We start from the raw sequence: 57671 nt of genomic DNA on the forward strand, positions 1-57671 counted from the left end.
ATACCTGTCATCTCTTGATGATTACTGCCTCCTTGATAACTCTGATAAATATCAGTTTTGTTATTGTGCGGACGCTTAGGCATACCATTATAGCGACAGATCCGAAAGGTCGCCCCAGTTTTAGGATTTATAACCGCCAAAATTACCGAAAAATCTGATGGATGTTTTTTATTTTGATTGGTTATGACGCGGAAACGGTTCCCGTTTTCCCCAATGATATACAAACTATTGGACCTATTTAGTTGGATACGCCAATCATCTGGCAAAACCTTACGCTCAGTAATTAGTGCCGCTATCTGTTGATCTGTATACTTTATATCCATTGACAAACTTCTGCTGTGACAGACTCACCGATATAGATAATCAGACGTTTTTTCCTATTGAGGACTAAGAATATAATAAGTAATAGTAATATAATAAAGTATATCACACCACCCCCAAAATTGACAATATTTTATCCCCAGGTTCAGAACCATTCAGTTTTCAGCAATTAAGGAAACCACCAAGGGTCGCGACCGAGAGGTCGTTCCTACAAAACGAAACGTCTGGAGAAACCTATTTTTCCCTTGACGCAAAAGGTGGATATAGTGTAAAATACATTGATGTAACTTGTAAATAAATACCACAAAAATCTTGAGGTGATAAACGTGTTAAGATACATCCGACCCGCGTCTATCGCTATTATTGGCTGCTTAATTTTGTTCGGGTGCGCTGGATCACGTGATGCCACGCAGACCGAGGCTTACAATCGATTTGCAATAAAAGCAGCACAAGCGCAGCTTTGGAACGAAGCCGTTTTTCGATGGAAACAGGTTATCAATATCGACCCGGAGGATTCCAAGGCACATAATAACCTCGGTGTCGCTTACGAAGCACTCGGAAACATGGACGAGGCTATCGCCTCCTACCAACGCGCGGCAGAATTAGAACCGAATAACAAATACTACAGACTCAACTATCGACGGTGCCGTATACATCTACGACGCAGTGGCGGTGGCGATGCCCCGCAGCTGGAAGACGAAGAAGAATCTCCTGCCACGGAATAAGGATGCATAGGATGCAGATAGCAAAATTTTTAACTGCAAGTTTCCGGTTTGCAAGCGGAAACGGCGAAAAACTTGGAATCCTATTGATAGTTTTAACACTGTGCGGATGTAGCAGTGCTGTAACGCGTGTTTCTATTCCGGTGAAGGTGCAATCTGAAATCGACATCACGCGCTATTCCAACTTTGCCGTTTTGCCGTTCGTCAGCGAAAAACAGGTAGAACGCAACGAAAAGTTACCTCCAGAGATCGGCGAGGAGATCGCCTCAATCCTCCGAAGGGGTTTAGCACGCCAAAAACATTTTGAAGTCGTCAGCACACCAGAAACAACACGACTGCTGACGGGGGAAACTATCGAAGAAAATTGGCTTTCCAATACAAAGCAGCTGAGCGAACTCGGAGATTACTTCGAGGTAAAAGCCGTTATCATCGGAAGTTTCCGATTTTACGCCGATAGCCGTCCAAGGCGTTATTATGGAGAACGCTACTCGGTCCGACGGCAACGCTACGTCATGGACTATCAAGATTACATGCAGAAAACCTATCTGCTCTCACTCCGTGTAATTATTGTCGATGTTGAAACCGAACAGATCGTCTGGGATGAGTCTTATCGGCGGAGCACTGCTGAGGCGCACACTATCGGATCGTTTATTTTCTCACAGGTAGGACCACAGGCGAATACTATCAGAGAACTCGGCAGACGTGCGGTATCAGAATTTACGCGTCAAATCTCCCCACATTACGAGAGTGAAGATAGGTATTTGGTAAATTGAGTATAGTACATAAATAGTTTGAGGGTATTTTTGAATAAAAATATTTCATAGAAGAAACCCCCTAAATCCCTCTTATCAGGGGACTTACAATATACTTGATAAAAAAGGTTCTTTAGGGACAAGCATACTGATATTTATGAGACAGGTTCCAGAAATTACATAAAGTCTCCGCCAGCAAAGTGTTTATAGCACCAGAGGAAAAGGTGAGAAGTGTGAAAAAAGAGAGAAAGAGAATCGGACGTGCCAGCGGCGTGTCCGAAAACCATACTGCCGATACAATAGGACGAAGGTTAGTAGTAACACTCCTTGTCCTGAGCCTACTCGCGCCTTGTGTTGGGTGGGCGCAAGGTTTTGGTTTTGGTAAAAACAAAATTACAGGGCAACGCTTCGATTGGCACATCCACCGGACGGAACATTTTGACATCCACTACTACCCAAGCGAAGCGAAACTTGTGCCCATTATGGCTGCCATTGCTGAAGAGGCTTATGAGCAACACAGCGAGGATTTCGAGCATGAGTTGCAAGACAGAACACCCCTCATTCTTTACAAATCCCACAAGGATTTCCAAGAAACCAACATAATTCTCCAAGAACTTCACGAGGGGATCGGCGGGTTCGCAGAACTCTTTAAGCACCGTATCGTTATACCGTTCACCGGCTCCCTTGAAGCGTTTCGAGAGGTAATTTACCACGAACTCATTCATATCTTCCAATATGACATTATCTATCAGAAACCGCATGCGCGCATCTATAGTGGCGAATTTCTCTATTCCCCGCCAATTTGGTTTATAGAGGGAATGGCGGACCACTTTGCTGAAGACAACGATGCAATCGGGGAGATGGTCATCCGCGATGCCAGCATGAATAATAACATTGTGCCGCTACCGCAACTCCACAATTTCAACCGACTTAGCTCACCCTTCGTTGGGTATAAGTTGGGGCAATTAGCGGTCGCATATCTCACAGAGACTTATGGACGTGAGAAAATCCCTGAGATTTTGCAAGGGTTACGACAGAGCCGTACAAAGGACATCAACCGTGTTTTTACGGAAGTGCTCGGTGTAGAACTCAAAGAATTTGATAAGGCGTGGCGGCAGACAGTCAAAAAACGGTACTGGCCCCTCATTGAAGATAGGGAACTTCCAGACCTTGTCGCGAAGAACCTTACCGAAAAATCGCGATACTCTCATAATATCAAACCCGTCTGGTCGCCGAGCGGCGATATTATCGCGTATGTCACAGGAAATGAAGGGTTTCTGGAGATTGTCCTGATGTCCGCGAAAACGGGTGAGCGTATCGAACGGGTCACTAAGCGGTTTTTCCGTGAGAAATACGAGGAGATCCGCACCGATTTCAGTGGTTTCGGGAGAAGTCTCGCGTGGGCACCTGACGGCGACAGGATCGCCTTCGTCGCCAGACATCACGATGCTAATTATCTCCTTGAAGTCAATATTTTGACTGAGGAATTGACGCAGTATTTTGAACTCAACTTCGATAACGTCTCCTCCCCGGATTACGATGGCAGCGGTGAACGGATCGTCTTTTCCGCACTAAAAGAGGGTCAAACAGATCTTTACATAATCGAACTGCTAACGGGCGAAGTGGACAGGCTCACCTTCGACCTATTCAACGATACGCATCCATCGTGGCATCCGACAACTGGCGAAATTATCTACGCCTCCGAACGAGGCGCGAAAAATAGACTCGTACTGATAAACCTCAACAGCGGTACAGAACGCGTGCTGACCGACGGCACCTATAATGCCATCAGCCCAAGTTGGACACCAGACGGAAAATCAATTCTCTTCTGCTCCGATAGCCAAGGTATTTACGATATACACAAACTCGAAATTAGTCGTCAGTTGTCAGTTAGCAGTAGCCAGTTAAGTAACAGTAGTCAGTTAAGAAAGGGTTCAGTTAAATCAGATAACTATTCCTCTGATAGCCTTGACCAAGAACGCGTCTACAGATATTTTTCACAAGGCACGCGTTCTTGGTCAAAGCCAACGGTCTCCGACAGCCACAGCAACGAAGAAGTCATCTCAACTGAAGACAGCGACACGGAATCTACGGGTTCCCCACCTTTAGAAGTTGAACTAACCCGTCTTACCAATATCATGACAGGCTGTTTCAATCCGAGTTTGTCTCCAGACGGGAAACATCTCCTGTTTAGTGCCTACCAAAACGGGAAATACGATGTTTGTGTGATGGAGATTGGCAAAACTGTTGCGGAAAAAATTGAGGCTCCACCCGTGGCGGAACCCTCTGTAATCTTAACAGAGGAAGAAGAGGAGAATTATAGGATCGCCAAGCGAAAATACAGCACAAAATCCTCCTTCGCCTTAGATGCGATCTTCCCAGATTTCAGTTTCGGAGCGGATGGTATTCTGAGAAGCACGGTGCAAATCGTCGGTAGTGACATGTTAGGTAACCATCGCATCGGGGTCAGTGTGATGAACCAATCGAGTTACCTCGCCCCCGACTTTATCGCACAATACGGATTTTTAACACACCGGACCGACATCGGCGCGGTGATTTACAACTATCACGAATACCACATCTTGGGCGGCATACAGAGAAGACGAGGGATTCTACAGCGAATTACCGGACTCGGTGCGTTCGTGAATTATCCGTTTGACAGATACCATCGACTTGACCTCAATTTTTCGATGTACACAAAGCCGTTCTCTTTCAACTTCCAAACAAGCGAACCTTTGGATCCTTATGATGATAGAGGTCTACTGACAACGGGGTCCATCGCGTTTGTTGGAGATACAACGATGTGGCGGGAGTGGGCACCCTATACCGGTTCACGCTACCGGATCGAACTTGAGCAATCTTTCCCAGCACTCGGTAGTGAACTTTCGCTCACAAACGTTATTTTCGACGCACGACGGTATTTCGGACTTGGCAGACGTCCTACGATTGCAGCACGGTTGTTACTCGGTGGTAGTTTCGGTAGAGACAAATCTTACTTTTATCTGGGTGGTATTGATACACTACGCGGCTATAATTATGAAGAATTAGTTGGAACGCGCATCGGAATCCTCAACTTGGAAGTCCGTGTTCCGTTCATAGATGTGCTGCATTTCGGATGGCCCATCCAATGGACACTCGGCGGGATACGTGGGATCGCCTTCGCGGACGTAGGAGGTGCCTGGTCAGATTGGCAATATGGACCGGAAAATCCTTTCAAGATATTCGCCCGAGAAGAAAATCGTATTCGACTCGCCGATGTCAAAGCCTCAATCGGTGCTGGACTTCGATTACAACTCGGGTTGTTTTCGATAGATTTCGCTGCAGCGTGGCATACAGACCTCTCTCGAATAGTACCCGGTATGAAATATCATCTCGGACTCGGGCAATCTTTTTAATAGCATTCATAACCCCAATGAGGGTTGGAATTAATCAGAAACCACCGTGAAACGAAGTGGAACGGTGACCGGAGGTTAATAATTAAAAAATGGATTCACGAACCAAACGCTCTCTTATCACCATCGTCATCCTTGCAATTATCGGGGGTTTAGGAGCCACTTGGGTCAACCTATATCCCGACTTTCTATGGTTTAAGATGGTCGACTATTTCAGCGTTTACATCAAAATTCTCCAAACAAAAATCTTCGTCGGTGTCATCGTTGGAATTTGCTATTTGGCAATCCTTCTGATAAATCTCATCCTGATCTATCGGCTCACACCAGAGCACCTCAGTCCTGCTTTTATGGGAGGTGCGGATTTTACAGGTGCTTCGACAAATAATCCCGGTGATACGCGAAAAATGATTTATGGCGTACTCATGATCCTCGCAGTGCTTTTCAGCGTCTTGATGGGTTACACCGCCAGTGACCGATGGGAAATTTACCTACGCTACACCAACGCCGAGAATCTCGTTTTCCGCGCTGCCACCCCGATTATTGTTGAAGAGAGTCTCAACACTACCGAAATCCCCGTCTCACAATTGGAACTCCAAGCGAAAAACATAAGAGTCGGAGATCAGATAAACGTACAGGTCAATGGCACAAATCAGGAGGCGAGCATTGAAGCGGTGCTGGACAATGCTATCCGACTGAATACAGCCGTTCAGATAGAACCGGGGCAAAAAGCGTTCTTCACGTCTCCCGCACGGGACCCGATCTTCGATAAGGACATCTCCTACTACGTCTTCAAAATGCCAGTGGAGCGGTATGTTTGCGGGACACTCTTCGGTATATTTATGCTGGTGACGATATTCGCAATTGTCATCTACTTTTTCCACGGATTAATCACAGGAGACACCAGCCAATTTCGATTCAGTCCACCTTTCAGTGTGAAGGCACATCTATTCACGCTTGCAGGTATAACCCTCTTACTCCGAGCATGGAACTACCAGTTTGCCATGTTTGACTTGCTCTATGCCACAAACGATGTCGTCCGTGGTGGCGGTGGATACGCTGCAATGAAGGCGCGCCTCCCTATATTGTATATCATGATGGCACTCACGGTTCTATGCGCTATTGTCTTCATCATCAGCATTTTCCTGAAACGGAACACCTTCGCTTTCGGTGGGCTTGCCGTGTTCATAATTGCTGGAATCCTCGGACAAGTTTACCCACTCGCTATACAAAGATGGCAAGTTGAACCCAGAAAACAGGTGTTAGAGGCAGACTATATCAACTATAACATCAAAGCGACCCTTCAAGCTTATGGCTTAGCCGAGAACACTGTGACGGAAGAGGAATATCCACTCACAGAGCAACTGAGTTATGACGACATAAGAAGCCCCGAAAACGCTTCTGTCTTCAATAGCATTCGCCTCTGGGATTGGCGCCCGCTGCGCAGAACCTTCCGACAACTCCAAGAACTGCGTACACAGTACGACTTCAATGATGTTGACATCGATCGCTACGTCGTTGACGGTGAAATTCGACAGGTGATGCTATCCGGACGGGAACTCAATATCAACGAACTTCCCATGGAAATCAGAAACGATTGGTACAAGCAAACCTATACCTATACACACGGATACGGCGCGGTTGTAAGTCCTGTTAACGAGATTGAGAACGGCAAACCCAACATGTACATTCAAGGATTGCCACCGATCGACTACAGCGAACAGTGGGAGCACCGGTTCAGCGAGATACCGGGTCCACGTATCTACTACGGTGAACGGACAGATCGTTATGTTATCGTACACCCGGAACGGAGCCAAGGGCTTGAGTTCGACTACCCACAAGAAGGACAGCAGTATGCCGAATATGCCTACCAAGGAAAGGGCGGTGTACAACTCAACTCTTTCTGGCGCAAAATGGTGTACATGCTCAAATTCAACAATGAGATTAACTTCGTCTTACCAGGTGAAATTTCGTCGACAAGCAAGATTCTCTATGAACGGAACATCAAAAGACGAATTCAGAAAATCGCACCTTTCTTGCGATACGACGGTGATCCCTACATTATTCTCCATAAGGGTAGATTGGTCTGGATGATTGATGCCTATACGATTACACATCGGTATCCTTATTCCGTTTCGATGCGAGAGTTCGCGAGTGAAAGAAGACAACAAACCGCAAACACGCAAAGAGATGGCGAGCCGTGGGGGAACTACATCCGAAATTCTGTTAAAGTCATTGTCGATGCTTACGATGGCACTGTTGATTTTTATATTATGGAACGGGAACAGGACCCAATTGTCGAATGTTATCGCAAAATCTTCCCAGACCTTTTCAAGCCGTTTGCGGAGATGCCAGATGAACTCAAATCGCATATCCGATATCCGATAGCGATGTTCCTCATTCAAGCTCATGTCTATCGGGATTATCACATGAAGGATCCAGTAACTTTTTATGCTGGAGAGGACAAGTGGGAAGTTGGCAGAGAACTCTACGACAATACAGATGCCCAAACACGACAAGTGGCACAACAGCCCAGAAGTCCATTTACCCCACAACAACCGACAGTTCAACGTTCAGCAGTAGAGGGACAACCGGTTGAACCTTACTACGTCATTATCAGGCTACCGGGGCAAGAGAACCCTGAATTTATGTTGATGTTGCCCTTCACGCCATTCAAGAAACCGAATCTCACTGCATGGCTCGCCGCGCGCTGTGATCTGCCCCAATATGGACAACTCCTTGTCTACCGATTCCCGAAAGGGAAACAGATCGCAGGTCCTATGCAGGTGGAAAACTTTATTAGCCAAGAACCGGAGATTTCGCAGCAGATTAGTCTTTGGAATACGCAGGGATCCCGCGTCTTACGTGGAAATCTGTTGATTCTACCGATGAATAACTCTCTGCTCTATGTTGAACCTATCTACATACAGTCCGAAGATGAAACAACCGCTATTCCCGAATTGAGACGGGTCGTCATCGGATACGAAAACGAGGTTGTCTGGGGTGAAAGCCTCGATGAGGCACTTATTAAGATGTTCGGACAGGGAACGCGATTTCAGACCGCTGCTACGGCTACAACTGACGATCTAACAGGAACCGATCCGGGCACAGCGCAAATCTCATTACGAGGGCTTGTCGAACAAGCAAACCGCTATTTCGATCAGGCACAAAGCGCACAACGCGCTGGCGATTGGACAGAATACGGACGCTCCCTTCAACTTTTAGAAGAAACTTTGCGTCAACTTGAAGGAAATACACAGTAAAGAAGCCGTCAGCAGTCAGCCGTCGGTTGTCAGTTAAAGAGGTATTTAAAGTTCACCAGACACCTCTTCTACTGACTGCTGATGGCTGACGACTGATAACTGAAAGGTTTGTATAGCAAACCGTACTGACGGCTATTAAAGGAGGTGAAACAGATGGCTCTCGATTGGAAACCGCGTCACCGAGATATGATTATCGGGGATATCCCATGGTTAGCCAGAATCAGCGATAAAGCCAATGCAAAACTGCAGGGTATTCTCGGTGAGTACATCTACCCGTGACCGCAAGATAAAATGTTCCTGGAGGAACATGAGATAAGTGCTGAGGAATTCACTGAGATGGTGAAAAATAACCCCTCAGACGATGAGATGATTGCGGCAATGAAGAAATTGAACGGTTAGTTTAATAGTTTTAACCATCAACTCGCCTCCGTTATAAATGTTAAAGCACGAGTTGATGGTTAAGGTTATCGGTTTTGACCAAGAACGCGTCTACAGATATTTTTCACTAAGGCACGCGTTCTTGGTCAAAGTCCAGAGCGTTCTGTGGTTGTTACAAACGTTTGCAACGACCCCACGAGTAACTGACAGCCGACAGCTGACAGCTGATAGCCACGCTAAGGAAAATTAGAAAGAATTGGACTTAACAAAGTACCGAGACCAGATTAATGAGATTGACGACCAAATTTTAGCACTGCTACAGAAACGAGCTGAAATTTCCAAGCAGGTCGGTGAGCTAAAAGCAGAAACAGGCGTTGCACAGGTCTATGTTCCGCATCGGCAGAAACAGATTATTGAACGCTTGAAGGCGCAGAATCACGGCGAGTTTCCTGAAGCTGCGCTTGAGACAATCTGGACCGAGATTCTATCTGCATCCCGTTCCTTACAGGATCCGGAGCGGGTCGCCTTCCTCGGTCCTGTCGGCAGTTTCGGACACTTAGCGGCACTATCTCATTTCGGTACGTCAACTGAAATGATCCCGATCAGTCCGCAGATTGACATTTTTACAGAGGTTGAATCTGGTAGAGCGGACTACGGTGTGGTGGCTATTGAAAATTCAGCCCAAGGCACTGTTCGTGATGTTTTGGAACGCTTCCAACGCACGCCGTTGTGGATTTGTGCAGAGACATTTCAACCGATAAAACAGCATCTTTTATCAAAGTCCCCGCTCACGGAAATTCGGTGTGTCTACTCACATCCGCAACCCTTCGCGCAATGTAAGATATGGCTAAAGCGACATCTCAGTAATGCTGAACAGATTGAGGTTGTTAGTACATCTGAGGCGGCACAACGCGCTGCACAAGAACCGTCAGCTGCTGCTATTGCGAGTGAACTCGCAGGCAAAATCTATGAGGTTCCAATCGTCGCCAACACTATTATGGATGAACCTGATAACACAACTCGCTTCTTTATCATCGGAAGACACATGCCGGATCCAAGTGGACACGATCGGACTTCAATGTTCTTCTCAATTCGGGACAAGATTGGTGCCCTGCACGAAGCCCTCGGCATCCTAAAGAAAGCGGAGCTGAATTTGAGTTATTTAGAATCTTTGCCATCGCGAGCCAAACCGTGGGAGTATGTCTTTTTTGGTGAGATGGAAGGTCATATCGCCGACGAACGCGTCATCAACGCACTTGAGCAGCTTGAAGAATTGTGTCGCAATGTCAACGTTCTCGGATCTTATCCGCGCGGGACTTGTTAATGTCAACACTAACGCAGCAAATTCAGGCACACGCAAATGAACTTGGATTTGAACTCGTCGGAGTCACACCGGCAGCACACAGCGAAACAATTGCGCGATACCGAGAGTGGATAGAAAGCGGGTACGCTGGGAAGATGCACTACCTTGAAAAGCATCTCTCCCTGAAGACGGATGTTCGAAAACTTTTGGCAGAAGCGAAATCCGTCATTAGTCTCGCTATGAACTATTATACACTCGACCCCCCGAAAGCACTTGCACACGATCCGGGGCGAGGGCAGATCTCCCGCTATGCGTGGGGTGATGATTATCACGAACTCATTCGTGAACGTCTTTTAGAACTCGTTACTTTTATCAAACAGACGGCTGAAAGTGAATTGAGAACCCGTGTATGTGTCGATACCGCGCCTATTATCGAAAGGGAATATGCACAGAAAGCAGGTATCGGCTGGATCGGTAAGAACACCAACCTGATTCATTGGCGTTCCGGCTCTTGGTATTTCCTCGCGGAGGTACTCGTCAACATCGTGTTAGAATCCGACACACCGGAACTTCGAGGGAGTTGTGGCACTTGCACACGCTGTATCGAAGCGTGCCCGACAGATGCAATCATCGAACCGAACCTTCTCGATTCCCGACTTTGCATCTCTTACCTGACAATAGAACTGAAGGAGAGCATTCCGAAGGCACTTCGTCCCGAAATCGGAAACTGGATTTTTGGGTGCGACATCTGCCAAGAGGTCTGCCCATGGAACAGCAAAGCGGTCCCAACAACTGAACCGGGGTTTCAGCCACGCGACGGAAACCTCACACCCAAGTTGCTCTCACTCGTGGGTATGACACAGGAGGAATTCAGCCGACGATTCAAGGGAAGCCCAATCAAACGTGCGAAACGCCGGGGTTTCCTGCGAAATGTGTTGGTCGCCATTGGTAACTGGGGTACGCAGCATGCCGTTCCAGCACTCAAGGACGCATTAGCGGATGACGAACCTTTAGTCCGGAGCCATGCCGCATGGGCATTAGGAAGAATTGGTGGTGATGCCGCCAAACGAACATTACAGAAGCGATTAACCGTTGAAACCGAACAGGATGTTATCACTGAAATTCAGGAGGCACTCTTAGAAACAGATTTTTAATTTATTGAATTTGAGCTACCCTCCATTTCATTACGGGCAGGTTTCTGGTAAAGTCAAAACCTACTTTAGGTTTAAAAAGGAGGTAGACTTAATCGGAAACCATTGTGGAACGTAGTGGAACGATGACCAGATCGTAATAACTAAAAAAGGGAGAAATGGAAAAATGAGTGAAGCAACTGCACACCAACTTACAGCACCTGGTGCTGGCACAAATGGACTCGCCTGGGATGGAACATCACTTTGGAGTGTTGAAGGGGTTGGACCTATCCATAAAATCAACCCTGAAACCGGCGAGGTTGAACTATCGCTTTCGCCTTCCTATCCCGGCGGAGCTGGTATAGAATGGGACGGCGAGCATCTCTGGTATAACAGTATCTGGCAACAAACCTTCTACAAACTTACGATTCCCGACCTGGAAGTCGTTACGACATTTAAATCGCCTGGAGAAGGTCCCCACGGATTAGCATGGAACGGCGAGCATCTCTGGAGCGTTGACATGAACACGGGGCGGTTTATCAAACAGTGCCCTGACACTGGCGAAATCCTCGCCGAACTCCAGACACCGGGTGGTCGTGCACACGGACTTGCATGGGATGGTGAGGCACTTTGGAACGCCGACACGAACGACCATGTCGTTTACCGAATCGACCCTGAATCTGGTGAGGTACTCAATTCGGTTTCATGCCCAAGTGAACCGCATGGATTGACTTGGGATGGCACGGCGTTGTGGTATGGCGAAGATAAAGCAAAAACAATCCATAGACTTAGTGTATCTGAGTAGATAGCAGGAATAGGACTTACGCAATTTTCTAATGAGGACCTACGGTCCGCACGCCGCTGGCGAGGTTTCAAACCTCGCCAGCAAAGGAAGTTGCGTAAGTCCTGAGGAAAATTGAAAGATTGCAGATAACCACGTTAACTCACGCGTATACGGGTGAGATTTTTGGAATGGCAGATTGATTCCCAACGTTAGTGTTCACCAAATGAACAACATGATATAAATTATGTCAGAAATCGGTTGAAATTCTGCGATTTTATGCGGGTTTCCGGTTGGCATACAATTTGCACATACGTAGTGTACAGTTGGCAGCCGCGTTCCGAAAACGCGACGAACCAATATTGTTTACACCAAGGTAAAATTCAACGTGAAACGCTACTATGCCAAATGGCCTATTTCTATAGCCACAAGCATATCGGGGTAACACCTAATAGTGGGGTACGAGAATTGAAGAAATTACAGATAATTATGCTAACCCTCTTTTTAGGGATCGGGTTGGTAACACACAGCAGTGCCGATCGGGTACAACTCAACACGAGTGCCGCTGTTATCCAAGACAATCTCGGTGCGAGTGTCGGTATCAGTGGTAATTACGCGATGGTCGGTGTTCCAAAAGATGACACTGACCATGGCAGAGATGTTGGTTCAGTCCAAGTCTTTCTTCGCACCGAAGCCGGATGGGTGCAACATCAAAAACTGAACGCCAGTGACGCAGCTGATGGAGACGAATTCGCCACAACAATCGCCATGAACGGCGATTATGCCGTCATTGGTGCACCAAGTAAAGACGGTGTCGGAAGGAACTCAGGTGCCGCTTATGTCTTTAGACGGCAAGGCACAGAATGGGTAGAGCATACCAAACTCGTTAGCTCGGAGGAAAACTCGGGCGACTTTTTCGGTACCTCAGTAGCCATTGATGGAGATACGATCCTCGTTGGCGGTCACCGAACGAATGAACCCTTTGCAGACGGAGGTTCTGTCTACGTCTTTGAGCGGACCGGAGAAAACTGGCAAGAGACAGCGAAACTCACTGCCCCAGATGGCACTAACTTCTCATATTTCGGTTATTCCGTTGGACTTGATGCAGACACCGCTATCGTTGGCGCAATTCGTGATGATGAAGCCGGACTTGATGCGGGCGCGGCTTATATCTTTGTACGGAATCAATCCGCATGGACACTTCAAACAAAACTTATCGGTAACAATACCAAATCGGAAGATTTTTACGGCTACGCAGTTGATGTTGACGGTGATTTCGCTATTGTGACCGCACCGCGTAACAGAGGCATCGGTGCCGCTTACATCTACAGACGTGAAGGGACTGTATGGGAGCAAAAAAGAAACCGCATCCGGCTCCGTATGATGCCGATTGACCCAGACGGCGCGACCTTTTTCGGTGTCTCTGTTACCATTAGCGGGACAACCGCAGTTATCGGGGCAACAGGTGCTCTGGTAGGTGAAGAAGAGTCTGGTGCTGCATACGTCTTTACAGAAAATGAACCACCGTTTTGGAATCAACATGTAAAATTAACAGCAGGCGATAGAAAGGCTGGCGATCAACTCGGATACGCTGTTGCCATTAGTGGAAACGAAATTATCGCTGGCGCCCCCCTCCAAGACGCGGGCGGACGCTCTTCCGGTGCTGCATACATTTTTCAAAAAAGTGAAGAGAGTGGGTGGGTAGAGAGTGGTAAGTTGAGTGACGGAGAAACCGCTTCCGAAGATCAGTTTGGAACCTCCGTCGCTATCAGCGGCAATATCGCTGTTTCCGGTGCCCAACAAGGCGATGATATCGCACCCAACGCCGGTGCTGCATACATCTTTGAGCGGAACCGTATCCTCTGGTTGCAACGCGGTAAACTCACCGCTGAGGACGGAAAAGCTGGAGATATGTTCGGAAACAGTGTCGCCATCAGCGGCGAAACAATTCTTGTTGGTGCACCCGGTGTTGATGACGCTGGACCCGAGGCGGGTGCAGTGTATATTTTCATACGGGTAGATGGCGAATGGATTCAACAGGCAAAACTCATCGGTACCGATATTGGAGACTTCGATCAGTTCGGGTCAACTGTTGCAGTCCATGAAAACACCGCTATCATCGGTGCCTACGCGAAAGATGAAGCCGGAACGGATTCCGGTGCCGCTTATGTCTTTGTCCGAAACGGGAACGCTTGGACACAACAGGCAAAACTGACACCTCAAGATGCCGTACAGGGCGATCATTTTGGATTTTCTGCTTCCGTCCACGGCGATACAGCTCTCATCGGCGCACACCTGAGCAACGCAGCAGGACCGGATTCAGGCGCAGCGTATCTTTTCACACGCAACGGCACGACCTGGAGACAAGAACTTCAAATCCTTTCAAATGACATCGGTATTGGCGACGAATTCGGCTACGCTGTTGATTTGATTGAAGGTGCTGCAATTGTCGGCGCGCCCAAGGAGAATCGACATCAGGAAAACATGGGGGCTGCATACGTTTTTGTAGAAACACGAGAAACTTGGGCACAACAAGCAAAACTCACTGCCTCCGATGCCGAAAGCGGTGATGAATTCGGCGTAGCCGTCGCGCTGCACGAAGATACCGCAATCATTGGCTCATGGAAAGATGACCATCCACCGGTAGATCGCTTTGGAGATGAAAACTTGCAAATCGACAAAGGTTCCGCCTATTCTTTCTTACGCGACGGGTTATCTTGGGTGGAGAAACGTCGAATTACGGGTGGCGACACAAGCAGATCTGACCTATTCGGCGCATCTGTCGCCATCAAAGGCTCATTTGCAATCGTCGGTGCCTCGGGCAGCGATAGCGCAGGCGGTAACTCAGGATCCGCTTTTATCTACAATCCAATCGACCTTGGATTCCGTTCCGCGGATGTCCCCTTCTCTGTTGATCCATCGTCGCATCTACTCTCAACATTTGGACATATTAAACGGACGACGGTTTTCCAGAATTATCCGAATCCATTCAACCCAGAAACCTGGTTCCCCTACAATCTGGCGGAACAGGCGGAGGTCGTTTTGAAAATCTACGATGTCCGTGGCGGGCTTGTGCGTCAATTGCACATCGGGCTACAGGAAGCTGGCAGTTATCGTAGCCAAGAGAAAGCAGCATACTGGGATGGAAGAAACGCATTCGGAACGAAGGTCGCGAGCGGTATGTACTTCTATACATTTACCGCAGGCGATTTTGAAAGCACGCGTCGGATGGTAATCCTAAAGTAACATTTCCCTTAATCAACAGGCGCGCTTTTGCAGCGCGCCTAATACACTTAAGGAGAACAGTGGAGATAGACCCTCAATGAATCATCAGACTGGCTATGACGATTTACAGACCCATATCCGTCAACTGAAAACCCCTCCAATTGAGACATGGGAAAATCAGTATAGCCACCGAGATTATACAATCGAAATCACCAATCTTGAGTTCACCGCTGTATGTCCTAAAACGGGACTCCCGGATTTCGCGACCCTCTGTATCACCTACGTGCCAGATCAACACTGTGTCGAACTGAAATCGTTGAAGGAGTATTTCCTCTTCTATCGAGATGTCGGTATCTTTCACGAGCACGTCGTGAATAAGATATTAGAGGACTTTGTGGCAGTCTGCCAACCGCGGAAGGCAGAAGTTGTTGGCGATTTCAACATCCGCGGTGGCATCAAAACAGTCGTGCGGGCAAACTATCAGAGGGAATAGTTATCAGTTTTCAGTTAAATCTTGTGGCAGTTGCGTTTTGTATAAATTCCACAAGTACCTCTTGTCCGAAAAGCGAAGACCGAAGACTGACAACTATTAAAAAATCGGAACGGAACGACCTATCCGCGCAGATTCATAGAGCGCATCGAAGATTTTCGCTACATTCAGCACCTCTTCAGCAGGCACAGGAGACGGCAAACCCTCCCGAACAGCCTTGTGGAACGATTCAAATTCACTCAGTAATCCGGTAAGAAGTTTCGGCGTGTAATTCACCATCTCATCCTTCTTATCAAGATAAATCTGGAGCGGTTCATAAGTCGCACCGGCTAAATCTCCCATGAAGAACGTCCCACCGATGTTCTCAATATGCGATGCCCAAGCCGTCTCCAAGGTCACCGTCAAGCCACCCTCAAAGCGGATAGTGCCCATCGCGAAATCTTCCACCTCAAATTCTTCAGGATTCCATTTCCCCCACGGGTTGATGACATCCTTTTTATGACCAAACTTCGTTGCGGTCATTCCGAACGCCTCAATCGGTTTCGGACAACCGATCATCCAGAGCAATACATCAAGAATATGGACACCGATATCAATCAGCGGTCCGCCACCGGCGATGGCTTTACTGAGAAAAGATGGCGAAGCAGGCACCCCACGCCGGCGCATCGCCATTGCACGGGCATAATAGATGTCGCCGAAAAACCCTTCATCATAGAGTTTCCGCAATGTCCGTGCCTCAGCACGAAACCGAGATTGTAAACCGATTTGTAGGACCTTGCCACTCGCTTTCTGGGCATCCACCATCGCTTGCCCGTCAATAGCATTGGCAGCAATCGGCTTTTCACAGATAACATGTTTTCCCGCGTTCAATGCTGCAATAGTGGGTCCAGCGTGGAAGTTGTTCGGTGTACAGACGCTCACCGCATCCAGTTCATCCATCGCAGCCAATTCCTCATAATCACTGAAAACGTGCGGAATGTCGTGCTGTTTGGCGAACGCTTTTGCGCGTGCTTCGTCAATATCACACGCGGCGACAATCGAAACACCCTTGACTCCCTGATGACCGGGAAGATGTTTACCGCCAGCAATTCCACCACACCCAACGATACCTACCTTAACTTCTTTTACTTTAGCCATTTTAACTCCTTCTTCACCTAAACGGTCACAACTTGCGGTGCTTGTTCTAAGTTCAGATTGTGCGCCGTTGCCCACTCTGTCCCCGCCCAATGAACACCGTTCGGATCGCGTCTGCCCTGCGTATCTACGGAGGCACCGAGAAACTGTCTGCCGAGGTCGTCCAGATTTTCGACCAACCCGTCATCCGGCTGAAGACTATCGTTGTAATACCGGAGATAATGATCGGGCTTAATCCAGCGATAATGGTATCCGTAGATGACAACCTTAGAGATGTTCTCCCTGAAATTTAGTCCCGCGGCATGATAGATTCGGCTTTCAAACAGGAATGCATCGCCTGCTCGAAGAAGCGGTTCGTCATACGCAAGTGGATCGATTTCACCTTCAGGGATGCCCAACGGTTTATCCCACTTATGGCTCTTTCGGATAAACCACGTCGCGCCTGAGTCTGGCACGCTGAAATCTGTTAAGCAGTACCCAACCTTTAATCCGACACGCGGGCATCCGTCGTGCCCAACATCTAAATGCACACCGACATCTCGATGCCAATTGCGGTTGTCTGGCTTCTCAGGTGCCTGTGGATGTTTGTGGATGAGCGCGGTATTCGTAATATGAATATTCGTCCCAAGGAGTTGGAGAATTAATGGCACTGCCCTTGATTGGGTCGCGAGGTCAGCGAAGGCAGGCTCTTGCACCAACCCGTCGCGTCGATGGGCATAGTAGCCGTGGTATTCAAACGACTCCATGAGTCGATCACCCGCTTCTGTCAAGCGATCAATCATCTCGCTATCAATTGCCGAGCGCACGATGAGATAACCGTTCTCATCAAACTCTCGACGTTGTGTATCTGTCAACTGAATAAATTTCATTTTTCTAATTTTCCTTGCGGTTCGGTGAGGTGAGTTTCATGTTTGACCTGCCTTCACGTATATCTGAAGAAATACCCAAGCAAAATCCCTCCACTACGTTGCGGGCTGCGTTGTCTTTAGATTGTCCTTAAGAAAACTTTTTCATGATGGACTTGCAAGCTGCGTCCTAATAGAGGGTTGATAGATACGTGGAAGTATGCTATCATAAATCTAAAATGATGTCCACTCAGAAACAGAATCATGAAAACGAATCTTCTTTGTTTTTTTCTACTAATCTTTCTATCAACAGCGTGTCTGACATCAGCAAAACAAGACACATCTACTGCGGCAGCACGCGCATATCAAACAGGTATGCAAGCACTTGCGCAGAAAGATGACCGCAATGCTTTTGTAGCGTTTCAGAGAGCAGTAGAATTAGACACGTCTCTTGCCAAGGCACACTATCAACTCGGTGTGCTCCACGGTAAACAATCGCAATGGAAACCCGCGATTGACGCACTTCAGACTGCGATTAAACTCACTCCCGATTTTGCCGATGCGCACGTACGCCTCGGCGAGGCGTATCTTATCGGTATCGCGAACGCGAAAGATGCCGTTGAACCGTTGCAACGCGCACTCCACTTGCAACCCGATCTCCTACGCGCCCGAAGGCTTTTAGGTGATGCATACCTTCGTCAAAACCGAATCGGAGATGCAATCCATCAGCTCAAACAAGCAATAGAGGATAGTGAAGCCCGTTACCTGCTTGGGTTCGCTTACTTCCAAACAGAAGACTTTACAGAAGCAATCCCACATTTTGAGGCAGTCATTAAACGCCAAAAACGGCACGCGAAGGCGCATTTCAATCTTGGGAATTGTTATCTCCGGACCGGGAAAATTGCTGAGGGGCGCGCCGCCCTTCGGACATTCGAGACGCTTACCCGTGAAGAGGAACAACAGAGCACACTGCAACGTTTGATACTTGACAACCCGCGACACCTCCAACCGCGTTATCAACTCGCGGAACTGCACATCAAGCGGACAGCGTGGGAACTCGCCTCGGCAGAACTCAAGGCGTGCCTTGCAATCACTCCGCAGGATGAGACAGCATCCGAACTCCTCGGTTATATCTATTTGCAAACAGAGGCTTACCCCGAAGCACTTGAGGTATATGGACATCTCGTTGAGGCATATCCAGAGAGCGCGATATATCGGAACAGCCTCGGTATTGCTTATATGATGCTGAAAAAACCGCGGCAAGCGATTGTCCAGTTTGAAACGGCCATACATTTTAACACGACCAACCCACAAATTTACCGCAACTTGGCAAATGCCTATCGGCAAATTGGCAAACAAGAAAAAGCAGAACAGGCCTATCAACGTTATCAATCCCTGACAAAGTAAACTTCAGCCGATCAAACGTTTAAAACTATGAATACATCGCAATCTCGGCTTACAAATTCCACCAATACCGATTCTTCTCAACCAAGAAAACAGAAATTACAGCAGAAAGAGCAAACAGACGTATGCGTTATCGGTTCCGGTGCGGGTGGTGCGGTCGTGGCGAAGGAACTTGCCGAAGCGGGACTGTCAGTCATTATTTTAGAGGCGGGGGAGAATCACGATCCAAGTACTTTCAATAGTTACGAACCGGAAATGCTGCGTCGCCTTTTCTGGGATAATGGTCTCCGCTGCACACGTGACGGTGCGATCATCATTTCACAGGGTAAAGGCGTTGGCGGTTCAACAGTGCACAATCTCTGTTATGCGGTTCGTCCACCCCAAGCCCTGTTATACAGGTGGCAGGTTCCAGAGATTTGGTCTCATTTCAATCAGGTGGAGCAGACACTCGGTGTTACACAGATGCAAGAAGCAGACGTGAATCAATTAAATGCGATTATCCGCGACGGATGTGAAGCGATGCAGTGGCGCGGTGGATTGCAAAGACACAATCGCGGTGCTTGCTCTACATGTGGTGCCCAATGTCTCTTTGGATGTCCAGCCTCCAAATCAACGGAGGAGGAATCAATGAGAATAGGCAAACAGAGCATGGCAGTCACATACATCCCCTTGGCACTTTCTGCCAACGCGAAACTTTACAGCGACTGCACTGCTGAGAAAATCCATCTGAAAAGAGGTAGAGTGACGGGTGTTTCTGCAAGTTTGCCGTCGGGCAAATTAGACATTCAAAGCAAAATCGTCGTCCTCGCCGCCGGTGCGATCAACTCGCCACAACTCTGGCTAAAAAGCCGACTTCCAAATCCGAATCAGTGGGTTGGGAAAAATCTCCATCTGCATCCAGCTGTTTTTGTCGGTGGGGTTTTTAATGAGATCATTGACGGACACGTTGGTATTCCACAGAGCTACTATATTGAGCAGTTTCTCGACTTAAGGCGCGCCCCAGACAGCGGCTATCTGCTCATGCCCGCCTTCGGTTCACAGATGATAGTTGCGGCAAGCCTGCCGGGATTCGGTGAAGATCATCGAGCATTGATGGAACGTTATCGTCACATTGCTGCGCTTCTCGTCCTCTTGCACGACAGAACAACTGGACGCGTATCGGTAAATTACAAGGGCACGCCAAACATCGCATACCGGCTCCGGCGTTTAGATAAACAGGTGTTGGTTGAAGGGGCAATCAATGCCGCCCGTCTGCTTTCCGCTGCAGGTGCGACAGAGATTTTGATGCCTTACACACAACATCTCCCTATTAAAACGGAGGCTGACTTTGAGATTATCCGCCGACGCGGTATCATGCCGAACGACATTATGTTAGCCTCCAGTCATCCGCAAGGCACCCTCCGAATGGGTGAGAATCCGCGGAAAAACGTCGTCAAACTCTCAGGGGAATCCCATAACGTGGAAGGCTTATTTGTTGCCGATGCAAGCCTCTTCCCGTCCTCTATTGGGGTGCCACCGACGTTAACCATTGCAGCACTTGCTACGCACGTTGCCAAGCAGATAACCGAGAGCGGCAGTATATAAATGATTGAATCAATCCCGCACTTCCCACTCGGAAACTTCCCGACACCGGTTGAGCGTCTCTCAAACCTTGAACGTACGCTCGGCTTCGAGTCGCTCTGGATAAAACGGGACGATCTCAGCGGTCCGTTGGGCGGCGGCAATAAGATCCGAAAACTGGAGTATATGTTCGCAGCGGCATCGCAAGCGAACTTCAAAAAAAGGCTCTTTACAATCGGTCCGACAGGATCCAACCACGTCCGAGCGACAGCGGTTTATGGTAAGGCATCGGGATTCGATGTAGAATGCTTACTCTTCAAACAGCATCCTACTGAGTATTCCGAGACAAACTACCGCGTAATTTGTGAACACGCCGCACAGGTCCACGAGGTCAAGCACATGCATATTATGTTTGCCCGCTATGGATATGAACAGATGAAGACGATCCTTGGCGTTGGAGAGGAACGTTACTTTATTGCAGCGGGTGGCTCTTCGCCGCTCGGTTCCGTCGGTTATGTGAAAGCGGTCTCAGAACTCAAGACACAGATTGAGGAGGGTATCCTTCCAGAGCCACGATTTATCTTCGTTCCAGTAGGCACCTGTGGGACTATAGCAGGTTTGATCGTCGGTGTACGACTTGCTGGGTTACAAACTCAGGTCGTCGGTGTGCGTGTTGCTGACTGGATAGTCGCAAACTCGTGGTCAATCTCTCGGATGGTGCGGCGGATTTTGCGTCTCATCGGCGCGGTGGACGCTAACGAGATTAATCCACGTCGCGTAGAACTCTGGCACGACGATTTTGGAGATGGGTATGCCATCCCGACGGAAGCGGGTATGCGTGCAGTCGCGATGATGGCTGAACATGAAGGTATCACACTTGAGAATACGTACACAGGTAAAACATTGGCAGGGCTGGTTCACTACATAACAGCGGAGGAGTGTGAAGGTGAACATGTCTTGTTTTGGAATACATACGGGACAACTTCAAAAGTTTAGAAATGAAATCTGCTACAATCGGACGATAAACGTAAAAGGAAAATATATGACAGTCGAAAATTCCAAGCCAAGTTTCGTTCGCTCGGACATGCCTATAATTGACTGCGATCTCCACAATCGGCTCCCCTCACATCGGATGCTTTATCCGTACCTACCGGATTACTGGTGTGATTATTGCGAGGAATCCGGCTTTCCCGGACCGGATGCGAACGACTATCCAGACGGTGTCCCGACTTCATCACGCCCGGAAATTGCGGATCCATCAGAAGACCGTCCTGCCTCGGATTTAGCACTCTTACAGAAACACGCGCTCGACTTCTGGGAAGCCGAATACGGTATCCTCACCTGCGGATACCGGGTACAGAGCGTCCACAACGAAGACCTCGCCGCAGCACTCGCTTCGGCAGTCAACGATTGGCAGATTGAACACTGGCTCGACCCAGAACCCCGCCTTCGTGGTTCACTGATTGTGCCAAGCCAGAATCCCGAACTCGCGGCACGGGAGATTGACCGTTTAGGCGGACATTCGGGGTTTGTACAGGTAATGCTACCTGCACGATCACAAGCACCTTACGGCAATAGACGCTATCATCCGATCTATGCAGCGGCGGTGCGTCACCAACTCGTCATCGGGATCCATTACGGGGGTGCCCCCGGACTGCCGCCAACCTCCGTAGGGTGGCCCTCAACCTATTTAGAGGAATATGTCGGCATGTCACAGGTGTTTCAGGCACAGGTGCTAAGCCTCGTCTCTGAAGGAGTCTTTGAGCAGTTTCCCGATCTACGCGTTGCACTTATAGAGACCGGTGTTACGTGGATGCCGTCGCTTATGTGGCGGTTCGATAAAGAGTGGCGCGGTTTGCGAAGTTTGACACCTTGGGTTAAACAACCACCATCAGCATATATCCGTCAACATATACGGATGACGCTCCAACCGATTGACGCACCGCCAACCGCTGCGGAACTGCTTCAGATTGTCGGTCAACTTGATTCCGAGGACATGTTGATGTTCTCAAGCGACTATCCGCACTGGCACTTTGATACTCCTGAAGAGGCTTTCCCGGCACAGTTACCCCAGTCATTGGCACGCAAGATTTTATCCGAAAACGCGAGGGAATTTTATCGCTTCTAATCCTCACGAATTCGCCTGAAACAACTCAAGATACGGACTCATTTTTATCTCGAAACGCTCTGTGAGCTTGAGATCCAACACCTTATCAAAATGTCGAGCTTCACGGAAAAAACATGCTGTTGCCGCTTTCATCGCATTCATAACATCAACATCTTTCAAACTCAAGACCAGCGTCTGCTCAAGCCCCACCAGAAAACTTTTCGACATCCGATCCACCTGTCGAAAACGTTTCGTTTCCAATTCCTTGCGTAGTCCTCTACACATGTCGCCCCTATCTCACCTATTTTTTTATATTATGCACGTTTTCCACCTCAAAAACGTATCTTTAATTATAAGAGGCTAATACAATATGTGAGTGTCTCGGTATTGGAAGACGCGGTCTATTTAATTATTTTTTTATATTATGCACGTTTTCCACCTCAAAAACGTATCTTTAATTATAAGAGGCTAACACAATATGTAAGTGTCTCGGTATTGGAAGACGCGGTCTATTCAATCTATTCATTAGTCATGGGAGTATCCTGATGGAAAGAGAAGACGATATTCAACTCATTGATAGAATTTTGTCAGGCGACGATACAGCATTTGGAGCCTTAGTTGAAAAATATCAAAATAGTATTCATGCACTTGCGTGGCGGAAGATTGGTGACTTTCACATTGCTGAAGAGATTACCCAAGACACCTTCCTCCAAGTATACAAAAACCTCCGGCAGTTAAGGAATCCGAATCAACTCTCAGGATGGATGTATGTTATTGCCAATCGACTCTGCCTTAAATGGCTCGAAAAGAACAAACCTAAACCTGTTATGCAATCGCTGGAGGACACACCCATGGAAGAAATCGAGAGAGCCTCTTATACACATCACGTAGCAGAACAGCGAGAAACAGAGGACACGGAGCATCGCCATGAACTCGTCAAAAAACTGCTCGCAAAACTTCCGGAGAGCGAACGCACCGTCGTGACGCTTTATTACCTCGGTAAAATGACGACCAAGGAGATTAGCAAATTCTTAGGCGTGTCCGTGCACACAATCACAAGCCGACTTCAGCGAGCGCGAAAGCGTTTACAAGAACAGCAGGAAGTGTTAATCCAAGAAGTTCTCGGCGGTGTACGAATACCAGCAAGTTTAAGCCAGAACATCATGCGACAAGTCGCTGATATAGCACCCACACCGTCTTCGGCTTCTAAACCGTTCCTTCCATGGATGGCTTTAGGGACGGCTGCAGTTTTGATCGCTTTACTCCTCGGCGCAAGCAACCGATACCTCACCCGTTTCCAGAAGCCGTATAGTTTTGAAGCACAATCCGAACCGACGATTGAAATTGTCGATACACCTATTATCCTTGACATAGCAGCGAAACCCGCTGTGCGAAATCAAGTCGGAAGGGTTACCACCGCCGGCGAAACCAGCCGTGCCGGCACCCAAGCTTCTAATGTAACCTCAACATCAACTGCACCAGAAAATTTCACTCAGATTTCTACTGCGCAATGGCAGCAGGGAAACGGACCGCCAGCGGGTCCTGTACGCAATATCTTCGCCGCATCTGATGGGACCGTCTATGCCGTTATACAAACAGGGATATACAGATTAACGGCAGATGCGACCACATGGACACGCGTCGACGCGAGTGTCCCAATTGGCGAGGCACTTATGCCGATGGCAGCGCATAAAGAAACGCTTTATATTGTTGCTGCGAATGAGATATTTGCTTCAGAGAACAGAGGTGAGACGTGGAGGACGCTGGGCCCCCGACCCAAGGGAGATGCCGTTGAACTCGTCATCACAGATGCTGAACGAGTATCCAGTCAACAAGCACCTATTACGATGTATCTCGCCCTTAGAGATAGAGGGATTTTCTGGTCCACAGATGGTGGTGTGCAATGGAGTCCTGTTAATGACGGATTGACGGTTTCCGAAAAAATTTCCGCAATGGCTGCTGTTGGCAAAACAGTGTTTGCGGGAACAGAGAAGGGTCTCTATCGTTTCGATTCAGGTATCTGGAAAAAATTGCCGTTGGATACATCCGGAGCCGTCTGTTCCTTGGCAGTATCTGGAACTGAGCTTTATGCTGGAATAGGGCATGAACTGTTGGTGAAATTAACGCGAGCGGAGAGGCAGGGGCTATACGGAGATTTACATTTTACCGAGATATTCCGTTCGACTGACTTAGGAGCGTCGTGGACTGAAATAAGGCTTAGAAGCAAACATCTTCGCGAAACTTCACCCGCAGGTATAACGGTTTTAGCAATGGGTAAAACGCTCTTGGCATTGAGCTACGCCCAATCGCGTTCAACGGATGGTGGACAAACGTGGACAGGACTTGAAGACGATCAGAATTTTTTGGGCAGGAGTCGCCTTCCAGCCGTGATGGTCAACGAGAGAACGTATTACAAAGCTAATTTCTGGGGCATTCACCGCACGACGGATGGGGGAGCATCATGGCATATATTTATGAATGGGGTGATGGGAACCGCTATAAGAGATTTCGTCGCGTTTAACAATAGATTATACGCTCATACCGGCTATGAAGTTTATCAATCCACAGATGGGGGCGTGTCCTGGAAAAAACTTTGGAATCATGGGCAGGAAGCGGTACTCACCATTCCTACTACCAGGATAAGTGCTGCGTCAAAACTGATACCTGTTGGTGATATTCTTTATTCTCTTTCAGCTCCAGGAGACGATGTGGGTATTTTCCGTTTATCTTCTGATGGCGATATGCTAATTCCAGTTCAAGGTATCCCTGTTTTTGACCGTTATAAACTTGGCTCTGAAAAATTTTATAAGTCAAAAGATCAAGAGGATGCTCGTATAGATCGTCTGAGAATTGAGACTGCTGCGGCGAGCCGTGATGTGTTTTATGTAGAATACATAGGAGAACTCTTCAAATGGAAATTGGGTGATTCAGAATGGACCAGCACTGGATTCGTGGATGATAGTCATCGGTATGATGAAAAATTCGGAGAGGGATTCAAATTAGCGGTTTTAGGAAAAACTGTCTACGTAGGTAAACGGGAAGGTAAGTTGTTTCAGTCACTTGATGAAGGTAGTAGCTGGAAAAACATTACATCAAATCTGCCACTCCACTTCACTCGTTTCAAAGATATGGTCTTTGTAAAATCAACCCTTTACGTCGCAACAGATAATGGCGTTATGGTTTCCCAAACTGGGGAACAGTGGCTTGTGCTAACCGATAACGCAGGAGAGCATCCCATCATAAATAGCTTCGCTACGGATGGTATCAGAATTTATGGTATCAGCGATATGGGGGTCTATCGCTTGGATATTCGTAGTCAATGGAAGCAAGTTTCTACAGAGGTGCCAGATGGGATGGTTTCTCCTGCTATTACTAACGATAGACTCTATGGTGTCGTCGAAGGACAGGGGATACTTCACAGCTCCCTTGCTGAAGAACGGTAAATAAAAACTATGGGAGTGATACGACCTATAGACTAAACAGCGAGGAAATCGCTGGTGCCCTTGCTATTGATCCCATTGGAAAATTAGCAACAACTTGGGGCGATATTAAACGCAAATAGAATACGCCACGGTTTCTATGGGCGTATTTTCTAATCCTAATTGAAGTTATTATTTGCTTGTACAGATTAGAAATTGAGATTTACAACGAAACTCACAGGTTTTACTTTTTAGAGAAAAAAGGAGATATAAAATGAGACACCGACAAATCCTTACATGCCTCTTTTTACTTGTTTTGATTCCGCTGAGTGCGAAAGCGTTCCCGCCCCCATCACCCGCGGGCGGGAACTATTTAGTCCTTGACGGGGTCGATGACTACGCCGTTTTGGATTTTGAAACCTTTGGTATGCTTTTACCCGAAGGCGCGGACGAATTCACCATTGAAGCATGGATATATCCAACTACGCCGCCCGACGAGAAGACAGCAGCAACGATACTCAGTCAACAGATGCGTATGCGTGTTCTAAACGATGAATTTCAGGCACTAAATAACATACTTCAGGGATTACATAACATGAACGGTCTCCCTGAGGCGGACGTGGTCTTGATAATGGATGCCCATCTTTCAGGACGCGGCGCGCATGCCACGACACCATTTTTCCCGATTCCACTCTCGCTGAACCAATGGCACCACATCGCTTTTCAGGCGAAAGGAAATCAGACGACAACGATCGTCAATGATCTTGTGAGGACATGGGAACTCGGGACACCTATCGGAAACGAGTTCGCTTGGCGTCCAAAGAACTTTACGATCGGAGGATTTGGAAAAAAAATTGAGGTGCCTTGGAGGAACAGATGGTTTTGGGGTTCCTTTAGTGGATATATTGATGAGGTTCGTATCTCAAAGGATGCCCGTTATGATGTTAACAAAAAGGGTGTTGTGCCACGAGGAAAATTCAAGGATGACGCAAAGACGGTTGCCTTATGGCATTTTGATGAACCCGGTGGCACCCAGCAATTTTCAGATGCATCGGGCAACGCGTATCATCTGATGGGTATAGGCGGTGCAAAGACCGGAAACCCGCTCGCCGTCGAAGCACAAGGAAAACTCGCGACGACATGGGGGCGACTTAAGCAGTAGAAGGATATATTACCAATTTACCTAACGCGGTGTAGAGAAATTGGTATCTCGCGTGATTCATTCCTATGAGGTTGGGCGTTCAAGCCGTCCCACTGCAATGGCTACCTGATATTCTATACATGAAAGTCCTCCAATGCTTGATTTGTCAGGTAGCAATTCTCTTACTTTAGAAGACTGATAGGTGCGGTGAAAACCGCACCTATATTTTTGTCTCAGCGCAACAAAGAAAAGTGAAAAAAATCTCAACTTTCAGCAAAGTATGTGGTATCATAGATTGTATCTATGATTAAACTCAACGACTGGCTGAATCCATACGAAATGCTGCGAAAATAACCTCAAAACCGTTTACCAAGAGGAATAGCTATGACAACTCATGAGACACTTGAGGCAAAAGTCGATCAACTGTTTGCGGAATGGAACAGGTCGGATTCCCCAGGTGCTGCTCTGGCGGTTACCAGAGAGGGTGAAATCATCTATAAACGCGGCTACGGGATGGCGAACCTTGAATATGACATCCCCATTACAACAACGACCATCTTCGATATCGCTTCGGTGTCCAAGCAATTCGCGGCGTTTGCTATTGCCACTTTAGCGCACGACGGAAAACTTTCGTTAGATGACAACATCCGAACGTACCTGCCTGATGTTCCGGATTTTGGACACACAATCACACTCCGACATCTTTTGCATCACACCAGCGGATTACGGGATTGGGTGCAATCTCTTGTTATCGCGGGAGTCACAATGGAGGATGTAATTTCGTTCAAACACATCTTAAAAATGGTCCGTCAGCAGAAAGCACTCAATTTCGAGCCGGGGGCAGCATATTCATACAGCAATACGGGCTACAATCTGCTCGCAGAAATTGTCGAAACGGTAACAGGGGATTCATTTCGGGAATGGACGGATGCCAACATCTTCAAGCCGCTCGCAATGACGAACTCTCACTTTCACGATGACCACCAAATGATACTGAAGAACCGAGCGTATTCGTATCAAGCGGTCGAAAATGGTGGGTTTAAACATGCTGTCAATAATACAACTGCTCTCGGTTCAAGCTCCCTCTTTTCAACGGTGGAAGACCTGGCGAAGTGGATTCTGAACTTTGATAACATACAGATTGGCGAACAAACAGTGATTGAACAGATGCACCAGCGTGGCGTGCTTAACAACGGGGAACAGATTAGTTACGCCTTCGGATTGAACATCGGTGACTATAGAGGATTGAAAACGGTCGGACACAGCGGGTCGTGGCGGGGATTTCGGAGCCATTTGATGCGCTTTCCCGATCAGAAATTTGGCGTTGTCATCTTATGTAATCTGGATACCTTTAATCCACTCCGTTTGGCAGAAAAAGTCGCTAATATCTATCTCACTGATGTCCTCGCTCCTTTAGAAGCATCCGAGTCAGAAAAAGAAGTAGAGCCGGCTGAAGACACCAAATCTGAACCACTGGCACTGGAACAGTTGACGGAATTTGAAGGTGACTACCATACTGAAGAACTCGATACAACCTATACCATTCGTGCGCGTGAGGATGGACTCGTGGCACAACACATACGGCACGATGATATATTGCTAACCTACACCGACGGTCATTTCCATGGGGATTCCTGGTTTTTTCCAGAGGTGCGCTTTACACGAGACGATGCTGGACGCGTTACAGGGTTTAAACTGACCGGAGGCAGAGTCAAAAACCTGTATTTTGAGAAAAAGACACGTTTTGCCTGAATGCACGTCGCATTTGAGCAAGTCCGCCGCAAATCAAGGATTACGCGAATTCTAAGGTTGACAGTTCATAAAATTCATGGTATACTTAACTTATCGGGACGGTTGCCCCATCAATCCAGTACCGAATCCTAACATGTTCTTGGGAGATAACTAAAATGAATCAGAAATTTGAGAAAAGTCAAAAACTGGAAAAGTGGCTCAGATGGATGGAAACGATTCACAACGAGATTCTGGCACTCGTTGCGGATGCAAACATGTTCTGGGAAGTCCAAGACATAATCCGTGAAAATCCACGTATCCAAAAGCCCAATGCTTTCTATAGCTATCTTGCGAGAACTTATCTCTCTCATGCGTTAGTTGGGCTCCGTCGGCAAATGAAATTACAGAAGGATAGCATATCTTTTGTAAGATTGCTTGACGAGATTGCCAAAAATCCTGAAGAACTCTCCCGCAGCTACTTCAATTCCCGCCATCCTCATTTTAATGGACCCGACTTGGATCAAGTAGTGGGCAAGGCGAGTCTTGAAGCAGTGGGAATTGTTGACGCTTCTCAACTGCAGGAAATTATAAAGGTGGATGACTTTGCGCCATACGCAGAGGCCAGTGGCACGCATGTTTGTCCACAAATGGTAGAAGACGATCGGAAAAGGCTTGAATCCGCTGCCAAAAAACATGAAGCGTTTGCTGATAAACGGATTGCACATTGGGATAAGCGTAAGCCGACAGTTGTTCCCACCTTCGAGGCGTTAGATGACTGCATCAAATTGTTAGATCAGACGTATGTGAAGTACCATTTTCTGTTTCATGCTGAATCAATAGATACCTTGATGCCAACCTATCAATACGAATGGAAAAGTATTTTCTGTGAACCTTGGTTAAAGGTTGGCTTTGGGAGTGCCAAAGGACTCATTCACGTCGGTGAAGGTTTTGACGATGAACTTCCAGATTTCAAAGAGTATATGGAATGAAATATCTGCTCGATACGCATACCCTGATTTGGTTTCTTACAGGTGACAAAAAACTTAGTGATAAAGCACGAGGCTTAATCGACAACCCAAGCAACAGAAAGTTTCTCAGCATCGCCAGCCTTTGGGAGATAGCCATTAAAGTGAGTTTAGGGAAACTCGCTTTAAACAAACCGTTTGAGAAGTTGTTTCCAGAACAACTCCATTTCAATCGCATTGAAATATTGGACATCACAGTGGGGAACCTCATCAAGCTTACCACTTTACCTTTTCACCACCGAGATCCGTTTGACCGATTGATAATCGCTCAAGCACTCGTTGAGGGGCTTCGAGTAATTGGGGCAGATGTGATCTTTGATGCTTATGGGATAAACAGAGAATGGTGAACCTAATGCATATCGTCTCAGCATTTTTGTTGACATCTGAACAAAATTTATATAATGGGGAAGTTAAACTTATTAGCCCGTGGGAAAGCTCTCGGTAAATCCACGCCGAAATCCAATTTTTTGAAAGGAATGACTTGTTAAACGATGACACTTAAGGAACATATTGACGACATACGCGAAGGTTTAGACAAAGGAGTATTTATAGGCGAAGCAGCAGTTTCACAAGGTATCGTCTTGAGACTGATCAACATCTTGACTCGCCCCACATACAACACTCAAGTTGTTACTCCTGAACATGGACATCGTAAAGAAACTAATGTATTCTGGGCATCCCTGAGGAAGTACTATCCATGATTGGAATAGAAAATATTGACTACCTTTCAAATCAACTTATTACATATATAGGCAATAAGCGTTCGCTATTGGCCCACATAGGCAAAGCAGTTACACAAGTAAAAAAACGAATAGGCAAATCACACCTTCGTGTATTTGACGCATTCAGCGGCTCCGGTATAGTCTCTCGTTTTATGAAAGCCCATACCTCGTATCTTGCAAGTAACGATTTTGAGGACTATGCTGCGTCAATTTCACGATGTTATCTCCAAAATCACAGTTCAGTTGATTTGGCTACAATTGCCAGAATTGTTGAGGAACTCAACAATCGTGTGGACGAACCCACTTCTAAAGGATTTATTGAGAAACTTTATGCCCCTGAGGACGAATCACGGATTACACAAAACGACCGAGTTTTCTACACACGCGATAATGCCCGCCGATTAGATAATTATCGTAGAATGATTGAGGGCTATCCCACAAGCTTTCGTGATTCACTACTAGGACCTCTTCTTAGCAAAGCATCTGTCCACTCAAACACTTCGGGAGTATTTAAGGGCTTCTACAAGAACAAGATGACTGGAATTGGGCAATACGGCGGCACTAATTCTAACGCATTAAGCCGTATTAAAGGGCAAATTGAATTAGAACCACCTGTTCTAAGTCAATTTGAATGTGACTACGAAGTGTATCATGACGACACAAATAAGATAGCTAGTCAGATAAAGGAACTTGATTTGACTTATATTGATCCGCCTTACAATCAACATCCTTATGGTTCAAATTACTTTATGCTAAACTTACTTGTGCATTATAAAGAACCTATTAATATAAGTCGAGTATCAGGTATTCCAGAAAACTGGAAACGTTCAGGCTATAATGTTCAAACAAAATCTAAAGAACTATTTAATGATCTACTGCATACACTTGACACGCGTTTTCTCCTTATTTCGTTTAATAATGAAGGGTTTATTTCTCCAGACGAAATGCGTACGATGCTTCAAAAAATAGGTATTGTTGATGAATTTGAGATTCAGTACAACACATTCCGTGGATCGAGGAATCTAAGAAACCGAAACATTCACGTAACTGAACAACTATTTCTTATAGAGAGGAAATTCAATGGCAAATAAAGATCAACTACAGAAACTACGTACAAACACTATAATCAATAAAAAATCAAAAAAACAAGAGATTGAACTTCTCAAGGCACTTCGTGAAGTTGTTTACTATTTGGAAGACAAATTTGCCAAAAGGATTACCTTAACTTATGAAAGACAATGGTATCTGAAGGACCTTATTAATGAACTGAGGACATATTTCCCTGACATCGATTTACATTGCCACTCCGAAAAGACCCATATGAAACCGGATGGAGGTATTCTTGGAATAAAAAGTGTCAAGGACAGCATATCAACCTATCCAATTCTAATTTCGGAGGTTAAAAATCAGGGAACAAATGATTTACGTGAAAAAGAAGGAAAACCCAAGCAAGCAAAAGGAAATGCTATTGAACGTCTTGGAAAGAACTTAATAGGATTTCGGACCGCGTTACTGTCTGAAAGTATTTTTCCTTTTGTTTGTTTCGGATATGGTTGCGACTTTGAGGAAACATCCTCGACTTTGGATAAGGTATCAACCATGGCAATGTTTGGCAAACTTAACAAGAGTTATCTCCACAACGAGGAAGATGGACGATTCAACCGCGGTAGTTTCTATTTCCGTGCCGAGGAGTGGACAGCTGGTGAAATGTTTGACATTATGAAAGATATTGCGGAACGTGCTGTGTTATATTACTTCTCTAAGTACCGCGAAGATTATTTCACTAATTCTTCTGATTGAATAATCAACTCTGGTGAAGCATAGAATATATGATCAAGCTGCTCATAATGAGGCAGGACACCTGACTGTAAGATGAACACAAAAATGAAGAAAACAGAAACACTTGAACAACAGAAACCCTCAGTTATCGACTGTGATGTGCATAATACTCTCGCTTCTGAGACAGTGTTGTACCCCTATCTCTCCGAACGCTGGCGCAAGCATCACGGTATGGTCGGTACAACCGATCGCGTTGGGGCATATATACCTCGCGCCCATCCCTTCGGTGCCAGATATGATGCATGGACACCCTCCGGACATCGTCCCGGTTCCGATCTCGATTTCCTACGAGAGCAGCTTCTGGACGCGTTCAACATCGAATTCGGTGTCCTTAACTGCTTGACACCGGTCTGCGAGATGCCCAACCTCGCCTACGCCGCAGCCTGGGCACGCGCTGTAAACGATTGGCAAATCGAAGAATGGCTTGAAAAAGAACCGAGACTCCGTGCCTCTATGATCGTTGCATGCGATGACGCAGAGTTCACAACAATGGAGATCAAGCGACTGGCAGGGCATCCGGGTTTTGTGCAAATACTGCTGCTCGCACGCACGATGGAACCTTTGGGTAGACGTAAATACTGGAAGATGTATGAGGCAGCGGTGCAGCATGATCTCCCGATTGGCATCCATTTCACCGGTGTCGGTGTCGGACCTATCACCGCCGTTGGTAGACCTTCACACTATATCGAGGACCACGCCGGTATGACACAGGCGTTTCAGACACAGGTCACCAGTCTCGTCTGTGAAGGGGTGTTTGAACAATTCCCGACGCTTAAGGTTGTTCTCATTGAGGGGGGGTTCGCTTGGCTACCACCGCTGATGTGGCGACTCGATCGTGCGTGGAGGAAGCTGCACGATGAGGTACCTGAGTTGAAACGGCTCCCTTCCGAGTACATCCGAGAGCATCTCTGGATTACCACGCAGCCGATCGAAGAACCGCCTAAACAAGAATACTTTGATCAGCTGCTGGCGCAGCTCAACTTAGATGATAAGTTGATGTTCGCAACCGACTATCCGCATTGGGATTTCGATTCTCCAGATCAGGCACTCCCGAAAAACCTCTCACCAACCCTTAAACGCAAGATCATGGCGGAAAATGCGCGTGCCTTCTATCGGTTGTAAAAAAAGAAAGTAGCAACCAATTAGATTGTCACGACGTGTGGTGCTTGTTCTAATGTCAGATTATGTTCTGCTGCCCATTGCGCTGCTGCACCGCCACCACCACCAAGAAACTGTTTACCCAAATCATCAACGAGTTCTAACACATTCTCGTCGGGCTGCTGCCTGTCATTGTAATATAGCAGGTACCCTTCTGGCTTGAGCCACGCGTAATGGTAGCCGTAAATGACAATTTTGGCGGTTTTATCCGTAAAGTTGAGTCCAGTGGTGTGGTAGATACGGCTTTCAAAGAAGTAAGCGTCCCCCGCGCGGAGTAGCGGCTCATCGTAGGGTTCAATCGGATCAATTTCACCTTCGGGAATCCCCAAGGGTTCTCCCGACGTGTGGCTCTTGGGAACAAACAGCGTTGCACCAGAATTCGGTACATCGCAGTCCGTTAGGCAGTAAGCGACCTTCAAACCAACGCGCGGGCAAGCCTTGTGTCCGAGATCCAAATGCAGACCGGCATCTCGATGCCACCCTCGGTGCTCTGGAAGTTCGTGTGGCTGCGGATGTTTGTAGAGGAGCGCAGTATTGGTAATATGGATATTGGTGCCAAGGAGTTGAATGACCAACGGTATTGCCTTTGTTTGCGAGACAAGTTCCGCGAAGGCAGGTTCTTGTACCAATCCGTCTCGCCTGTGTCCATAATGTCCGCCATTGAGATTTAACGATGCCATCAGGCGATCCCCCGCCTCAAGCAGGCGATCTATCATGGCGCTGTCAAGCACCGAGCGCATGATGAAGTATCCGTTCTCCTCAAATTCCTCACGCTGTTCGTCTGTCAACTGGACGAATTCCATGCGTATGCTCCTTTTGATTTAAGAAATCGGGATGATTATGAATGTCTAAATATGTTAACATAAATTGAAATGGATGTCTACCAACGGTGGTCAGCAATCAGCAGTCAGCGGTCAGCAGAAAAGAGCATTTGGATTGGAAGTTTGTTATATTTGCTACACGCTGATAACTAATATTCGTCGGATGGAGTTCCCTCTTATATTTGAAATTATGCACCCTTTCGGTCCCAAAATCACGTCTCTAATTATTATAGAGGAGTGTTCTGTTTACACTAAACCTTGGACAATTTTTCACAGGTTTTCATGTGATATTCTATACAGATGCCGCCCCTACGGGGCTTTGGCTATGGGAAGAACGGTTTCTATACAGATACCGCCCCTACGGGGCTGCAGTTATTGGAAACTGATGAGATGTTTTTTCTATGAGTTAGGTTTACGTAGAAACTCGCAAAAAATATCAAAAGGTTTAAACATTGTGCATCAAACAAACTTATGGTAAAGGGCAGCATTATTTGGCGATTACGGGAAGGCGAGGATACAATCATCGCCAGCGGCAAGCGGAGCGAGATTTCTCATTTTCTACTGAAATGTTTACATATTAAACAGTGCTAAACTACGAGGACAAGAAAAAACATGATTCAGGTTTCACATATCACGAAAAAATATGGACAAAATACGGCAGTTGACGACATTAGCTTTAGCGTGCAACAAGGTGAAATCGTCGGTTATCTCGGTCCCAACGGCGCGGGGAAAAGCACAACGCTTAAAATGCTCGTGGGTTTGTTGCAACCGACATCCGGCGAAATCTCTGTGGCAGGATACAACGCCGAAACCGAGCTGCTTGAACTAAAACGACACATCGGATACGTGCCAGAAGAGGCACAACTCTATGAACACCTTACCTTGGTAGAACATCTTCAGTTAATGGGCAGACTCTATGAGTTAGAGGAAGGTCTCATCGCGCAGAAGATAAAGGAACTCGCGAAACTGTTCGACATGGAATCGCAGGCAAGCCAGAGAATAAGCAGTTTCTCACAAGGCATGCGTCAGAAGTGCCTCATTATGTCTGCCTTAATGCACAATCCAGATGTGCTGTTTTTAGATGAACCGTTCACCAATCTGGATGTGGGAACGGTAACGCTCATGAAAACACTGCTACAACGTTTAGCCGAGTTGGGAAAAACAATTCTCTACTGCACGCATATTCTTGAAGTTGCCGAAACGCTCTGCCCGCGAATTATGATTATTAACGCCGGGAAACTCATCGCCGATGCACGGGTGGAGGAACTACGACAGAAGACCAACCAGATAGCACTCAATGAGATTTTCGCGCAACTGACGGAAACAACAGGGATTGACGAAAAAACTGAGGAAGCGATTCGGATTGTGACGGGGGACACTTCAGATGTTTGAGAAGATAGCCATAATGTTCGGTGCCTCTCCAACGCAGTACAGATACCTCTTAGAAACAGAAAAGATAGTGGAGAAACGGGCTCTTGAACAAAAAGGCGACTCTCCCAACCTACAACTTATTGTGACGTGCCTTCTCTGTTTTGCAATCAGTGCCTTATTTACGTCTATGCCGTTCCTTCTTCCGATGGACACATTCACCTACGCGCTTATCGGTATAACGATGTCTATGATGATGATAGGACTCTGGACCATCCCTTATTTCGATATCCTTCTGAGTCCTATAAACTATCCCGTTATAGCACATACACCCGTGTCCTCTCGGACCTACTTCCTTGTGAAACTAACACAGGTTGCTACCTACACTATCTGGATATTAGCCTCCCTAAACCTGATGCCTGCTATCGGCGGTATTTGGATTCGCGGAGAGGAATCTTCTCCGTTTCAATTCCTTTTTCCTCTCGTTTATTTACCGATCGTCTTTATGTCGGGTCTTTTCACAACCGGCGTGATGACAGTCTTCGCAGGATATTTGACAAAACTATACACCAGACAGGCACTTCGCAGTATCGCGCAATACGCACAGTTTATATTTCCTGTCCTCTTTCCAGCGATATTGGTTACGCTTCCTCATTTATTACCAAGTCTTCCAAAGGATAAATTAACGTCTGCTCTGAAATGGTTTTACGCGCTTCCGAACGGCTGGTTCGCTGGGACGGTCTCACTCGTACTCGGACAAGTAGAACGACATTTTTTGATTTTAGCAGGACTGGCTGTTGCTTCAACCCTCTTTTTGGTATTGGTTCCGCTTCGGAGCATCGCAAAGAGTTATTCAGAATATCTCTCTTACCTACTGGAATCAGGCAGCAGGCAAAAATCTAAACTGCGGGTGAAAACGTCGCTGTTTGCGAGAATGTTCCGAAATCGGACGATCCGTGCGGGGTTTTGTCTCGGCCGTGCGTACATGTGCCGCGATAAGCATATTTTGCGGCAATTTTTTGCTTCGCTTGGAACCGTCATCATGTTGGTCGTTTTATTTGCTCGGGACAGTTCGTCTTATATGACATGGCCCCATAACTCCAATGCCATTGGGCTTAGCCCTGCTTTCTCTGGTATGTTCTACTTTGTCGGCATGAGTGCTATTACCGGTTTCATTGCACCTGTCAGATATTCAGAACACTGGAAAGCGTCGTGGATGTTAACGCTCGCGCCGGTCTCGGTACCAAAGGACTTGTGGCGAGGCGTGCAAGCGACTACCCTTCTCTACATTGTCGCGCCGTGTACGCTCCTTATGCTTTGCATTGCGACCATTTTTTGGGGGATTTTAGGCATATTTCACATCTTGCCGGGGTTAACCATTTTACTCTACTATGTCATTCTTTTCCCAAAACCGGAATCTGGCTTGCCTCTCGCCGAAGAGTTCATTCAACAACAAGTGGCTGGTGACGGTTTGCTCCCTATGATAGCCAGTATACATATTGTTGGCTTTTTCGTGGGTATCCAACTATTGACATTTTGGATGAATATATGGGTGTATTACGGGTTTTATTGCGTCACGGTTGTGGGTGGTTTTATCGGTTTTGTCTATTTGCTACGAAAAAATAAACGAGTGGAGGAAACCGTAGATGCTTGAAAAGATCGTCGAAATACTTGGTGGTTCCCCGATCCAGTATAGGTATCTTTTAAACGCTGAGAAATTGGTGGAGAAGCGAGCAACACAAGGAACACTAAAATTTGGCAACCTATCGCTCGGCATGACATGTGGATTCTGTTTTATCATGAGTGCCCTCGTCGCTACGATACCATTTTTTCTTTCCACGGAGATATCTACGTTCACTTTTGCACTCTTAAACATAACCCTGTCTATGTTTATGGTAGGACTCTGGACGCTCCCGTATTTTGATATCCTTCTCAATCCTATAAACTATCCTGTTGTTGCACATACGCCGGTTTCATCGCGGACCTATTTTCTGGTGAAACTAACACAAGTACTCACTTATACTGCGATGTTGTTAGTCAGTTTGAATCTATTACCCGCCATCTGTGGCATCTGGATTCGTGTTGGCGAGACCTCTCAACTCCAATTTCTTTTCCCTTTCGTTTACCTGCCCGTCGCCTTTATATCAGGCTTTTTCGCAATCGGCGTGATGACAGCATTTGCTGGGTATTTGACAAAACTATACACCAAAAAGGGGCTCCGAAATATTGCGCAGTACGCCCAGTTTGCGTTACCCGCTCTCTTTCCGTCATTAATTTACTTATTGCCGAGAGATCCCACAACATATAAATCGGCTCTGAAATGGCTATACGTCCTTCCTAATGGTTGGTTTGCCGGTGCCGTCTCGCTTGCGTTAGGCGGTCCAGGGCGACCTGAGATGATGAGAGATCTGATTTTAACTGGGCTTGCGGTCGTTTCTGTGCTTCTTTTAATCGTGATCCCGCTTCGGAGTATTGCAAAGGGTTATTCAAGGTATCTCACCCATCTGTTAGAATCTGGAAATAGGCACAAAGCCAAACTTCGAGTGAAACCTTCGCTCCTCGCGCGATTCTGCCGATCCCGCACCACCTACGCAGGCTTTTGTCTCTGTGCTGCCTACATGCGACGCGACAAGTATATTCTGAATGGACTTATCTCTGCGCTTGGAGGTTTGGTCATGCTTGTGGTCCTCTTTGTTCAGGACAGATTTTCTATGCAGTGGTTTGACTATTCCCCCACGACTGGAATGAACCCGACATTCACCACCTGTTTTTCTCTTTTGGGTATATCCTTCGTCAGTGCTCTTCTAACACGGGCAAGGCATTCAGAACACTGGAAAGCATCCTGGATGCTATCGCTCGCGCCGCTTGAGGTCCCAAGTCAATTATGGCGCGGCGTGCTGCTGACGAGTTTCCTCTACATTGTTACGCCGTATACACTCCTTATGTTTTGTGTTGCCAGCGTTCTTTGGGGAGCTATGGCACTGTTTTATATCTTACCCGGACTAATTGTTCTCCTCTATTACGCTGTGCTCTTTCCAAAACCGCACTCTGGTACACCGCTCTCCTTAGAAGTCGTCCAAAAATCCAGAGATTTTGATTGGCTTTCGTTTGTTTTCGGTCTCCTTGCTTGTGGCATCTTAATAGGCATCCAATTTTTGGCGTTCTGGCTGAACATCTGGGTTTATATTGCGGTCTATTGTGTTATCGTTATAGGTGGGTTTATTGGCTTCCTCTACCTTTTCAGCAAAAAGTGATCGGAATAGGAAAAAACACAAAAAATTAGGTTGACATAACTTAACAAAAATTAGTATAATTTAATAGAGAGCTTATCAAACTTAAAAAAGATTAGAACAATTACAGTTTCCATAACAGGCAAATTTATGGCAACACATTCCTCAAAAATTGAGTGGACAGAATCTACATGGAATCCTGTACGCGGTTGCACTCGCGTATCGGAGGGCTGTCGGTTCTGTTACGCAGAACGGATAGCTGCCCGTTTCTCTGGCAAAGGTATGGCTTACGAAGGTTTGGCTGAAAATACCAAAGCAGGACCGCGGTGGACACAACAGGTCCATCTTGTCGAAAAGTTACTTGACGAACCGCTGAAATGGAAAAAGCCCCGCCGAATTTTCGTTAACTCCATGAGTGATCTGTTCCATGAAAAGATCGAATTGGCTTATATTCAAAAAGTCTTTTCCGTGATGGAGAAGGCACATTGGCATCAATTCCAAGTCCTGACGAAACGAGCGGAGTTACTTCTAAAATATAGTCCGAAGTTACCGTGGCCACCAAACGTCTGGATGGGTGTTAGCGTTGAAGATAAACGTGTGACGGATCGGATTGATGCGCTCCGTCAAACCAGCGCGCATATCAAATTTCTCTCACTTGAACCGCTACTCGGCGCGCTTCCAAATTTAGAATTGGATGGAATAGATTGGGTTATCGTAGGAGGTGAGTCCGGTCCCGGCGCACGCGAAATGGAGAAAAAATGGGTTATTGACATTCGCGATCAATGCGCGGCTGCCAAAGTTTCATTTTTCTTTAAACAGTGGGGTGGCAAACGTAAATCAAAAACAGGGCGGGAATTAGACGGGCGGACTTACGATGAGATGCCGGTTTGAAATTCTTACTACGTCCGGCATCTTGAAACTTCGTCCTTATACTCTCGGCAAATCGTCAGCGAGCAGAGCTTCAGAAACGGATTTTTTCGTCGTTTCGCGCTCCGGACGCTCAACGTGAAAATGACGGAACCAATCTTTAAAATCTTCAACTGGAAAATTCCCGTCATAATTTTCTTTGAACTGATCGTGGAAATCTTCCATATAGACGCGTAGATAGCCACTCGCTCGTTCAAGTGCTTTCCAATCAAAGATATTTGAAGGCATCTCAACAACGCCTCCCTCAAGCATATTACGCCGCATCTCCAAATAGTAAGAATAACGAGTGCCCATCATAAGATTAACGAGTCTGTCGAAAATTTTTGAAGGAATCTGCCATACGCGCCCCTTCAACAACTTGTGCCGAATGCCGATTTCTTTTTCTAAGTCTCGATTAAGCATAAACCCAACAATCATATCAAAGATTCTGTCCAACATTTTTATTTGTCCTTTACCATACAATAAACTATAAATTTAACGCCCACTCGGGCGCGATTTGCGCGAATTCGTATATCGTGGAAGCCAATTTTAGCATTAATGCACAAACACGTCAATAAAAAAATCAGGCAAAAGCATTTATTTTTTCATTATTGAATTTCGTGTGGACGATATGTTTATAGAAACGCCTTCTCCTCTTTAGTAATATGGCTGCACGGAATTTAGATTGCGTTGCAATCCAAATTCTGTTATAGTTTATACTATGCTTATATTTTATTTGGCAATTGCGGTGGTGACGGTTCCACTCGGCGCGGGTATCGCTTTCGTATCACGAGTGCAGCAGCGGCATTTCGGCAACATCTTTGGGCTGACCGCCGGTGCAGTGCTCGGTATCGTCTTGGTAATGATGATGCACCTTTACACCGCGGTAGGTTACGTCACAATCCTTGTGATGTGGGGAGGGTTTCTCTTAATCGCAGCCGTGGAATACCTCACAACGCCCCGGCACGATGCAACCGAGAGGAATACCGACAGTAAGGACACCAACTGGAGCGTCAACTTAACAGTCCTCGGCTTATCACTTCATTCATTGACAGACGGGCTTAATTTGGTAATCGCGGCAAGAGAGGAGACGCTTGGATGGGCACTCGCATCCGGCATATTGATCCATCGTCTGCCAGTCGGGACGCTTATCACCGTCGCGCTTCTTCGGAGTCAGACCTTTGTTAATGCCCTGATAAGACTGATTCCCTTGATACTTGGACCGGTTATCGGGGCGGTCCTCGGAGAGCAATTGCTACGTGGAACTTTCGGAGAACTGACAGATTACTTGACAGCATTCGCTGTCGGCACACTGCTTCACGTTGTGATGGATGGGTTTCGTGGAAACTATACTTCCGAAAGCACAAGCTTAAGTCGGGTTGCGAAAGTGCTGTTTGTCATCGGTTTCGTCCTAACCTTTTGTGTTATCTATTTCTTTCAGGGATTTGAGGGTGAACATCATCATTAAGTGGCTATCGGCTATCGGCTATCGGCTGTCGGCAGCGTCTATGGTAGTTGCTGGCGTTTTTTCCCACCACAAGGTTCTCTTACTGACGGCTGAAAGCCGACTGCTGATGACTCTCCTCTGCTTTGTGGGGTTTGTTGCACCGGCGAGGAGTAATCAAATCCCTATTGCGGTATCCGGCGAACCGAGGGCAACACTCCAAATTGGCGCGAATGCCTCGGAACAGGAAGCGTTTGCAGCCACAGAAATTCAAACCTTTATCCAGAAATTCACAGGTGCCAAACTCGATATCCGTACCAATCGGCAAGAGACAGAAACCCAGACGGTGATTGTACTAGGCACCCCAAAATCGAACCCGACAATTGCCACATTACAAGCAAATGTAGAACTTACGTTGGCAGAAGAACTTGGAGATGATGGCTATCGTATCAAGACAGTAGAAGTCGGCACCGAAATCGTCATAGTTGTGACAGCACACACCGAAAGAGGGGTTATCTATGGTGCGTACGCTTTCATTGAGCAATGTATCACGGCGTTGACAGGCTTGACACCCGTGCATCCAGACATTTCGGTTGCTAAGGCGCAAGCACTACTCGTCCCGTTTATAAACGAAACCTCAGCACCCTTTTATCCCGTGCGCGCTGTCTTGGAGATAGAGGACCCGGATTGGCTTGCACGGCACCGTATGAATATGAGTGGCGGGGAAGGCGTTTGGACCGGCACGGGCATCGAAGACGGATTTGGAACAGCGTTTAAATATGTAGATACGCCTGCTTTTGAAGCATTACAAGATGAACCGATAGGTCAGCGGCGAGAACGTATCGCGACTTTAAAAAAGCGGTTCAACGCGCTTAAGCAACGCGGTATTGATGCGTATCTTTTTATGTACGTGACCGGCGAACCAACAGAGGCATTGATCCGACAGCGTCCTGATGTCTTGGGGCCGGCGGTGCTTTACGGTGCGTCTCGGAACGAAGTCTCTTATCGCCCGTTTTGTTGGTCTAAACCTGCATTTCATACACTCGCAAGAGAACTGACACAAGCGATCGTGCGGAACTATCCGGCACTCGCAGGTTTTCACCTCCGCTCATGGGGGCATGAAACGCGTGCATGTGATTGTCCGGACTGCGGCGACAGAACGGAACAGGGACAAGCAAAACTCTGGCAGGTTTACTTTACGATTATCAAAGCGGCGCGGGAGATTCGTCCAGATTTCAAATTTTATATTTCCGGGTATGACAGCAGTTGGCTCAAAGATGCCGCAGGCGTTTACGCTCGGCAGCTGCCGAAAGGGACTATTTTTTCGCGAAAGTGGGGAGCAGACGGCGAACCGGTTGCGGACGCGGGGGTGCCTATTCCACAGATCAGAGCACTTGGAGAAATCGGGCATAACTTTATCGTTCTCTCACACGAAGTAGAGGAGGTTATGCCGCTCTGGATGCTGGAGAGCGATCTGTTTGTGCAAGGTGTTCGGCAACTCGCTAACAACCCAGAGGTTGTCGGTCTCGGTGGATTCACCGTTCAAGGTGCGACCCAAGGTTTAGGGTATCTCGACCGGCTTGTGAGTGCCCGCCTCAACTGGGATATTAAACTTGATCACCTTCAATTGCTCCGAAATGAATTAATAGCCCGATACGGTGCTGAAGCCGCGCCACACATTCTAAATGCCTTACGGGTAAACGGATGGAACATGGCGAATTATTTCTCAGATTACGCTGGTTCCTTAACGGTAGGTGGTACTTATGGCAGCGGTTCCGCGGGACTCGCGACGCGATTCTGGACGCTGATTGGACCGAGAGCTGTCGAGGATACGTTAGCCATCCCTGAATTGGAAATAGCGAAACTCTCGGTAAACCGTTTCACCGCACTTTTGGCACCACAACAGCAAGCTGCAAACCAGATACGGGCAGCAAGCGAGATCGCAGAACCTTTCGATCAAGAGGCGACAGAGGATTTACGGGACGCTGTTCACGTGATGGAATTGTGGGTACTATTTTTTGAAAGTCGAGCGAAATTAGTTGAAGCGATAACACTCGGTTACGAGCCTGGGACCACTGAGGCAATCCGTGCGAAATTCACGAGTGCGATAGAGTTTTCAAAATCTATACAACCGCATATAAAAGGGATTGAAGAGTTTATTCCACTCTTTGGATACTCACATCAGACGATTGAAGCCGAGTTGTTAAGCACCTTAAACGCAGAAGTCGCTTGGCTAACGAATTTCGATTATCAGGTGCTTCAAAAGCATGATGGGGATTTCTCACCGGAGGAAACCCCTTTCCGAATCTGGGATGTCCACAACTATCCGAATCCTTTGAAGCGAGAAACAACATTTACCTATCAGTTGTCGTTAGATGCGGATGAAGTCTCTATCACAATTTACACGAAATCCGGACGGACGGTAACTACCTTGAAAGAGGCATCTGGAAAAGAAGGCTATAACGAGTTTATGTGGGAAGCACGAGACACTGACGGTATACTGCTTGCCAACGATGTCTATTTTTACAAGATACGCGCTGTCGCTGGAGATCAGACGGCACAGATACTCGGACGTTTAGCAGTATTAAGGTAGGGCTGGGTAACCCAGCCCCTACAGATTAAACTCACGCATAACTTATGTATCAAAATAGGGAGGTTGAATTATGGGGCACCAAGTCACACTCAATATCTCGGATGCCGTGTATCAACGCGCTCACCAAATTGCCAAAAAACAAGGGGTACAGTTAGAAACCATTCTTGTTGATGTCCTGAACGCGCATTGGTTTTCTACTGATGGTCTTCTTACTGATGCGGAGAAACGTGCAGCCGTTACATCAAGTATAGAATCAACGGATTGGTGGGATGGCGAAGGTGATAAGGAGTGGGATGAATGGGCACCTTGAAATCTGGATTTAGGAAGTAAATCAAGTGCAAAGGAGGTCAACAATGTTTCGTGTATATACTCTATGTCTGACGCTTTTGTTTTCAGTGATAGGCTGTCAATCGCAAACTTTGCAGGAACATCTTTTAGAACCACCGCCGCCCCTCATCAATTTCGCACTGAGTCGAAACGGAGCAACCGCGGAGGCATCGCAATCTGTGCCAAACCATCGTGCAGCAGAGATAATTGATGGCGACACCAATTCCGAGACGTGGGACGAAGGCAGTGGATGGGGGAGTAGTTTAGAACACCTACGCACCTCAGATCTGAACAAACGTCCCTATGTTTCCGTGACGCTCGCCAAACCGGTTGACATTCGCAAAATTGTTATGTGGACGGTCGATTCTGAGAAATATCCGGCACCGCAATTCGGGTTGAAAGATTATCGGATCGAGTATTGGCACGGCACCGGTTGGGGTCTTATTCCATCTGAGAATACGAAAGATAAGCAGTATACAGCGCGAGATAACACCAAAGGTAAACGGGTTCACGAAATCCGGCAACGCCTCATTGCGAGCAAAGTTCGGCTCGTCCCGGTTTCCTCAAATGATACAGTGCGTAACTACCAACACATGGCTGGTAAGCGACCTGTGTACGACGTGGAAGGCATTGCACGGGTTATGGAATTAGAGGTTTGGGGTTATGCTGCACCGGAAGTACACACGCTCAAGCAAATTGCGCAAGGTATACCGCCAGAATCGGTAGGGCATCCTGTATCAATAAAGACACAAACAGGTAACCAAGAAGAACCGACAATCAAGGAGACGATTCAAGGCGTTCTAAATCAGTATGAACTCGGATACGATATGGCGGATCTGGCGAAGGTTATGTCCTGTTTTTCAAAGACATATTTATCCAACGGACGCACCTATCAAGATGTTAAGACGAAAGCAGCGCATTTTTTTGAGGCACACCATCAGATTGACATGACGCTGACCGACATCAACATCCATCCGAACATAGTTGACGACACAGCGATAGTGACGGGCGGGTACACACTGCAATATGTCCCGAAAGCGAAGGGGCAAGTTGAACAAACATCTGGGAAACTAACGCTCGTTTTCGCCAATGAAGCGGAAACCTGGCGGATCATTCGAGCCGAATAATTAGAGGTTCTAAACAACTATCATAAAGGATCCGAAAATGGAACAAGGGCAGTTTAATCTTTGGGCGAAATCTTATATCAACGATGGATATTTAATGCTTCCAGACCTTATTACATCGGAAGAATGTGATACCCTGAAAGCAGAGATGCTGAAGATCTTTCGCGGGGGTTACCCGTGTGAGGCGATCCCACGGATGCCCGAAACAGCAAGCGAGACAGAAGTATTAGATAGAATTATGTGTGTCGGCGAACCACACGTCTTTAGTCCCTTGGTTCGGCGTTACGTTGAACATCCGAAAATCTGTGAAGTCCTCCGAACGATTGTCGGGGCACATATTCCATTCTGGGATGGCGGTGTGAAGTGCATGCAGACAATGATGTTGGGTAAAGTCCCCGGACATACCGGTAACCCGTGGCATCAAGACGAACACCCGATTCCGACACGGGACAGGTCGCTGCTCGGTGCTTGGATCACATTAGATGATGCCACGATTGAGAACGGCTGTCTTTGGGTTCTACCGAACAGCCATCGCGCCGGTGTAATCTACGACCGCTTTCCACATAACAAACGCCATGAATTCGACAGCTGCCACGAAGCCGCCGGTTTTGATGATACCGACGAGATTCCGATTGAAATGTCAGCTGGCAGCGTCCTCTTTTTCAACGGCTACCTTTTACACCGCTCGAAAAAGAATCGAAGCGATACATTTCGGCGTATCCTCGTGAGTCACTACTGTTCAACAGCATCGTGGTTGGGCTGGAAGGGGCAGCGAAATTATCGCGGTATTATCACCGTCGCAGGCGAAGACCCATACATCGACGAAGGACATGTTACACCAAACGTCTGGGCACGGTGGGAATAAGGAGACATTGTGAAATTAACAGAACATCAAGTAAATTTTTTCAATACGTTTGGCTATCTCGCAATACCGGGCATGTTTTCACCGAGCGAGATGGAATGGATCATCGAGGAATTTGAAATATCGATTCAGGAATTCGGCGGTGGTAAAGACCACAATGGTACGAGCCGCACGATGTTCGGGGGTCCGATTGAGCATCGCCCTCGACTCTGTACCCTGCTCGATGATGAACGAGTTAACGGACTCATCGGTGGCGTACTCGGTGAAGATTTCAACTACGCCGGTGGCGACGGAAACTATTACACTGGCGATACGGGTTGGCATCCCGACGGCGGTTGGGGACGACTCTTCGCCTGTAAGGTGGCGTTTTACCTTGATCCGTTGACGAAAGACACTGGATGCCTACGCATCATTCCGGGTAGCCAAAACCCTGCGCACTTCGTCAGAGCCGGAAAGATTGATCCGAATCAATCAGAGGCACTTTACGGCATCCCATCGCGCGACTTCCCAACCAGCATTGCGTTGGAAAGCACGCCCGGTGATGTCGTAATTTTCAATCATGATACGTATCACGCGGCATTTGGCGGTGGCACCCGGCGACGGATGTTCACAATGAATTGCACACAGCATTGCACAACCGAACCGGATTTAGAGACACTACATCAGTACCTGAGCGTCCATTCCGCAGGCGGATATAAGATTGAGACAGGCGCGGGGATGTATTTCCCGACGATGGTTGATACTGCCGATGCGAAACGGCAAATCCATCTTCAGCAATGCGGTGACATTCACGATGAAATGTTTCCACAATACGCTCGGCGTTCTTAGGATACAGCGGATACAGCATTTCGGTTGCAATCCCCGTTGTTTTGTGGTATCCTATAACATAGGTTCATACTGTGAGTAGGCACTCTTCGAGCTTGCGAATTCATATTTTAAATGGAAATCATATCTATGGTTCCACCTTCATTTAACAAGCACTTAGGGCATATCAGCAAAAACATTATCTCGGCGGCATTCATCTATGGGATGAGCACGCTTTGTGCTATCGCTATGCCACCAAAGGCACGCACCCACTTGCCTTCAAGCTCCATTGCCATGAGCGACGATGCCTTAGCCACCTTCTTTAACCCGTCCGGCCTCGGTGCGGGGCGCGGCTTAAACCTATACTACCTCCGAACATATCAGAGTGATTGGGCAGGCGATGATGCTTTCTTCCTCGCTGTTCCCGGTGCAGGCTTTGGTATGGAATTCGTTACTGCCGATGCAGATACCGACTTCACACGCTATACATTCTCCGGTGGATACCATTTGGGAAGTTCACTCTACTGGGGCACCAGTTACAGTTGGATGAATTCCGACGATCAAGACTACGACAGATTTCGTTCACTCTCCATGGGCTTGATGTACCGGAGGCAATACATTTCAATCGGAGCAACGGCGCGCGATCTCAATCGTCCCAAATTGCTTGGTGAAAAACTCGGCAGAAGTTACGCTGTGGGGTTGGCACTTCGCCCGGGAACATGGCGGACAACGCTTTCCATTGATCTACAGAAAACCCAAGGCATTGAAGGCATAGAACTCCACTATGGGTTAGAGGTTCGCCCTATTCGCGAAGTTATACTCCGTGGGAGCATAAACAGTGATCGGAGTTTCGATGTCCGCTTCGGTATTAACATTAGGAACTGGGGATTCGGCACAGGCAACACCTTCGACAGCAATCGAGAAGCGCAATTCGGTGTTGGCTATTTTCATTTTTCCAACGCGCCCAAAACCAAGCCAGTGCCTCGCCGACGTATATTCCTCGACTTGTCAATGCGTTACCTGAAACAGGTCCTTCCGATCGCAAAATGGGACGAAGATGTCGCTGGCATTCTCATCCGTATCAACGGGAGTGATTACGGTATGGCGCAACTCCAAGAGATGTCAGATGCCATTTTGGACTTCAGAGAATCGGGGCGCGTCGTTCTCTGCTATCTCTCCAACTGTTCCACCGGCGACTACATCGTCGCAGCTACATGCGATGGTATCCTAATCCATCCGTCCGCTGAAGTCCGGTTAATCGGCTTACGCACAGAACGTTCCTTCTACAAAGGCGGATTAGACATGCTCGGTATTCGGGCGGATCTTGAACATATCGGCAAGTATAAATCCGCATCAGAGTCATTCACACGGAAGGAGATGTCCGAAGTACACCGCGAGATCCAGAACATTATTCTCGACGACCTTTACGAACAACTTGTAGATGCAATTGCAGAAGGAAGAGGATGGACACACGAAAACGTCAAGAAACGCATCAACGATGGACCTTACACTGCGCGTCGCGCCTTCAGCACTGAACTCGTTGACCGGATGGTCTATGAAGATGAGTTGTTAGATGTCGTAGCCGAACTCACCGATTCCAGAACCGATTTAGTTTCGCTCAACGAATACGCAAGAAACGAACTCTATGCGCAAGATTGGAAAGCCCCACAACCGAAGGTCGCCATCATTGAGGCGAAAGGGCTGATGCTGACAGGCGATAGTTTTGTGGACCCGCTTCTTGGGACAGAAGTGATGGGATCGGATACAATCTCAAATGCGGTCAGGGAGGTAAAGGAAGACGACTCTATAAAAGCAGTTGTTCTGCGGATTGACAGCGGTGGCGGGCTTGTTGTTGCTGCTGACACTATATGGCGTGAATTAGTGCGGCTTAAAGAAGTCAAACCCCTTGTCGTGTCAATGGGTGACGTGGCGGCATCAGGCGGTTACTATATCGCAGCCCCCGCAGATGCGATCGTCGCTGAACCGGGAACGATTACGGGGTCCATCGGCGTTGTTGGTGGTAAGTATAGTTTCAAAGGATTCTATGAAAAACTCGGTATCAATAAAGAGATCCTCAAACGGGGTGAACATGCTGATTTTTATTCAGATTACGGAGACTATCCGCCGGCAGAACAAGCAATTGTACGGAAACAGATTAAAGAGATTTATGACGATTTCGTTGAAAAGGTGGCACTTGGACGAACCGATTTGACAGTGGAAGATGTCGATAGACTTGCACAGGGACGCATCTGGTCAGGGAGACAAGCGAAAGAAAATGGACTCGTAGACGAGTTAGGCGGTTTAAGCCTCGCGCTCGCCATCGCACGAGAACGCGCAGGATTGGAAAAAAAATCGATTGAGATCGTCGAGTTTCCTAAAAAGACATGGTTGTCACAACTCTTCAACAATATCAGGTTTCCACTCACACCGCTACTTCGCGGTAACTCTGAAAACAAAAGCAGGGAAAACGAGCGTGTGGGAACGGAATCTCGCTTACAGTTCATTGCACGGTATAGTGGCTTGAGCACCACTGCAAGACTCCTAAACGCAATCAGAAAACATAGGCTCTTTCTTCTCATGCCTTATCATATAAGTGTAGGGAATTAGCAATACAGTAAAGTCGCGAAAATTGATGCCTCGGAGTTGAATTAAAATGCTATTCGCCAAGAACTACACAACACAGCGGCGTAAAATGGTGCAAAACCAAATCAAAGCGCGTGGCATCAACAACCCTGAAGTGCTTGCTGTTATGCGGAAGGTAGAGCGACATCTGTTCGTAAAACCCGAACACCTCAATGTGGCGTATCAGGATGGCGCACTACCGATCGATTGCGACCAAACAATCTCGCAACCGTATATCGTTGCCCTGATGACAGACTTGCTGGAACTCACCCCAACTTCAAAAGTTCTTGAGATTGGAACAGGCTGCGGTTATCAAACAGCGATATTAGCAGAACTTGCGAGGGAGGTCTATTCTATTGAGATTATATCGGGGCTTGCTAAAAGCGCGAAAGCACGGTTGGAGGCACTCAATTATCAAAACATTCATTTCAAGAAGGGGAACGGATATTACGGCTGGCAAGAACACGCGCCTTATGATGCCATGCTCATCGCTGCCGCACCTGTGGACGTACCCGAACGGCTCATTCAGCAACTGGAACCGGGGGGCAGGATGGTGATTCCCGTCGGTAGTTCTGACCAAAACCTCCTTTTAATCCGGAAAGGACTCCAAACTGATGAGAATTCAGCACCATCTCTCGAAATCACCGAGATTATCCCAGTTCGTTTTGTCCCTATGACAGGTGAGCTGAATTAAATCCCATAAGCGTCAATGTAGGGGTTTTCTCAGTATTTTATAGGAGCGTCTCTATAGAGGTTTCCGTCCCTACGGGGCTTTCTCACTGTTTGGCATATATTTCTTGCAGAAAAACCCAAGAAAATAAACGCTACGGGACTCAAAAGAGGATAGTGAATCCACAAGGTTTATATTTCAGCACCAGTGTGCTTGAAAACCGCATCCACTAAATCTGGGGATCAAGGCTGTCCTTTTTTTACATTGACACCTATGGTGAGATGAATTAAATCCTCTACAAAGAATCGTAAAAAATATATATTATTACAAAGGAAGAATAGATTTGAAACGCATATCCCATCTAATTCTACTCGTCGTGATGCTTTCACCGACTGCCGCTTTCGCTATGTTTAACGATATTGGTGTCGGAGCGAGACCGCTCGGTTTAGGTGGTGCATTCGTCGCGCTCGCCGATGATAGCAACGCGGCGAATTACAACGCCGCAGGGTTAGGTTATATCAGTGAGATCCATCTCGGTGTTACACACGCGCAACGCTTTAACGGACTCATCACCTACAATAATATCAGCGGAGTTATCCCCTTCGGGAGAGCAGGTTCGATCGGAGCAAGCCTTGGTGTTTTGGGAGAAGATTCCGAAATCTATCGTGAACAGACGGTGCGCGTCTCCTACGGAAACGCCCTCTTCAAGCAATTGGCGATCGGGGCAAATCTGAAACTTTTCGGGACCTCTTTTGACGAAACGAACGAATTTGTCGTCGAGAATCCATATTTCGTTCAAACTTCCAGCTCAGCGGTTTCGCTTGATATAGGCGTTATTGCGAAGCCGTTCCAAAGTCTGAGTCTCGGTGCATCGGTAGAGAATTTGCTTCCCGCAGATATGAGCATCTCTGATGCCAATACCGATTCGGTGCCACTGAACATCCGGGCAGGTTTAGCGTACAGACTCGAATCTATTGCGGCGATGAGTGCGCAGGGTGCAGCAGTCAGCACCTTGCTGAAAGGCAGTCTGGTGACCCTTGAGGTTGCATCACGCAATAGTGAAATCTACATCCGCACAGGAGCAGAAGTCTGGTTGAATAAATCCATTGCTGTTCGTGGTGGTTATGGCATAAAAAACGGTAGCAACTCTGCTACAACCCTCAACTTTGGCGGTAGTGTCAAACTCCCCATTAGTAGTACCAAACTCCAGCTTGACTACGGACTTCAGCTACTGAGTGGAAACTTTCAAGACAATACAACACAGCGGTTCTCCCTCAATCTGCTATTCTAAGGAAAGGTCTCGCCTAATGAAAAACATAGTCGTTGCTTTGATAATTATCGGTAGTTTGCTCATCGCCAACAACAACTATGGCGCGGTTACCTCTGTTGGAGAGATCAACGTCGTCGGTCAAACGAGAGGCGTTGTTCCTGCCAGCTCAACGGTGCCACTGATCGTGACACTTGTAATTGATCGGTCGTTGGCAGAGCCGGGAGAAGAAATTAAAACGATTGAGATCGCAATGCCATCGGGATTCCTGACCCAATCATCCTACTTCAAAGGCATCTTGCGGGACCGCAATGAAATCCCAGCAAGACCCGTCGTCTCCGGAGGAAATGTCCTGCGCGTTGAACTGGCAGATGCCATCGTCGACTTCCAGAATTCAATCTATGAAATCACTTTTGAGTGCCAGACACCGGGCACGATTATCTTAGAAGCAGTGTTCAGAGCACGCTTACGTAATCGTGACGATGCACCTATTGGTGAATTTATCCGCCCTGGACAGGCAGATGGAAAGCTCAACAACGATGACTTTACTTTGCAAGTAATCCCAAATGTACCGCCGGATCTAGTTATAGGCTTTACCGCCGAAGCCGATGAAACTGGAGAGAACGATGTGACGCTCCGTTGGCAGAAGTCGGAAGATCCGGATGTCAACGGCTATCTCATCTACAGAAATAATGAAAACAGTGTTACTGAGGACGATACTATTAATGTCGAAAACCGCTCCTCAACCACATTTCGTGATGTAAACGTTCCGCCGGGAAGCTACACTTATCAGATTGTCGCTTACAAGACGATTTTCTTGCAATCGGAACGCTCACCTAAACAAACAGTCGTGGTATCACCAGACACCGCTGCACCGGAACCACCGACAATGCTCAGCCTCACCCCTTCAAGTGATGGCATCGAAATTTTGTGGAAGCCGAGCATCAGTCGTGATGTAACAACGTACCGAATCACCGAAGGACTTACCACACTTACTGAAATTGAAATCAATGAGTTAAAAACGGAATATAAATTTATTGACAACCGCCCACTCCCGACAGGCAGCTTTACGTATGCCATCATTGCTATTGACGAGGCGGGTAACGAATCCATCCCCTTAGAAAAAAGGCTTCGTATTCTTGATGAACCTTATCCAAACCCCTTTACACCGCTCTCTCCAGACGAGGATTTCAATCAAGTTGTCTTCCCCGCTCGCGCGCTTGAAGAGGCTTCGGGTGAATTCACAGTCCTCATCTTTGACATTGACGGAATGCTTGTCAGGCACTTAACCGCATCACCGGGTGAAACGGAATTGATTTGGGATGGACGCAATGAAGCGGGTGAAATTGTGGAAAGTGGTGTTTATGTCTATCAACTTCAAGTTGGAGAAAGTTTTAAGACGGGTACTTTAATAGCTGCTAAGTAGTAGATTGACTTTGTAGCCGGATGGAACAACTAAATTTTTTCTGGACGCGAACACTGCTGTTGTGAAAGCAGCCGCACTTTGGATGATCGAAAAAACTATTTGACTTAATTTTCTATTCAAGGTTATATTATAAGTTTAATAGCAAACCCTTGGTTGGCTAAGCTGCATCAAACTTTATAATAGCAAACTCTTGGTCCGCAAACTGACCTAAAAAAGAGCTCGCTCTTGGCAGAACATCTTTATGAAAAAAGGAGATATAACAACAATGAACAGACTTGCGTCACGCCCACGATTGGGGACAACGCTACTTGCGATGGTCGGCATCTTGGCAATCGTTTTACCGGTGGCAGGAAATTGGAGTATTTTACAGGAACGCGATCCAGAGGTTAGGGATTACATGTCCATTGCTTTCACAAGCAAGAATGTCGGCTGGGTAGTCGGTGCTGCATCGTTTGAAGATTTTGAAAATCCTGGCTTTATCGGTTATACCATGGATGGCGGAAAGACGTGGCAAAAATCGGAAATTAAAATCGCCAATGATTTAGCCGAAGTCTATTTCTTGGATGCTGAACACGGGTGGGCAGTCGGTGCAAACGGCACAATCGCCACCACCGCTAACGGTAGAGACTGGGAGTTACAAACAAGCAAAGTCGGTAACGGACTCAAGGGCATCTACTTTGTTAACAAAGAGGTCGGGTACGCCGTTGGAGAGAGTGACACCATTCTTTCTACAAAAAATGGTGGAAATACATGGAAAGTACTCCAAGGTGGTCAACTCGGTGCCGTTGGTGATGACGACGCGAATATGTACAGCGCAATTCAATTTCTTGACGAAGAAACCGGATGGATTGCCGGTGTCCGCGTTAGCCCCACGACACAAAGCCAATTTGCCTTGATTCAGAAAACAACGGATGGTGGACAGAACTGGGTCACACAAGCAACTGGTAAGGAAGATATTCTTGAAGATATCTTTTTCCTTGATGCATCAATGGGATGGGCAGTCGGTGAAAACGGCGTAATTCTTCACACCAATGATGGCGGCGAGACATGGAAAGAGCAAGCCAGTGGCACGCAAGAAACACTACGCAGCGTCGGATTCGCAGATGAGAAGAACGGATGGGCAGTCGGTGGTGACTTTGGCGTTGGTGCCATTCTACACACCAGCGATGGCGGTAAAACTTGGGAACTCAAAGATTCCAAGGAAAAAATAGTCAAAGTTTTTGTGCTTGATGGACAAAATGTGTGGGTAGCCAGTTCCACTGGTGCTATCATGCAGGCACAATAGAACGAAGGGACAAGGGAGTAGTAATTTCCAATACCACTACTCCCTGGGTTTATATTTTCATTAATACTGAGTTGTAGGTTAAAGCAGGACCCCACGCCGCAACCCTGCAACATTTTATGAAATGATTTTGTTGAAGCGGAGGTATAATTTTGGAAATATCCACATTCGCGACGCGGATGAGCCGATTGGGAACAGAGTCCGCATTTGAGGTGCTCGCCAAAGCAAAACAGTTGGAAGCACAAGGCAAAGACATCATCCATCTGGAGATAGGACAGCCGGATTTCCCAACACCGATGAACATCATTGAGGCAGCATATAAAGCAATGAAGGACGGACACACTGGCTACTGTCCATCCGCAGGCGTGCCGGAATTCCGCGAGGTCGTCGCGCAACACATAACAGAAACACGCGGTGTTACCATCCATCCAGATGAAGTCACGGTGACTCCCGGAGCGAAACCGATTATCTTTTTCACGATCTTGGCACTCATTGATGATGGCGACGAAGTCATTTATCCCGAACCCGGTTTCCCTGTCTACGAATCCGTTATCGACTTCATCGGCGGAAAAGCAGTGCCACTGCACCTTCGCGAGGAAGTGGATTTCCGGTTCCGCCTTGAAGATCTTGAGGCGGCAATCTCTGACCGAACGAAACTCCTAATTCTCAACTCACCCCAGAACCCTACAGGCGGCACGCTAACTATTGAAGACCTTGAAGCAATAGCAGAACTCGCACAGAAACACAATTTCTATGTGTTGACAGACGAAGTCTATTCACGTATTCTCTATGAAGGTCAACACCACAGCGTCCTCAGCCTGCCTGGTATGAAGGAACGAACAATTCTGATTGAAGGGCATTCCAAAACCTACGCAATGACCGGATGGCGGTTGGGCTACGGTATCGCTCCGCAAGCAATCGCGGACAAGATTACGCAGTTAACTATTAACTCCAATTCCTGTACCGCCACTTTTACACAACTCGCTGGGATAGAAGCATTGACAGGACAGCAAGCCTCTGTTACAGAAATGGTTTCGGAATTCCAGAAACGACGTGATGCAATTGTGGATGGACTGAACGCGATTGAGGGCATCAGTTGTATCAAACCGCTCGGTGCCTTCTATGTGTTCCCGAATGTTACACAACTGCCGCTTTCGTGTGAAGCCCTCGCTGACTATCTGATGGAGGCGGCAGATGTCGCCCTACTGCCTGGTACCTCTTTCGGCAAATACGGCGATGGTTATCTCCGTCTCTCATACGCCAATTCGTTAGAAAACATCCAAGAGGCATTAAATAGAATGGAAACTGCAATCTCGAAATTGTAGTCCCTTTAATAGCACGTCTTTTGACTGTAAACAGCACCCCATAACGAGTAGATATAAACCTCTAAGTCGCAACCGATTCTACAGGAATCTTTTGTATGCTTCCTACTTTTAACCAAAAAGCTACGGCACGGATCCCCGCAAGCACAACGAACCTAGGACCTGGGTTCGACGTCTTAGGGCTTGCTCTTCAACTCTATAGCACAGTTACGCTCGAACGCTCTGAAACCAATACTGAAGTTATTGTGAGTGGTGTAGATGCGGACAAAATACCGAGTACGCCAGAGCATATAGCATTCCAAGCGGTAGAACTTGTTTTTAATCGAAGTGGGACGGAACGTCCAAAAGGCTTCAAATTGCAGATAGAAAATGGAATACCCGCCATCCGCGGACTCGGTGGTAGTGGAACAGCGATCCTCGGTGGATTGCTAACTGCAAACGCGCTCTGCGACACTCCATTCTCTGACACAGAACTCCTCAATTTTGCGACCGAACTCGAAGGGCACCCAGACAACGTCGCTGCCTCATTGTACGGTGGACTCGTCGTCTCAGCACAAGAGAACGCTCAAGTACATACCGTTCGGTTAGAATGTCCACCCATCCTTTCGATTGTGCTTGCAATTCCCGATTTCCCACTGTCAACAGAACAAGCGCGCGGTGTGTTACCGACATCGGTAGGTTTCGCTGATGCAATCTACAACACAAGCCGAAGTACGCTGCTAATTGCCAGCATCGCCACGAAGCAATTTGAGATGTTACGTGTCGCGATGAAAGACAGGCTGCATCAACCTTACCGGACTTCGTTGATTCCAGGATTTGATGATGTCGCAGAAGCTGCGACCACTGCTGGTGCGCTTAGCGTCGCATTGAGCGGGGCGGGCCCGACCGTTGCAGCCTATTGTTTAGAACATACAGAACAGATCGCTGAAAAAATGAAGGCTGCCTTCAAAAAGAATCAAATCGCATCCGACATTAAAATTTTAAAGCCGGATGCTTGCGGCGCGAGTGTACACGTTGAGGGCAATTGAATAGTCCGTTACACCAGTTATTTAAAATAAAAGATGTCAAATTTTCATGCAGAAAACCTCGCATCAATACTGAATAAATTCGATTGCAACATGGATCAGGGGTTGAGTGCCGAAGCCATTGAGAAAGCGAGAGCACAGTATGGCAAGAATGAATTCGGTACGGAGGAAAATGCTTTTTCCCTTAAGGCGTTGCTGAAACCGCTGCTCACGTGGCGTATTCTCGTTTTGGCACTTACGACAGCCATCCTCATCTTCTCATTCATCACAGATGCGAGTCAGGTTTCCCTTTATACAGTAGGCATTGTCGGCGCAGTTTTGATCATCCACATCGCATGGGCATGTATAAAAGAATATCGAATCCGCAGTCGAGACATTAATGCTAACAAACTTACAGCCCATAACATCAAGGTTATTCGACAAGGGAAATTTGACACATGTACGCCAGAGGACATAGTCCCTGGTGATTTACTCTCCTTCAGTGCAGGTGACTACATACCCGCCGATGCCAGAATCATTGAATCGGAAGGGCTGATGATTGACGAATCCGTGCTCTTTGGTACCGAAGGACCTGTGCAAAAAATAGGCACAGATATTCCAGATAGTAAGGTGCCCCCGCAAAAACAAAAAAATATGGCGTTCGGTGGCACTTATGTTACAGCGGGCCACGGTTTTGCAATTGTTGTGCAGACGGGAAAACAACTGGAAATATGGAAGCAGCGTCGAGATACACCTCCAA

At 47.2% G+C, this 57671-nt stretch carries 46 protein-coding genes (1 of these 46 running past the window's edge); 40 read left to right on the forward strand and 6 right to left on the reverse strand.

Features of this window, described 5'->3' with window-relative positions; all coding sequences use genetic code 11:
- On the reverse strand, nt 1–323 hold a 323-nt coding region (locus OXH39_06815; GenBank protein ID MCY3550154.1), incomplete at its 3' end, for a hypothetical protein.
- Between the two features lie 324 nt (nt 324–647).
- Between OXH39_06815 and OXH39_06820 the strand changes: the two genes are divergently transcribed.
- From OXH39_06820 to queF, 10 genes are all read left to right on the forward strand, one after another.
- A complete protein-coding gene (locus OXH39_06820) occupies nt 648–1046 on the forward strand; it encodes a tetratricopeptide repeat protein (GenBank protein ID MCY3550155.1) in 399 nt (132 codons plus the stop codon).
- Between the two features lie 11 nt (nt 1047–1057).
- Nucleotides 1058–1816 carry a hypothetical protein gene (locus tag OXH39_06825; GenBank protein MCY3550156.1) on the forward strand — a complete coding sequence of 253 codons (759 nt, stop codon included), beginning with the start codon at nt 1058–1060 and terminating at the stop codon, nt 1814–1816.
- Between the two features lie 212 nt (nt 1817–2028).
- Nucleotides 2029–5190 carry a BamA/TamA family outer membrane protein gene (locus OXH39_06830; protein ID MCY3550157.1) on the forward strand — a complete coding sequence of 1054 codons (3162 nt, stop codon included), beginning with the start codon at nt 2029–2031 and terminating at the stop codon, nt 5188–5190.
- Nucleotides 5191–5279: 89 nt separating this feature from the next.
- The gene (locus OXH39_06835) at nt 5280–8447 is read left to right on the forward strand and encodes a UPF0182 family protein (GenBank protein MCY3550158.1); all 3168 of its coding nucleotides are present in this window, start codon (nt 5280–5282) and stop codon (nt 8445–8447) included.
- A gap of 153 nt (nt 8448–8600) precedes the next feature.
- Nucleotides 8601–8726 (forward strand): hypothetical protein, encoded by a 126-nt coding sequence (locus tag OXH39_06840; protein MCY3550159.1) that lies wholly within the window; start codon nt 8601–8603, stop codon nt 8724–8726.
- A 355-nt stretch (nt 8727–9081) separates the two neighbouring features.
- On the forward strand, nt 9082–10149 hold the full coding sequence (pheA, locus tag OXH39_06845; protein ID MCY3550160.1) for a prephenate dehydratase: 1068 nt from the start codon (nt 9082–9084) through the stop codon (nt 10147–10149).
- Nucleotides 10149–11282, forward strand: a complete 1134-nt coding sequence (gene queG / locus OXH39_06850) for a tRNA epoxyqueuosine(34) reductase QueG (protein ID MCY3550161.1) — start codon at nt 10149–10151, stop codon at nt 11280–11282. Before pheA ends, queG begins: the two co-directional genes overlap by 1 nt.
- Nucleotides 11283–11445: 163 nt before the next feature.
- On the forward strand, nt 11446–12063 hold the full coding sequence (locus OXH39_06855) for a hypothetical protein (GenBank protein MCY3550162.1): 618 nt from the start codon (nt 11446–11448) through the stop codon (nt 12061–12063).
- 444 nt (nt 12064–12507) lie between these two features.
- Nucleotides 12508–15285 carry a T9SS type A sorting domain-containing protein gene (locus OXH39_06860; protein MCY3550163.1) on the forward strand — a complete coding sequence of 926 codons (2778 nt, stop codon included), beginning with the start codon at nt 12508–12510 and terminating at the stop codon, nt 15283–15285.
- A 76-nt stretch (nt 15286–15361) separates the two neighbouring features.
- A complete protein-coding gene (gene queF, locus OXH39_06865) occupies nt 15362–15757 on the forward strand; it encodes a preQ(1) synthase (protein MCY3550164.1) in 396 nt (131 codons plus the stop codon).
- 96 nt (nt 15758–15853) lie between these two features.
- On the opposite strand, the gene OXH39_06870 is transcribed toward queF, so the two are convergent.
- Nucleotides 15854–16891 (reverse strand): Gfo/Idh/MocA family oxidoreductase, encoded by a 1038-nt coding sequence (locus tag OXH39_06870; protein MCY3550165.1) that lies wholly within the window; start codon nt 16889–16891, stop codon nt 15854–15856.
- Nucleotides 16892–16908: 17 nt separating this feature from the next.
- Nucleotides 16909–17757, reverse strand: coding sequence for a phytanoyl-CoA dioxygenase family protein (locus OXH39_06875; GenBank protein MCY3550166.1), 849 nt, complete (start codon nt 17755–17757; stop codon nt 16909–16911).
- Nucleotides 17758–17997: 240 nt separating this feature from the next.
- On the opposite strand from OXH39_06875, the gene OXH39_06880 reads away from it, so the two are divergent.
- From OXH39_06880 to OXH39_06895, 4 genes are read left to right on the forward strand one after another with little or no spacing between them, the layout of a single operon-like run.
- Entirely contained in the window at nt 17998–19140 is a 1143-nt protein-coding gene (locus OXH39_06880) for a tetratricopeptide repeat protein (GenBank protein MCY3550167.1), read from the forward strand.
- Between the two features lie 27 nt (nt 19141–19167).
- Nucleotides 19168–20721 carry a GMC family oxidoreductase gene (locus OXH39_06885; GenBank protein MCY3550168.1) on the forward strand — a complete coding sequence of 518 codons (1554 nt, stop codon included), beginning with the start codon at nt 19168–19170 and terminating at the stop codon, nt 20719–20721.
- Nucleotides 20722–21693, forward strand: a complete 972-nt coding sequence (locus OXH39_06890) for a pyridoxal-phosphate dependent enzyme (protein ID MCY3550169.1) — start codon at nt 20722–20724, stop codon at nt 21691–21693.
- A gap of 46 nt (nt 21694–21739) precedes the next feature.
- Nucleotides 21740–22825: an amidohydrolase family protein gene (locus tag OXH39_06895; protein ID MCY3550170.1), complete on the forward strand. Its 1086-nt coding sequence runs from the start codon at nt 21740–21742 to the stop codon at nt 22823–22825.
- A gap of 3 nt (nt 22826–22828) precedes the next feature.
- Here the strand turns inward: OXH39_06895 and OXH39_06900 are convergent, their stop codons facing one another.
- Nucleotides 22829–23089, reverse strand: coding sequence for a hypothetical protein (locus OXH39_06900; protein MCY3550171.1), 261 nt, complete (start codon nt 23087–23089; stop codon nt 22829–22831).
- A 260-nt stretch (nt 23090–23349) separates the two neighbouring features.
- Between OXH39_06900 and OXH39_06905 the strand changes: the two genes are divergently transcribed.
- The 8 genes from OXH39_06905 (at nt 23350) to OXH39_06940 (ending at nt 33803) form a co-directional block, all read left to right on the forward strand.
- Nucleotides 23350–26247 carry a sigma-70 family RNA polymerase sigma factor gene (locus OXH39_06905; protein ID MCY3550172.1) on the forward strand — a complete coding sequence of 966 codons (2898 nt, stop codon included), beginning with the start codon at nt 23350–23352 and terminating at the stop codon, nt 26245–26247.
- Between the two features lie 250 nt (nt 26248–26497).
- On the forward strand, nt 26498–27385 hold the full coding sequence (locus OXH39_06910) for a hypothetical protein (GenBank protein ID MCY3550173.1): 888 nt from the start codon (nt 26498–26500) through the stop codon (nt 27383–27385).
- A 363-nt stretch (nt 27386–27748) separates the two neighbouring features.
- Nucleotides 27749–29116 carry a serine hydrolase gene (locus OXH39_06915; protein MCY3550174.1) on the forward strand — a complete coding sequence of 456 codons (1368 nt, stop codon included), beginning with the start codon at nt 27749–27751 and terminating at the stop codon, nt 29114–29116.
- Between the two features lie 155 nt (nt 29117–29271).
- Entirely contained in the window at nt 29272–30084 is an 813-nt protein-coding gene (locus OXH39_06920; GenBank protein MCY3550175.1) for a hypothetical protein, read from the forward strand.
- On the forward strand, nt 30081–30467 hold the full coding sequence (locus OXH39_06925; protein MCY3550176.1) for a type II toxin-antitoxin system VapC family toxin: 387 nt from the start codon (nt 30081–30083) through the stop codon (nt 30465–30467). Before OXH39_06920 ends, OXH39_06925 begins: the two co-directional genes overlap by 4 nt.
- 350 nt (nt 30468–30817) lie before the next feature.
- Nucleotides 30818–31933, forward strand: a complete 1116-nt coding sequence (locus OXH39_06930) for a DNA adenine methylase (protein MCY3550177.1) — start codon at nt 30818–30820, stop codon at nt 31931–31933.
- Nucleotides 31923–32642, forward strand: a complete 720-nt coding sequence (locus OXH39_06935; GenBank protein ID MCY3550178.1) for a restriction endonuclease — start codon at nt 31923–31925, stop codon at nt 32640–32642. The genes OXH39_06930 and OXH39_06935 overlap by 11 nt, the downstream gene beginning before the upstream one ends.
- Before the next feature lie 84 nt (nt 32643–32726).
- Nucleotides 32727–33803 carry an amidohydrolase family protein gene (locus OXH39_06940; protein ID MCY3550179.1) on the forward strand — a complete coding sequence of 359 codons (1077 nt, stop codon included), beginning with the start codon at nt 32727–32729 and terminating at the stop codon, nt 33801–33803.
- A 20-nt stretch (nt 33804–33823) separates the two neighbouring features.
- Here the strand turns inward: OXH39_06940 and OXH39_06945 are convergent, their stop codons facing one another.
- Nucleotides 33824–34642: a phytanoyl-CoA dioxygenase family protein gene (locus tag OXH39_06945; protein MCY3550180.1), complete on the reverse strand. Its 819-nt coding sequence runs from the start codon at nt 34640–34642 to the stop codon at nt 33824–33826.
- A gap of 630 nt (nt 34643–35272) precedes the next feature.
- On the opposite strand from OXH39_06945, the gene OXH39_06950 reads away from it, so the two are divergent.
- The 4 genes from OXH39_06950 to OXH39_06965 all read left to right on the forward strand — a co-directional run bounded on the left by OXH39_06950 (nt 35273) and on the right by OXH39_06965 (nt 40149).
- A complete protein-coding gene (locus tag OXH39_06950) occupies nt 35273–36052 on the forward strand; it encodes an ABC transporter ATP-binding protein (GenBank protein MCY3550181.1) in 780 nt (259 codons plus the stop codon).
- Complete coding sequence (locus OXH39_06955; GenBank protein MCY3550182.1) at nt 36045–37682, forward strand: hypothetical protein; 1638 nt, start codon at nt 36045–36047, stop codon at nt 37680–37682. Before OXH39_06950 ends, OXH39_06955 begins: the two co-directional genes overlap by 8 nt.
- Entirely contained in the window at nt 37675–39282 is a 1608-nt protein-coding gene (locus OXH39_06960) for a hypothetical protein (protein MCY3550183.1), read from the forward strand. Before OXH39_06955 ends, OXH39_06960 begins: the two co-directional genes overlap by 8 nt.
- Before the next feature lie 126 nt (nt 39283–39408).
- Nucleotides 39409–40149, forward strand: a complete 741-nt coding sequence (locus OXH39_06965; protein MCY3550184.1) for a phage Gp37/Gp68 family protein — start codon at nt 39409–39411, stop codon at nt 40147–40149.
- Between the two features lie 36 nt (nt 40150–40185).
- Here the strand turns inward: OXH39_06965 and OXH39_06970 are convergent, their stop codons facing one another.
- Entirely contained in the window at nt 40186–40623 is a 438-nt protein-coding gene (locus OXH39_06970; GenBank protein MCY3550185.1) for a hypothetical protein, read from the reverse strand.
- A 262-nt stretch (nt 40624–40885) separates the two neighbouring features.
- Here OXH39_06970 and OXH39_06975 point away from each other — a divergent pair, with 262 nt between their 5' ends.
- The 14 genes from OXH39_06975 to OXH39_07040 all read left to right on the forward strand — a co-directional run.
- Nucleotides 40886–41632, forward strand: coding sequence for a hypothetical protein (locus OXH39_06975; GenBank protein MCY3550186.1), 747 nt, complete (start codon nt 40886–40888; stop codon nt 41630–41632).
- Nucleotides 41616–44201 (forward strand): alpha-glucuronidase family glycosyl hydrolase, encoded by a 2586-nt coding sequence (locus OXH39_06980; GenBank protein ID MCY3550187.1) that lies wholly within the window; start codon nt 41616–41618, stop codon nt 44199–44201. The genes OXH39_06975 and OXH39_06980 overlap by 17 nt, the downstream gene beginning before the upstream one ends.
- Nucleotides 44202–44271: 70 nt before the next feature.
- A complete protein-coding gene (locus OXH39_06985) occupies nt 44272–44511 on the forward strand; it encodes a hypothetical protein (GenBank protein ID MCY3550188.1) in 240 nt (79 codons plus the stop codon).
- Nucleotides 44512–44554: 43 nt separating this feature from the next.
- Nucleotides 44555–45655, forward strand: coding sequence for a hypothetical protein (locus OXH39_06990; GenBank protein ID MCY3550189.1), 1101 nt, complete (start codon nt 44555–44557; stop codon nt 45653–45655).
- 37 nt (nt 45656–45692) lie between these two features.
- Complete coding sequence (locus tag OXH39_06995) at nt 45693–46517, forward strand: phytanoyl-CoA dioxygenase family protein (protein MCY3550190.1); 825 nt, start codon at nt 45693–45695, stop codon at nt 46515–46517.
- A gap of 9 nt (nt 46518–46526) precedes the next feature.
- Complete coding sequence (locus OXH39_07000; protein MCY3550191.1) at nt 46527–47342, forward strand: phytanoyl-CoA dioxygenase family protein; 816 nt, start codon at nt 46527–46529, stop codon at nt 47340–47342.
- A 126-nt stretch (nt 47343–47468) separates the two neighbouring features.
- Complete coding sequence (gene sppA, locus OXH39_07005) at nt 47469–49925, forward strand: signal peptide peptidase SppA (protein ID MCY3550192.1); 2457 nt, start codon at nt 47469–47471, stop codon at nt 49923–49925.
- 46 nt (nt 49926–49971) lie between these two features.
- On the forward strand, nt 49972–50634 hold the full coding sequence (locus OXH39_07010; protein ID MCY3550193.1) for a protein-L-isoaspartate(D-aspartate) O-methyltransferase: 663 nt from the start codon (nt 49972–49974) through the stop codon (nt 50632–50634).
- A gap of 319 nt (nt 50635–50953) precedes the next feature.
- Nucleotides 50954–51901: a PorV/PorQ family protein gene (locus OXH39_07015; GenBank protein MCY3550194.1), complete on the forward strand. Its 948-nt coding sequence runs from the start codon at nt 50954–50956 to the stop codon at nt 51899–51901.
- A 16-nt stretch (nt 51902–51917) separates the two neighbouring features.
- Nucleotides 51918–53303, forward strand: coding sequence for a hypothetical protein (locus tag OXH39_07020; GenBank protein ID MCY3550195.1), 1386 nt, complete (start codon nt 51918–51920; stop codon nt 53301–53303).
- A gap of 265 nt (nt 53304–53568) precedes the next feature.
- On the forward strand, nt 53569–54588 hold the full coding sequence (locus OXH39_07025; GenBank protein ID MCY3550196.1) for a YCF48-related protein: 1020 nt from the start codon (nt 53569–53571) through the stop codon (nt 54586–54588).
- Between the two features lie 176 nt (nt 54589–54764).
- The gene (locus OXH39_07030; protein MCY3550197.1) at nt 54765–55910 is read left to right on the forward strand and encodes a pyridoxal phosphate-dependent aminotransferase; all 1146 of its coding nucleotides are present in this window, start codon (nt 54765–54767) and stop codon (nt 55908–55910) included.
- 95 nt (nt 55911–56005) lie between these two features.
- Nucleotides 56006–56935 (forward strand): homoserine kinase, encoded by a 930-nt coding sequence (gene thrB, locus OXH39_07035; GenBank protein MCY3550198.1) that lies wholly within the window; start codon nt 56006–56008, stop codon nt 56933–56935.
- 33 nt (nt 56936–56968) lie between these two features.
- Nucleotides 56969–57671: the beginning of a cation transporting ATPase C-terminal domain-containing protein gene (locus OXH39_07040; GenBank protein MCY3550199.1), read on the forward strand. The gene runs 2159 nt beyond the window's last position; only the first 703 of its 2862 coding nucleotides appear in the window; the start codon lies at nt 56969–56971; its stop codon lies off the right edge, out of view.

It is taken from the genome of Candidatus Poribacteria bacterium (assembly GCA_026702755.1).
Lineage (GTDB): Bacteria > Poribacteria > WGA-4E > WGA-4E > WGA-3G > WGA-3G.

What these genes read in the sequence shown, in the direction of transcription:
- OXH39_06875 (MCY3550166.1), bottom strand. Translation starts at nt 17,757, where the DNA reads ATGAAATTTATTCAGTTGACAGATACACAACGTCGAGAGTTTGATGAG.
- OXH39_06840 (MCY3550159.1), top strand. Translation starts at nt 8,601, where the DNA reads ATGGCTCTCGATTGGAAACCGCGTCACCGAGATATGATTATCGGGGAT.
- OXH39_06825 (MCY3550156.1), top strand. Translation starts at nt 1,058, where the DNA reads ATGCAGATAGCAAAATTTTTAACTGCAAGTTTCCGGTTTGCAAGCGGA.
- OXH39_06895 (MCY3550170.1), top strand. Translation starts at nt 21,740, where the DNA reads ATGACAGTCGAAAATTCCAAGCCAAGTTTCGTTCGCTCGGACATGCCT.
- OXH39_06935 (MCY3550178.1), top strand. Translation starts at nt 31,923, where the DNA reads ATGGCAAATAAAGATCAACTACAGAAACTACGTACAAACACTATAATC.
- OXH39_06970 (MCY3550185.1), bottom strand. Translation starts at nt 40,623, where the DNA reads ATGTTGGACAGAATCTTTGATATGATTGTTGGGTTTATGCTTAATCGA.
- sppA (MCY3550192.1), top strand. Translation starts at nt 47,469, where the DNA reads ATGGTTCCACCTTCATTTAACAAGCACTTAGGGCATATCAGCAAAAAC.
- OXH39_06880 (MCY3550167.1), top strand. Translation starts at nt 17,998, where the DNA reads ATGAAAACGAATCTTCTTTGTTTTTTTCTACTAATCTTTCTATCAACA.
- OXH39_06960 (MCY3550183.1), top strand. Translation starts at nt 37,675, where the DNA reads ATGCTTGAAAAGATCGTCGAAATACTTGGTGGTTCCCCGATCCAGTAT.
- OXH39_07030 (MCY3550197.1), top strand. Translation starts at nt 54,765, where the DNA reads ATGAGCCGATTGGGAACAGAGTCCGCATTTGAGGTGCTCGCCAAAGCA.
- OXH39_06925 (MCY3550176.1), top strand. Translation starts at nt 30,081, where the DNA reads ATGAAATATCTGCTCGATACGCATACCCTGATTTGGTTTCTTACAGGT.
- OXH39_06885 (MCY3550168.1), top strand. Translation starts at nt 19,168, where the DNA reads ATGAATACATCGCAATCTCGGCTTACAAATTCCACCAATACCGATTCT.
- thrB (MCY3550198.1), top strand. Translation starts at nt 56,006, where the DNA reads ATGCTTCCTACTTTTAACCAAAAAGCTACGGCACGGATCCCCGCAAGC.
- OXH39_06990 (MCY3550189.1), top strand. Translation starts at nt 44,555, where the DNA reads ATGTTTCGTGTATATACTCTATGTCTGACGCTTTTGTTTTCAGTGATA.
- OXH39_07010 (MCY3550193.1), top strand. Translation starts at nt 49,972, where the DNA reads ATGCTATTCGCCAAGAACTACACAACACAGCGGCGTAAAATGGTGCAA.
- OXH39_06915 (MCY3550174.1), top strand. Translation starts at nt 27,749, where the DNA reads ATGACAACTCATGAGACACTTGAGGCAAAAGTCGATCAACTGTTTGCG.
- OXH39_06835 (MCY3550158.1), top strand. Translation starts at nt 5,280, where the DNA reads ATGGATTCACGAACCAAACGCTCTCTTATCACCATCGTCATCCTTGCA.
- OXH39_06890 (MCY3550169.1), top strand. Translation starts at nt 20,722, where the DNA reads ATGATTGAATCAATCCCGCACTTCCCACTCGGAAACTTCCCGACACCG.
- queG (MCY3550161.1), top strand. Translation starts at nt 10,149, where the DNA reads ATGTCAACACTAACGCAGCAAATTCAGGCACACGCAAATGAACTTGGA.
- OXH39_06870 (MCY3550165.1), bottom strand. Translation starts at nt 16,891, where the DNA reads ATGGCTAAAGTAAAAGAAGTTAAGGTAGGTATCGTTGGGTGTGGTGGA.
- OXH39_06910 (MCY3550173.1), top strand. Translation starts at nt 26,498, where the DNA reads ATGAGACACCGACAAATCCTTACATGCCTCTTTTTACTTGTTTTGATT.
- OXH39_06975 (MCY3550186.1), top strand. Translation starts at nt 40,886, where the DNA reads ATGCTTATATTTTATTTGGCAATTGCGGTGGTGACGGTTCCACTCGGC.
- OXH39_07020 (MCY3550195.1), top strand. Translation starts at nt 51,918, where the DNA reads ATGAAAAACATAGTCGTTGCTTTGATAATTATCGGTAGTTTGCTCATC.
- OXH39_06945 (MCY3550180.1), bottom strand. Translation starts at nt 34,642, where the DNA reads ATGGAATTCGTCCAGTTGACAGACGAACAGCGTGAGGAATTTGAGGAG.
- OXH39_06995 (MCY3550190.1), top strand. Translation starts at nt 45,693, where the DNA reads ATGGAACAAGGGCAGTTTAATCTTTGGGCGAAATCTTATATCAACGAT.
- OXH39_06905 (MCY3550172.1), top strand. Translation starts at nt 23,350, where the DNA reads ATGGAAAGAGAAGACGATATTCAACTCATTGATAGAATTTTGTCAGGC.
- OXH39_06955 (MCY3550182.1), top strand. Translation starts at nt 36,045, where the DNA reads ATGTTTGAGAAGATAGCCATAATGTTCGGTGCCTCTCCAACGCAGTAC.
- OXH39_06940 (MCY3550179.1), top strand. Translation starts at nt 32,727, where the DNA reads ATGAAGAAAACAGAAACACTTGAACAACAGAAACCCTCAGTTATCGAC.
- OXH39_07025 (MCY3550196.1), top strand. Translation starts at nt 53,569, where the DNA reads ATGAACAGACTTGCGTCACGCCCACGATTGGGGACAACGCTACTTGCG.
- OXH39_06920 (MCY3550175.1), top strand. Translation starts at nt 29,272, where the DNA reads ATGAATCAGAAATTTGAGAAAAGTCAAAAACTGGAAAAGTGGCTCAGA.
- OXH39_06950 (MCY3550181.1), top strand. Translation starts at nt 35,273, where the DNA reads ATGATTCAGGTTTCACATATCACGAAAAAATATGGACAAAATACGGCA.
- OXH39_06985 (MCY3550188.1), top strand. Translation starts at nt 44,272, where the DNA reads ATGGGGCACCAAGTCACACTCAATATCTCGGATGCCGTGTATCAACGC.
- OXH39_06930 (MCY3550177.1), top strand. Translation starts at nt 30,818, where the DNA reads ATGATTGGAATAGAAAATATTGACTACCTTTCAAATCAACTTATTACA.
- OXH39_06965 (MCY3550184.1), top strand. Translation starts at nt 39,409, where the DNA reads ATGGCAACACATTCCTCAAAAATTGAGTGGACAGAATCTACATGGAAT.
- OXH39_06900 (MCY3550171.1), bottom strand. Translation starts at nt 23,089, where the DNA reads ATGTGTAGAGGACTACGCAAGGAATTGGAAACGAAACGTTTTCGACAG.
- OXH39_06855 (MCY3550162.1), top strand. Translation starts at nt 11,446, where the DNA reads ATGAGTGAAGCAACTGCACACCAACTTACAGCACCTGGTGCTGGCACA.
- queF (MCY3550164.1), top strand. Translation starts at nt 15,362, where the DNA reads ATGAATCATCAGACTGGCTATGACGATTTACAGACCCATATCCGTCAA.